Annotated in this window: 43 protein-coding genes (1 of these 43 running past the window's edge); 25 read left to right on the plus strand and 18 right to left on the minus strand. The window is 58.4% G+C overall.

The features are described from left to right. Positions 1 to 207: 207 nt before the first annotated feature. From cas2 to cas7u, 6 genes are read right to left on the minus strand one after another with little or no spacing between them, the layout of a single operon-like run. Positions 208 to 597, minus strand: a complete 390-nt coding sequence (gene cas2 / locus HMPREF2787_RS10540) for a CRISPR-associated endonuclease Cas2 (protein ID WP_371441152.1) — start codon at positions 595 to 597, stop codon at positions 208 to 210. Further along, positions 507 to 2,108 (minus strand): CRISPR-associated endonuclease Cas4/Cas1, encoded by a 1,602-nt coding sequence (locus HMPREF2787_RS10545; protein ID WP_070859217.1) that lies wholly within the window; start codon positions 2,106 to 2,108, stop codon positions 507 to 509. The genes cas2 and HMPREF2787_RS10545 overlap by 91 nt, the downstream gene beginning before the upstream one ends. After that, complete coding sequence (locus HMPREF2787_RS10550; protein ID WP_083326703.1) at positions 2,105 to 3,139, minus strand: hypothetical protein; 1,035 nt, start codon at positions 3,137 to 3,139, stop codon at positions 2,105 to 2,107. Before HMPREF2787_RS10550 ends, HMPREF2787_RS10545 begins: the two co-directional genes overlap by 4 nt. Continuing rightward, positions 3,136 to 5,787: a type I-G CRISPR-associated helicase/endonuclease Cas3g gene (cas3u, locus tag HMPREF2787_RS10555; RefSeq protein WP_070859218.1), complete on the minus strand. Its 2,652-nt coding sequence runs from the start codon at positions 5,785 to 5,787 to the stop codon at positions 3,136 to 3,138. Before cas3u ends, HMPREF2787_RS10550 begins: the two co-directional genes overlap by 4 nt. Next, a complete protein-coding gene (gene csb2, locus HMPREF2787_RS10560) occupies positions 5,780 to 7,345 on the minus strand; it encodes a type I-G CRISPR-associated protein Csb2 (RefSeq protein WP_083326704.1) in 1,566 nt (521 codons plus the stop codon). The genes cas3u and csb2 overlap by 8 nt, the downstream gene beginning before the upstream one ends. 2 nt (positions 7,346 to 7,347) lie before the next feature. Continuing rightward, positions 7,348 to 8,493 (minus strand): type I-G CRISPR-associated RAMP protein Csb1/Cas7g, encoded by a 1,146-nt coding sequence (gene cas7u / locus HMPREF2787_RS10565; protein ID WP_083326709.1) that lies wholly within the window; start codon positions 8,491 to 8,493, stop codon positions 7,348 to 7,350. A gap of 647 nt (positions 8,494 to 9,140) precedes the next feature. Here cas7u and HMPREF2787_RS10570 point away from each other — a divergent pair. Next, positions 9,141 to 9,662, plus strand: a complete 522-nt coding sequence (locus HMPREF2787_RS10570; RefSeq protein ID WP_070859220.1) for a GNAT family N-acetyltransferase — start codon at positions 9,141 to 9,143, stop codon at positions 9,660 to 9,662. On the opposite strand, the gene HMPREF2787_RS10575 is transcribed toward HMPREF2787_RS10570, so the two are convergent. Then, positions 9,619 to 10,572, minus strand: coding sequence for an FAD-dependent oxidoreductase (locus HMPREF2787_RS10575; protein WP_070859221.1), 954 nt, complete (start codon positions 10,570 to 10,572; stop codon positions 9,619 to 9,621). The genes HMPREF2787_RS10570 and HMPREF2787_RS10575 overlap by 44 nt on opposite strands. A 54-nt stretch (positions 10,573 to 10,626) precedes the next feature. Between HMPREF2787_RS10575 and HMPREF2787_RS10580 the strand changes: the two genes are divergently transcribed. Beyond that, positions 10,627 to 11,625 (plus strand): LLM class oxidoreductase, encoded by a 999-nt coding sequence (locus HMPREF2787_RS10580; RefSeq protein ID WP_049193400.1) that lies wholly within the window; start codon positions 10,627 to 10,629, stop codon positions 11,623 to 11,625. Here the strand turns inward: HMPREF2787_RS10580 and HMPREF2787_RS10585 are convergent. After that, positions 11,609 to 12,646 (minus strand): aldo/keto reductase, encoded by a 1,038-nt coding sequence (locus HMPREF2787_RS10585; RefSeq protein ID WP_070859222.1) that lies wholly within the window; start codon positions 12,644 to 12,646, stop codon positions 11,609 to 11,611. The two genes, HMPREF2787_RS10580 and HMPREF2787_RS10585, sit on opposite strands and share 17 nt — an antisense overlap. A gap of 145 nt (positions 12,647 to 12,791) precedes the next feature. Here HMPREF2787_RS10585 and HMPREF2787_RS10590 point away from each other — a divergent pair, with 145 nt between their 5' ends. The 3 genes from HMPREF2787_RS10590 (at position 12,792) to HMPREF2787_RS10600 (ending at position 15,129) form a co-directional block, all read left to right on the plus strand. Continuing rightward, positions 12,792 to 14,120, plus strand: coding sequence for a PepSY-associated TM helix domain-containing protein (locus HMPREF2787_RS10590; protein ID WP_070602196.1), 1,329 nt, complete (start codon positions 12,792 to 12,794; stop codon positions 14,118 to 14,120). A gap of 79 nt (positions 14,121 to 14,199) precedes the next feature. Then, positions 14,200 to 14,685 carry a hypothetical protein gene (locus tag HMPREF2787_RS10595; protein WP_049193396.1) on the plus strand — a complete coding sequence of 162 codons (486 nt, stop codon included), beginning with the start codon at positions 14,200 to 14,202 and terminating at the stop codon, positions 14,683 to 14,685. Positions 14,686 to 14,793: 108 nt separating this feature from the next. Beyond that, on the plus strand, positions 14,794 to 15,129 hold the full coding sequence (locus tag HMPREF2787_RS10600; RefSeq protein WP_038627170.1) for a YciI family protein: 336 nt from the start codon (positions 14,794 to 14,796) through the stop codon (positions 15,127 to 15,129). A gap of 13 nt (positions 15,130 to 15,142) precedes the next feature. Here HMPREF2787_RS10600 and HMPREF2787_RS10605 read toward each other — a convergent pair whose 3' ends face one another. Together HMPREF2787_RS10605 and HMPREF2787_RS10610 are read right to left on the minus strand one after the other, a co-directional pair. Continuing rightward, a complete protein-coding gene (locus tag HMPREF2787_RS10605; protein WP_070859223.1) occupies positions 15,143 to 15,994 on the minus strand; it encodes an SDR family NAD(P)-dependent oxidoreductase in 852 nt (283 codons plus the stop codon). Further along, a complete protein-coding gene (locus HMPREF2787_RS10610) occupies positions 15,991 to 17,208 on the minus strand; it encodes a saccharopine dehydrogenase family protein (protein ID WP_070859224.1) in 1,218 nt (405 codons plus the stop codon). The genes HMPREF2787_RS10605 and HMPREF2787_RS10610 overlap by 4 nt, the downstream gene beginning before the upstream one ends. A gap of 106 nt (positions 17,209 to 17,314) precedes the next feature. Between HMPREF2787_RS10610 and HMPREF2787_RS10615 the strand changes: the two genes are divergently transcribed. Beyond that, on the plus strand, positions 17,315 to 18,523 hold the full coding sequence (locus tag HMPREF2787_RS10615) for an MFS transporter (RefSeq protein ID WP_070859225.1): 1,209 nt from the start codon (positions 17,315 to 17,317) through the stop codon (positions 18,521 to 18,523). Between the two features lie 183 nt (positions 18,524 to 18,706). Further along, positions 18,707 to 19,945 carry a Fic family protein gene (locus tag HMPREF2787_RS10620; RefSeq protein ID WP_246824310.1) on the plus strand — a complete coding sequence of 413 codons (1,239 nt, stop codon included), beginning with the start codon at positions 18,707 to 18,709 and terminating at the stop codon, positions 19,943 to 19,945. On the opposite strand, the gene HMPREF2787_RS10625 is transcribed toward HMPREF2787_RS10620, so the two are convergent. Both HMPREF2787_RS10625 and HMPREF2787_RS10630 read right to left on the minus strand, forming a co-directional pair. Then, entirely contained in the window at positions 19,936 to 20,322 is a 387-nt protein-coding gene (locus tag HMPREF2787_RS10625) for a Rieske (2Fe-2S) protein (protein ID WP_016421777.1), read from the minus strand. The two genes, HMPREF2787_RS10620 and HMPREF2787_RS10625, sit on opposite strands and share 10 nt — an antisense overlap. 30 nt (positions 20,323 to 20,352) lie before the next feature. Then, a complete protein-coding gene (locus HMPREF2787_RS10630; RefSeq protein ID WP_070859227.1) occupies positions 20,353 to 21,075 on the minus strand; it encodes a YggS family pyridoxal phosphate-dependent enzyme in 723 nt (240 codons plus the stop codon). A gap of 84 nt (positions 21,076 to 21,159) precedes the next feature. On the opposite strand from HMPREF2787_RS10630, the gene HMPREF2787_RS10635 reads away from it, so the two are divergent. Further along, a complete protein-coding gene (locus tag HMPREF2787_RS10635; protein ID WP_224792251.1) occupies positions 21,160 to 22,326 on the plus strand; it encodes a glycosyltransferase 87 family protein in 1,167 nt (388 codons plus the stop codon). A 12-nt stretch (positions 22,327 to 22,338) separates the two neighbouring features. Here HMPREF2787_RS10635 and HMPREF2787_RS10640 read toward each other — a convergent pair whose 3' ends face one another. Further along, positions 22,339 to 24,756, minus strand: a complete 2,418-nt coding sequence (locus HMPREF2787_RS10640; RefSeq protein WP_070859228.1) for an ATP-dependent RNA helicase — start codon at positions 24,754 to 24,756, stop codon at positions 22,339 to 22,341. Positions 24,757 to 24,799: 43 nt separating this feature from the next. On the opposite strand from HMPREF2787_RS10640, the gene HMPREF2787_RS10645 reads away from it, so the two are divergent. The 4 genes from HMPREF2787_RS10645 (at position 24,800) to HMPREF2787_RS10660 (ending at position 27,930) form a co-directional block, all read left to right on the plus strand. Continuing rightward, positions 24,800 to 25,693, plus strand: coding sequence for a cation diffusion facilitator family transporter (locus HMPREF2787_RS10645; RefSeq protein ID WP_070859229.1), 894 nt, complete (start codon positions 24,800 to 24,802; stop codon positions 25,691 to 25,693). A 110-nt stretch (positions 25,694 to 25,803) separates the two neighbouring features. Next, complete coding sequence (locus tag HMPREF2787_RS10650; protein ID WP_070859230.1) at positions 25,804 to 26,751, plus strand: alpha/beta hydrolase family protein; 948 nt, start codon at positions 25,804 to 25,806, stop codon at positions 26,749 to 26,751. A gap of 12 nt (positions 26,752 to 26,763) precedes the next feature. Continuing rightward, the gene (locus tag HMPREF2787_RS10655; RefSeq protein ID WP_070859231.1) at positions 26,764 to 27,264 is read left to right on the plus strand and encodes a methylated-DNA--[protein]-cysteine S-methyltransferase; all 501 of its coding nucleotides are present in this window, start codon (positions 26,764 to 26,766) and stop codon (positions 27,262 to 27,264) included. Positions 27,265 to 27,267: 3 nt separating this feature from the next. Next, complete coding sequence (locus HMPREF2787_RS10660; protein WP_070859232.1) at positions 27,268 to 27,930, plus strand: nitroreductase family protein; 663 nt, start codon at positions 27,268 to 27,270, stop codon at positions 27,928 to 27,930. A 5-nt stretch (positions 27,931 to 27,935) separates the two neighbouring features. Here the strand turns inward: HMPREF2787_RS10660 and HMPREF2787_RS10665 are convergent, their stop codons facing one another. Continuing rightward, positions 27,936 to 29,996 (minus strand): oxidoreductase, encoded by a 2,061-nt coding sequence (locus HMPREF2787_RS10665; RefSeq protein ID WP_070859233.1) that lies wholly within the window; start codon positions 29,994 to 29,996, stop codon positions 27,936 to 27,938. 184 nt (positions 29,997 to 30,180) lie between these two features. On the opposite strand from HMPREF2787_RS10665, the gene HMPREF2787_RS10670 reads away from it, so the two are divergent. Next, entirely contained in the window at positions 30,181 to 30,942 is a 762-nt protein-coding gene (locus tag HMPREF2787_RS10670; protein WP_070859234.1) for an SDR family oxidoreductase, read from the plus strand. Positions 30,943 to 30,966: 24 nt separating this feature from the next. Then, entirely contained in the window at positions 30,967 to 31,698 is a 732-nt protein-coding gene (locus tag HMPREF2787_RS10675; protein ID WP_070859235.1) for an SDR family oxidoreductase, read from the plus strand. Positions 31,699 to 31,780: 82 nt separating this feature from the next. Here HMPREF2787_RS10675 and HMPREF2787_RS10680 read toward each other — a convergent pair whose 3' ends face one another. Together HMPREF2787_RS10680 and HMPREF2787_RS10685 are read right to left on the minus strand one after the other, a co-directional pair. Beyond that, the gene (locus tag HMPREF2787_RS10680; RefSeq protein WP_070859236.1) at positions 31,781 to 33,478 is read right to left on the minus strand and encodes an AMP-binding protein; all 1,698 of its coding nucleotides are present in this window, start codon (positions 33,476 to 33,478) and stop codon (positions 31,781 to 31,783) included. A 539-nt stretch (positions 33,479 to 34,017) separates the two neighbouring features. After that, positions 34,018 to 34,863 carry an HNH endonuclease family protein gene (locus HMPREF2787_RS10685; RefSeq protein ID WP_070859253.1) on the minus strand — a complete coding sequence of 282 codons (846 nt, stop codon included), beginning with the start codon at positions 34,861 to 34,863 and terminating at the stop codon, positions 34,018 to 34,020. Between the two features lie 325 nt (positions 34,864 to 35,188). Here HMPREF2787_RS10685 and gltB point away from each other — a divergent pair, with 325 nt between their 5' ends. Both gltB and HMPREF2787_RS10695 read left to right on the plus strand, forming a co-directional pair. Further along, positions 35,189 to 39,811, plus strand: coding sequence for a glutamate synthase large subunit (gene gltB / locus HMPREF2787_RS10690; protein ID WP_070859254.1), 4,623 nt, complete (start codon positions 35,189 to 35,191; stop codon positions 39,809 to 39,811). Beyond that, positions 39,804 to 41,345 (plus strand): glutamate synthase subunit beta, encoded by a 1,542-nt coding sequence (locus tag HMPREF2787_RS10695; RefSeq protein ID WP_070859237.1) that lies wholly within the window; start codon positions 39,804 to 39,806, stop codon positions 41,343 to 41,345. Before gltB ends, HMPREF2787_RS10695 begins: the two co-directional genes overlap by 8 nt. An 8-nt stretch (positions 41,346 to 41,353) precedes the next feature. Here the strand turns inward: HMPREF2787_RS10695 and HMPREF2787_RS10700 are convergent, their stop codons facing one another. Beyond that, positions 41,354 to 43,993 carry a multicopper oxidase domain-containing protein gene (locus HMPREF2787_RS10700; protein WP_083326706.1) on the minus strand — a complete coding sequence of 880 codons (2,640 nt, stop codon included), beginning with the start codon at positions 43,991 to 43,993 and terminating at the stop codon, positions 41,354 to 41,356. 541 nt (positions 43,994 to 44,534) lie between these two features. On the opposite strand from HMPREF2787_RS10700, the gene HMPREF2787_RS10705 reads away from it, so the two are divergent. Genes HMPREF2787_RS10705 through HMPREF2787_RS10730 form a run of 6 tightly spaced genes read left to right on the plus strand, consistent with a single transcriptional unit; the run spans position 44,535 to position 52,282 of the window. Next, positions 44,535 to 46,412 (plus strand): polysaccharide biosynthesis protein, encoded by a 1,878-nt coding sequence (locus HMPREF2787_RS10705; protein ID WP_070859239.1) that lies wholly within the window; start codon positions 44,535 to 44,537, stop codon positions 46,410 to 46,412. 18 nt (positions 46,413 to 46,430) lie between these two features. Next, positions 46,431 to 47,675, plus strand: coding sequence for a lipopolysaccharide biosynthesis protein (locus tag HMPREF2787_RS10710; protein WP_070859240.1), 1,245 nt, complete (start codon positions 46,431 to 46,433; stop codon positions 47,673 to 47,675). A gap of 3 nt (positions 47,676 to 47,678) precedes the next feature. Further along, positions 47,679 to 48,869: a glycosyltransferase family 4 protein gene (locus tag HMPREF2787_RS10715; RefSeq protein ID WP_070595857.1), complete on the plus strand. Its 1,191-nt coding sequence runs from the start codon at positions 47,679 to 47,681 to the stop codon at positions 48,867 to 48,869. Continuing rightward, positions 48,869 to 50,047, plus strand: a complete 1,179-nt coding sequence (locus HMPREF2787_RS10720) for a DegT/DnrJ/EryC1/StrS family aminotransferase (protein ID WP_070595856.1) — start codon at positions 48,869 to 48,871, stop codon at positions 50,045 to 50,047. Before HMPREF2787_RS10715 ends, HMPREF2787_RS10720 begins: the two co-directional genes overlap by 1 nt. After that, a complete protein-coding gene (locus HMPREF2787_RS10725) occupies positions 50,044 to 51,606 on the plus strand; it encodes an O-antigen ligase family protein (protein WP_070859241.1) in 1,563 nt (520 codons plus the stop codon). Before HMPREF2787_RS10720 ends, HMPREF2787_RS10725 begins: the two co-directional genes overlap by 4 nt. Before the next feature lie 10 nt (positions 51,607 to 51,616). Beyond that, positions 51,617 to 52,282 carry a sugar transferase gene (locus HMPREF2787_RS10730; protein WP_070859242.1) on the plus strand — a complete coding sequence of 222 codons (666 nt, stop codon included), beginning with the start codon at positions 51,617 to 51,619 and terminating at the stop codon, positions 52,280 to 52,282. On the opposite strand, the gene HMPREF2787_RS10735 is transcribed toward HMPREF2787_RS10730, so the two are convergent. Continuing rightward, complete coding sequence (locus HMPREF2787_RS10735; protein ID WP_070859243.1) at positions 52,266 to 52,961, minus strand: NeuD/PglB/VioB family sugar acetyltransferase; 696 nt, start codon at positions 52,959 to 52,961, stop codon at positions 52,266 to 52,268. The two genes, HMPREF2787_RS10730 and HMPREF2787_RS10735, sit on opposite strands and share 17 nt — an antisense overlap. A 394-nt stretch (positions 52,962 to 53,355) precedes the next feature. On the opposite strand from HMPREF2787_RS10735, the gene HMPREF2787_RS10740 reads away from it, so the two are divergent. From HMPREF2787_RS10740 to HMPREF2787_RS10750, 3 genes are all read left to right on the plus strand, one after another. Further along, positions 53,356 to 55,308, plus strand: a complete 1,953-nt coding sequence (locus HMPREF2787_RS10740) for a hypothetical protein (protein ID WP_083326707.1) — start codon at positions 53,356 to 53,358, stop codon at positions 55,306 to 55,308. A gap of 81 nt (positions 55,309 to 55,389) precedes the next feature. After that, positions 55,390 to 57,000, plus strand: coding sequence for a class I SAM-dependent DNA methyltransferase (locus tag HMPREF2787_RS10745; protein WP_070859244.1), 1,611 nt, complete (start codon positions 55,390 to 55,392; stop codon positions 56,998 to 57,000). Further along, positions 56,997 to 57,671: the 5' portion of a restriction endonuclease subunit S gene (locus tag HMPREF2787_RS10750; RefSeq protein WP_070859245.1), read on the plus strand. The gene runs 531 nt beyond the window's last position; 675 of the gene's 1,206 nt are visible here — the first part of the coding sequence; the start codon lies at positions 56,997 to 56,999; its stop codon lies beyond the right edge, outside the window. The genes HMPREF2787_RS10745 and HMPREF2787_RS10750 overlap by 4 nt, the downstream gene beginning before the upstream one ends.

A 57,671-nucleotide genomic window follows, 5' to 3' on the forward strand; every position in this document is an offset into this window, starting at 1 on the left:
AATGAAAGGCTGCCACCGGAGTGGCAGCAACAGCCCCCTCAAATATAGCCCGCTGAACAGGTTTTTCAAGAAGGTTTACGAGTATCCTACCTCTGGCTTTCGACGGCACGGCATTTCAACATGTGGAAGAGTCGGAAAAACAGTGTTTGCCTGCATGTTTTGAGAGGCGAGCATCCACCATCATTGTTGGAGAGTAAGGTATGCTCGCTAGACGATTAACGGTCCACTGCTGGTAACCTTGCGTTCTTGCCCGAGGTAAGAGTAGTGAGTTTCGCTGAGGTGGGAGACTAGCCCCAAGTCACAGAAGAGGATTGAGTCTTCCCGGTCGTTTATTATCTTACGTACTTCCCCTTTGAGACGAAGTAGCGCAGCTGGGTGGATATCAATAACAAAGACGCTGTATTGGACTCGATCACCGTAGCTTTCTAGCGTCTTGGCTACTTTTGTTCTCCTCCGATCATTCTGGATGTCGTAGGCGATGATGGTGCGACGGGTGTCTTTTCGCATCAGCGTGTCACGATACCTTTGTACGACGGTTGCGTTCCATCGATGACTCCGAGCAGCATTCGTGCTTGTACTTCGATGGCTCGACGCCATGTCACTTTGTATCCAAATGTTGGATGCGTGAATTCTTCTTCAAGACGGTTTTCAATTGATCGGACTATGGCCTTTCTGCCATCATCGGAAAGCCTTAGAGCCTCACCATTCCTACTGAATCCGCGTAGCGGGAATGCCAACTTATTCAACATCCCAATGACGGCTGAATCAGCGACGATTGGTCGGAACTCCTCCATCAGGTCAAGTGCCAGAGCCGGTTTGTTTCGGCTACTACTGTGTAAAACACCGGCATGGGGATCTAGTCCGCACGAGACAAGCGCACGGATACATTCGACCGTCAACATTCCATAGGCATAATTCAACAGAATATTGATGGGATCTGTTGCACCTCGACCGTGTCTACCAACCCATTCGAAGGAGTATTTCTCCATTGCGCGTATTTTGACTAATCCACCAAAATTCGAGAAGTAGTAGCTAGCGCCCTCTCCTTCAATCCCAAATAGTTGGTTTATGTCGGTGCACTCCAATGCAGCGCGAGCCAACTCACGCAAAATTGTTGTATCGGGTGTTGTACGGGAATTCCTTCGTAGAAACGTTGCCTGGTTTTGTAACTTGGCAAAAATCATTTTCTGGGCAATTGGGAGATAACCGTTTTGAAAAAGAACGTGTTGTCTCATTCGCGAAGCACCATTGGGGCCATCGGCTGGTTGCGACCACCCATACACACGTCCTGTAGAAGAACACCACACTACAGGGTTTCGTCGCCACAGCATCTGACGAAGTAATGCTGCAGAAATATCAATGTTGCCGTGGACGACAATGCCGTCGACTTGTTCGGTGGCGACCGTCGCTAACTCTTCCTTGTGCTTAGAAATGCGAACTCGACCACGGGACAATGAGACACGACTACCAGGGACCGTAACGTGCAGAAGCTGACCACCTGAATCGGCAGCGCGGATACGCCGCCGCACTGTTTTCTGCTGACGTTCGTCTGGGAGGCATACTGATAGGTGGGAGCATGAATTGCAGCGGGCATCATCGATATGTGGGGCAGGAGCATTCCTTGACTCGACGATTTCCTGTGTCTGGGCCACGTAATCAAGCGCTGTTTCACGGAGGTGACTGGAAAGGTCCACCGGGATGGTTCGGTTGTGATTCGTGAATCGGACTGAGGCACCGGAAACCAAGAACCCGCTTTCTTCGAGGCACAATGCTTGAAGAGCAAGCTGCACCTTTTGAGCTTGGGTCACTGTGGCAGTTTTTCGAAGGGGCGTTGCCTTGTACTCAACCAGGCGTACGGAGACGTCATCTGTATGGACGAGGTCCGCTTTGCCAACCAGCCCATGTGTATCTGAGCGCAGGGTTAAACTCCGCAGTTCGTTGGGGCGCGATTGCCCTGGGCTATCTACTCGACGATGGGCCGAGTATCCTGCTTCCATCTGATAGGTATCCGTCTTCTCACCATTGGCTTCGAGCCATGTTCGTCGCGGACAAAATACAGTGTGACATACAAGGCTGATTGGTAGGTATTCGGTATCGGGAAGAGTCATAAGACCACCAGGTTTCCGTTGAGGACTTGGCGTTCAGGTGCAGAAGCGCTGCCGGCTTTTAGAATGGAAAAGACCGCCACGGCAGGCACGCCACGATTACGTAGCCAGATTTTCCCAGCCTCGGGTGCGCTGAGTCGATTACCGTTCATTTCGAGCACAGACTTGGCTACTTCATCGAGCTGCTTTGACAGCAGTATGCTGCGCAGCCGTTCGCTTGTGACCGGAGTTGTGGGGACTGGCAACACCATCCAGTTAGGATGTGTGATGTTTTGTGGATAGGCTCCTGGGGTTACGCTGAGCGCATCGATATTCCGGATTGGTGGCACCATACTCATTCCGAGTAAAGCAGCGAAAGCCAATGCATTATCTGTCGGACGTGGGGCGGTAAACCCTGATGCGCTGCGCGAGTCGGCTTTGTTTTTCCCGATAACATCATTGAGAATCTTGCCTTCGAGGCCACCTAGAATCTGCTCCACAGGCCACGCGGCTAACTCGGTTACTAACGGTGCCAGGCGATGGACGATAAATTCTTGCCCGTGGTTACGTGTTTTCATCTCCCATCGCGAAGCTCCCTCGTCGGGCCGCGGGGAATTGGATTCTTGACGCCAATACGCTGCTTCACCTAATCCTTGGATGAATTGGAGAGCCATGGAATCAGTGGATAAAGAATCCAGGTAGTTGTTGCGAAATGAACTGTGTCGTTCCCAGACTAAAGAATCGCCGAACTGTTTGATGCGCGGCGAGAAAGGTGATCGCGCTACGGTTTGTTTTCCATCGGGATATTCCATTGTTGCCTGTGCCCAGGATTTTCGGTCCGCCCAGCGCTGAGCAATAGCACGCAACGCCGTTGCAACATCGGGTGGCGCACATCCATCAATTTCAAGAATTGCTCGTGGGTAGGCCTCTTCGGTAAAAAAGACACGTGACTCAGCGCCATCAATATCTGAGTCAATGAGAAGAGCTAGGCCATAGGTCGCGAAATGTGTCAACGCGCTTGACACATTTCCGGCAATTAACATGCGTTGCGTCACTTCGTCTCCTTCGAGATCTGGGCATCAGCAGCACGTTCAACTGCCTCAGCGAAAGACACCGCGTAATGGCCGTATTTCCGATTCGTCCGCATAATCAACGAGTCCCAACCACCTGTAGTGAATAAGTGCTCAGCAATATCACGCAAAATGGCATCGTTTTCCTCATCAAGAATTTCTGCACCTACGTGAGGAAAACTCAGTCTTCCTCGCCCATGGCTCGTCCCGACTACTCGCAGTGCTATTTCATTGTCAGAGGCCAATCCGTGTTTTTGTGCGAGTAGTAGTGCAGACAACTGTTCATGGCGCCACCCTGCGGGTAGCCCACTGAGCATGTGCGCCCGGTGCACCTCTTGTTTTGTCCGTTCGCGACTTTTCGCAAGTTCCGCTTCGTCCTTGATACGGCCTAGCATCGCCTGGAATCGTGGGTCAGATTTACCATCGTCGTGGTGCAGTGCAGCCCGCTCGATCTGTTCAGCGTAAGGATTTGTGATTCCAAGTGAATCTGCAATGAGCCGGGCACGCTCCGCTACCTCCTTCTGATGTTCCTTCAAAAAGACGGCACGGGTAGACGGTGTCCACTCTTGCAAAATCTCTGAACCTACTGCTACCAGGGGCTTCAGGGCGTACCAGGCAACGGCATCACGGCGATTCGAGTCGACTATCGTCTTTGACAAGACGACTTCCCAGTTCTGCATATCCACGCCGAGTTTTTCTGCGGCCTCAGAGGAATTTAAATTGACGAGCTGGCGGAATATATTTTTCTCTGCTTCGCTGTCACTCGGTGAGTGCACTTTTATTAGGGGGCGCGAGGCGTCGTCGATGACCACCTGACGTGGGGGGTCATCTGACGGGTGTTCATCAACAACAAATTCAGTTGTGAAACGTAGCCCTTCGTCGACGATGATGATGTCACCCGGTTTTAATCCGTCCTCAGATGCGTCAAAGGTGAAAACATCGTCGTCACGGTATAAAAATACCCGCAAGTTTCTATCACGTTGGAGGATACTTCGAATCTCAGAAAACTTGGCGGGGAAGACTTCCTCCGCAAACGGGGGAAACTCCTTCAGAAGTTCGAGGGTTGCTATGCCATCAGTCGGAAGATTGTCGCGCACAACAATTCCTAGTGCCTTTGTGTCATCTTCCAGACTGTCGCGCAGCCAAAGCTCCAGGCTTGGTTCCGCGACAAGAGGGTCAGAAGTTCGGGATAAGAAATCAAGGTCAGCTAGTTCAATTCGCTGCTCGACTACCCTGGACAGTTCGCTGGGAGGAGGTGGAATCTTCTCCAGGACAGCGGGAGACGCAGATCCTGCCTCTTCGAGTTTTTCTACCCATTGCCTTGCGGAGCACATGTCGCTAGCGGAATAGGGCGGTGCATCTTTGGTGACTTTTTTATCTATTGGCGGACCTATAACGATGATGTCGGCATTGTCATATTTACCGAGCCGGTTAGTTCTCCCGAACCGTTGCGCAAGCGATGAAGAGGGAGCTAATTCGGTGACAAGGGATGTAAAACTTATATCTATGCCTACTTCAAGCGTTTGTGTGGCAACAATGACATCCACCGTTGAGTCTCCGGTTACGGTGAAGGCATTTGGGTGTTTCTTACGCAGCTGCTCAAGGTCCCATGGCCTCATTCGTCCGACAAGGGTCAAGGTCGTGAGACCTGCTTTTCGCAACGTAGAGGCAATGGAAGTGGCGGTCTTTATATGGTTCACTATGATGCCGACAGTGGCGCCATGTGTGTTGTGGAGGCGCTGAGCATGTTCGACTGCAGTATTAATAACTTGCAAGTTTTTTGGGCGCCCGTCCCACCGATTGACCGGTACGTATGTGAACTTTTTGTTCGCGAAGAAACGCTTGCGCAGCAAAGCATCGCAGTCGCCCGATAGTTCCCGTGCGCGTACAGCAACTGTTGCCGCGGTATCCTCATCGGTGGCTACTGTCGCAGAGGTTTCCGTAACTTGCAGTGTTGGCACACCGATGTGCTGTTCCCGTCGTTGCAGCTGGGCAACCCTACGTGCAGTGGCTACCAGCTGTCTGCTTAGGTGGGACTCGTCAACGACAACAACCGAATCCATCCCGACCAAGGCGGTTTCTCTCGGCCGAGCGTATTTGCTTGAACCATAGCCGCGGAACAGCAGGCGAGAGCCCCACATATCTGGAGTCGCGGCAATTACACTGCACGCAGACAGCTCCTCAAGTGGGAGAGTCCTTGTGGGAAGCTCTCCTCGTAAATGACCCACTTCCAGCGGAGTGTCATCGCAGTCTCCCCGCAACTTGCACAGTGCCTCAGCTACTTCCTGGAGGATTGGGTTTTCGGTCTCCCCTTTCATCGCCATCTGTAGTAATTTCTTGATGCGCTGCGCGTGATCCGCCTGGTTATCAACAAGAGCGCGACGGTTGACCACGGTGTGCAGCCGGCGAGGAATCCGAGGTCCATCAGCCGATGCCACCGCATTAGCGAAGATATGAATATCGACAACCGCAGATTTCCCGGCCCCAGTGGGAGCCGTCACCTGACGTGGCCATTCTCCATGGTCAAGGATGTAGCCGAGTAATTCTTCTTGCCAGGTAAAAGGAGTGTGTCCATTGTTTACAGCAGCAAAAAACTCGGCGAAGCGTGATCTTTTCACGGTTTGTTCAGACATCCCGCATTCCTTCCATGAGTCGCGTATACTCCTCGAGCTTTACGTCGTGCGGTACAAGTAAGCCGCCACCCATGTGCCGAGACTGCCCGATAGCGACCATGCCAGTTTCCGGGTGTAGGCCTCCGAGATCAACGATGCCGGACCATGGTTGAATGCTTACGGATTTCGGCATGGTGTGCGCGTAGTCGCGAGGTTTCCCGGCCACCGTCTTCGCCTTTAGGATGCGGCACCCTAGTTGGTGTGCGGTGTCACGTGCGTTCAAATAAAGCGTTTCGTGTCGACCAGAGAATTCGAGGTCATCTTTGAATGTGAATGCAACAGACAAGAGCCCGGCGTCACGTAGATTCCATCTCCGCCCCAGTTTTTGCTCGCTTACCGGGCGCGTATCGGGCACCACTGGTGTAGCGGTAAACCATAAACGTTTCATTCCTGTTTCCGGTTCTGGCCAAAAATCAGTGGCGGGAACGGAATGTCCATTAAAGGTCACTTTCCGTTTGCCTAACCGTCGTGACCATAGTCCGTTCTTGGCTACAGAGGGCAGCGCCGTCGTCAACTGCTTCAAATCTAGCTCCTCTGCACTGCGGGGAATAAGAAGCATGACCACACCGTGGTCATAACCGAAACGTTTCGCTTCTACGCGGGGTAGATAATGCACGGCAAGATGATTTGCCGGTCGATTCGATAGGGACTTTGGGTACTTGCCGGTAATCATGGGGGAGGTACCGTAGCCTACGGCAGCAACAATTGCCCGGTGGACTACCTTCGCCAGTTCCACCCTAAGGTGAATTGGGACTTCGGCTCCCGGCAAACCAAGGAAAACGACATGCATCCACGGCCCTGTGGTCGGCTGCTGTTTGACACCCGCATAGCGATGTCGAGTAATGAACTCTCGGGGCACCGGCGGAGCAACTGGAAGTTCGGACTTACTGTACTTCTCGGTTTTGGGGGGCTTCTGTTTGCGTAGATTCTCGAATTGATTGAGAAGATAAGCTGTGCGACCTGGTGAAGGACACTCCAACCCAAGACCACCTCGCTTAAAGGGGGAAGATGTCTTATCGAGTACTAGTGTTGGAGTGACTTCGCCCGGCTCGACAACCGCGATGCTTTCGGCTTCGCCGATGTAGGCAATGTCCCCCGTAAGATCCTCGATAGTTGAAGCGATTCTCACCGGGACGTTGTTCCACATGAACCCAAAGTGGGAGGCGACTGTCACACCGTCAGAAATTGCACGTTCTTCTGTGCGGTGCTTAAAGTTCACAGAACTGACATTGCGGTAGATGAATCTTCTGTGCGCAGGATCAAGCCAGCGATGTTCAGGCACCTCGATGCCGTCGGGGGCGTGCTGTTCCAGCCACTTGAGAGCAGTAATCGATTCTTCCGAGGGACGTAAGAACCCTTTTGCGGTGCGAATAGCGGCTGTTCCCCTGCCTGCAGAATTGAGCAATGCAGAGTGTAAACGTGCTGGCTGAGGCATAAGTTCAGGGCTTTTGTCGGGGGAATGCCCTTGATAGATGCCTCTGAGGAACCGCACACGCAGAGCAAGCGTGGTGGTTTCCATGGTTATGCCTCGGATTTCTCAATAGCGCCGCTCAGGATTACTGGGTCTCCCTGGAATTCAAGGACCTGTCCATGCCAGTCAACGACACCGGCAGAAGTAGCCTTGTCCAGAGCTTCTGCAAGCAATGCGTCAGAGGCTTCCACCGTGAAGGGTTTGAGATTCTCGGTTTCTCCGAAGCGCTTGTCCAGAGTGACCACAGGAACTCCGGATTCAACTAGGTGGCAGTTGGCTCGAAGGTATAACTCTTCTTCGGCTCGAGCTATGAGTGCGACACCGAGAGCAGCTAGGAGGGCACGGCCGGAAATGTCCTGCTCCACCGTGCCACCGAAACGTAGCTGGCGTAGCGTTGCAAAGCTCAGAACCCACGAACGAATGATGTTGCGGCATGAGACTCCACCGAGAGATTCGAGCGTGGGAGGAATTCCGCCTAGACCCAGGGGTGATGCGGAGATGAGTTCACCTTTTTTGGCTTTCTTGACTTGATTTTCAAATTTGTCAACCAGATTCGGGCTTAGCTCATCGCGTTGCGCATCCACCAGTTTTTGGGCATCAGTCGGAGTGAGGCGCACGCTCATCGCTAGCGGATCGACACGTGCTCCACCTCGTAGTGATTGTTGCTCTTTACCGCTGCATTCCTGGTCTGCCAGGACACCGATGACTTCGCCAACAAGGGCACTGGGAAGCCGTAGCTGCCCCTTGGGGCGGGTGGAGTCCCAGGCACCGAAGACGGCGGCGATTGGAGCAGCATTAACCAGCGCTGTGATGTTGTCCGTGGTGGCATTGCGGACTTCTTTATAAGCAGGGTGCTTTGTTGCTTCAACTCCATCAATCGTGGCTGCTCGCAGGTGACCATCAGCAAACCGGTGGGGAAGCTGAAGGTCGGAAAATTCCTCCCCACTTGGGTAGGTCACACGCATACGTGGCATGCGAGAAAGAACCCTGTTTCCTGCTTCAATGTCGTGTGCGAGAGCCAACTCAGCACGGTTATTGGCGGACTGCTTTGAATCAATTATCACCACAGTCTGCGGTTCACCGTCGATGTAACGGGTTTCAAAAGCGAAAACCGATTCTTGCCGGTCAACGAACTTCGCGGGAGCCACCGACGCGTGTGTTCCTGCCGCAGGCTGTAAATCGGTGACCGATGTCAAGGCGTTGGCTCCGCCACGTGAACACGCTTCTGAGAGTTTGGAATAGGTCAACACGGTTCCTCCTAAAAAGGTGGTCAATAGCTGTTGGGAGAATATTCGGGGAAATGAGTCCGACGTTATCCTTTGGGTTTGTAATCAAAGACGTGTCGTCGTAACCCCAATCTAGCAAGGTTGGGAATGCCAGTGTTTTCATACTTTCAACGGTTTATAGAAAGTAGCTAGAAGAGTCTTGTGCACCCTGATGTCTTATTTCCAGTGCGAGCCGGGGTAGCGGTCGATTTCTGCCGTTTACCAACGAGTGATTGGTGCGGGCCAGCTTCTCGTAGACGAGTGGTAACGTGACGTCAAAAAGGAAAGCCTAACTTTCCACCGTCTATAGAAATCTTCAATGAAAGGCCACGTTACCTTGCGTACATCATACGCATGGCAGCAGGCGTCCCACTGGCAGGATGTGAGTTTTAATTCGCCAGGGGAGATCGGTCGGAGAAGATATCGCTAAGACCGTTTAGCTAGCGGGGCTGTCAACTTTGGGATTTTCAACCCCTATCAGACGCGGATATCTAGCTAGAAGTCCCAGATTGCTACTGTTTGACCGAAGTTCGATTTGGGCGAGGTAGAAAACAGCGCAGGCAGTGGGGAGCAAAACCGTGATCATCCGGCACGCAACGCGGGAGGACGCCGCAGCAATCGCGGAGATCTACAACGAGGCCGTGATCAACACCGTCGCCATCTGGAACGATGACACCGTCAGCGCGGAGGATCGCATCGCATGGATGGAGGCACACTGGGACAAGGGCTACCCGGTTTTCGTCGCCACGCTTGACGACGAAGTCGCTGGGTATGCCACCTTTAGCGATTTCCGTGACTTCGACGGGTTTCAGTACACGGTGGAAAACTCCATCTACGTGCATCCAAACTTCCAGGGTCGGGGCATTGGTGGGCAGCTCCTTCAGGTGACTATTGATGCTGCTCGTGAGGCGGGAAAGCATGTTCTGGTTGCGGCGATTGAAGGCGCCAACGCGAGATCGATTGCCCTGCACGAAAAGTATGGCTTTCAGCGCGTTGGGCTATTGCCGCAGGTCGGGACGAAATATGGGCACTGGTTAGACATGCTGCTGATGCAGGTCATGCTGACAGACGGGCAGCCACTCGCTCGGCCGCGCGCTTAGCAAAGGGGCCAACACCCATGATTGTGGCGGCACCGGGGCCAACCCAGTCGCCGTAGCCGACAAACTCGATGAAGTCAGGGGCAACGCTGCGGAAGGGGCCGAGCGCGGGGCGGAAACCGGTGCACCAGATGAGGTGGTCCGCGTGGACGTCGTCAAGCGAAGAGAACATGGGCGTCCAGGTGAGTGCGCCGGAGTCGCGGGCCTTGCGGACGGACGGTAGGACGACGATGTCGCCGAGTGTGTCAGAGGGGCCGGGGTCGGGTTCGCCACGTGCGATGGCGAGTGCGCGTTGACGATTGCGTTTGAACAGGACGCGGCCGTCGACGTCGTCGGGCATCCAGCGAGGTTCGTGGCGGGTGTACCAGGCGGCATCGATGCCGGCGAGCAACAGTTCAGCGGCAATTTGAGCACCGGAGTTCGCTGCGCCGACCACGGCGACGCGGGAGCCTGCAAAGGGTTCGGGACCTGGGTAGTTGGCCGAGTGCCACTGCTTTGCGGGGGTCGCGCCGGGGTAGTGCGGGACGAAGGGGCGGTTGCCGGTAGCTGCGATGAGCTGGCGGGATTCGAAGTCGCCAGCATCGCTGGTGAGGTGGAAGGTGCCGTCGTGGGAGACGTGCGTGACGGCGACCGGGCGCTGAACGCGCAGTTCGTAGCGCTTTTCGTAGGAGTTGAGGTAGTCAATCACGTGGGAAGCGGGCGGGAAACCGTCATAATTGGGCATCTGGATGCCCGGAAGGTTGGAAAAGTCCGGGGTGGAAAAGAGCGTCAGTGAGGGCCAGACATTGCGCCAGGAGCCGCCGGGAGCGGGCTGATTGTCCAGAATGAGCGGATCAATGCCGCGTTTGTGCAAGTAATAGGCGGTAGCGAGGGCAGCTTGGCCGCCACCGACGATGATGACATCCTCAAGCATGTTTCCAGCTTAACGACGAGTGCCGCACCTCGAGCTGTACTACCGTGGAGCACCATGAGCTCGCTGTTTGATCTTTCGGACAAGCCCATCGACGAACTACCCGGTTACCAGCGCACATTCGCGCCGGGCCGACTCACGGTGGGGCTCAGCCTGCCCATCGAGCAGGACGCCGAAGCCGAGCCCAAGGACGCGCTGAGCAACCAGATTCGGCTGATTCAGAAAGTCGAACGCGCAGGCATCGCGGCGGTGTGGGCACGCGACATCCCGCTGCGCGTGGAAACATTCGGCGACGTCGGCCAGGTCTACGACCCCTGGATGTACCTCAGTTACATCGCCGCACACACCACCGATATCGCGCTCGGCACCGGCGCAGTCGTCGTGCCCTTCCAGCATCCGCTGGTGATGGCCAAGCGCGCTGCCACACTGGACAGGCTTTCCGACGGTCGTTTCCTCTTCGGCGTTGCCACTGGGGACCGACCCGAGGAGTTTCCCGCCTTTAACCAGGACAAAGGCAAGCGGGGTGAGCGTTTCCGCGAGCATATCGAGGTCTATAAAAAGGCCCTGAGCACTAGCTACCGGCCTATCCGGTGGTCCGAGGGCAAGATGGGCGGATCCGATGTGGTGCCCAAGCCGCTGGCCCGCCGAGTTCCGCTGTTGGCCACCGGCTCCTGTCAGCAGAGCCTGGAGTGGAAGGCCGCGCATACCGACGGGTGGTTCATGTACCACAAAGGCCTGGAGATGCAGAAGAAAAACATCGCCAACTGGCAGGAGGCGGTGGCCCAGGAGTGCGGCGAGGGCGTGTTCAAGCCCTTCTTGGAATCACTGTGGATTGACCTGCATGAAGACCCCGACGCCCCCGCGCAGGGTGGCCACTTCGGGTACCGCCTTGGCCGCAACAAGCTCATTGAACTGCTGCAATCCCAGCGCCAGCTCGGTATCAACCACGTCAGCATCAACTTTCGTACCTCGAAGCGGGATGCGGAAGAGCAGATTGATGAGCTGATTGAGTATGTGCTGCCGGCGCTCGATGAGCTCCCTACACAGACTCCGTAGCGCCCTGCCACTGATTAATCCCGCGGTCGACGGCCCACTTGTCGATCTCCGCGAGTTCTTCATCGCTAAACGGCGCAGCCTCCAGGGCGCCGAGGCTGTTCTTCAGCTGCTCCACCGACGATGCGCCAATCAGGGCGGAGGTCACTTCGTCACGGCGGAGCACCCACGAGATGGCCATCTGTGCCAGGGACTGGCCTCGTCGTGAAGCAATGGCGTTGAGCTCGCGGATGGCGGTGAGCGTGTCGTCGTTGAGGAACCCCGAGTTCATCTTGTGCGCCCCGAGACGCGAGGATTCCGGCACGCCATCCAAGTAGCGGTCGGTGAGAAGCCCCTGCGCAAGCGCGGAAAAGGCGATGACACCCATGCCTTCGTCGGCGCAGGTTGCCAGCAGTTCGTCCTCGATCCAGCGGTTGAACATGGAGTAGCTCGGCTGGTGAATGGTCAGCGGTGTGCCCAGCTCACGGGCGATTTTCTGCGCGCGACGAGTGAGCTCGGGGGAGTAGGAGCTCACGCCGACGTAGAGCGCGCGACCGGAGCGGACGAGGAAGTCGAGGGCGGCGACGGTTTCCTCGATAGGCGTATCCGGGTCGGGGCGGTGGTGGTAGAAAATGTCCACATAATCCAGGCCCATGCGCTTCAGCGAGGCATCGCAGCTGGCCACGAGGTACTTCCGCGAGCCGCCGAAGCCGTAGGGACCATCCTGCATGTACCAACCGGCTTTGGAGGAAATGATCATTTCATCGCGGTAAGGAGCGAAATCCTTGGCCATGATGCGACCGAAACTCGCCTCCGCAGAGCCCTGCGGTGGGCCGTAGTTGTTGGCGAGGTCGAAGTGTGTGACGCCGTGGTCGAACGCGGTGCGCAGGATTTCACGCTGCGTCTCGAGCGGTCGGTCATCACCAAAGTTATGCCAAAGTCCCAGCGTAATGGCTGGAAGCTTCAGCCCCGTGCTGCCGGAGCGGTTGTACGGCATTGTCTCATAGCGGTTGTCATCGGCGTGGTACACGTCTGGATAAGCCATGTCTACGAGGGTACGCGTGCTTAACGACGGGTAGTTGCGCACAAGGTGGCCGACAACGAGGCGCGTGGCCGAATGGCTACCCCTGGAAGTAATAAAAGTGAGCTTGCTGGGGAACAACTGGGGCAGTTCGTCCGACTAATAAGGCATGACTTCAATAGCCACAGGCGATGCCGCTGGAACGCCAGCCGCAAACCCCGTCGCACAGACTCAGAAAAATGGTGGGCCACGAGCATTACTGCACCGAATCCATGTCGTTGCAGGCATCCTCGTTGCGCCACTACTTGTTATTGCAGCTATCACAGGCGTGGCGTATGCCCTCGCCCCGAGCATAGAAAAGGTGGTTTACCACGAAGAACTAACTGCAACATCAAGCCTTCCCGCACAACCACTGGAAAAGCAGGTTGAGGTCGCGCAGCGCGTGCACCCTGACCTGCCGGCGACCGCAGTGCAGGTCCCGGAAAAGCCGGGGCAGACAACGCGAGTCATGTTCAATGACGAGCAGCTGAAGTCGGAGTCCTACCGACATGCGGTGTTCGTTGACCCAGGCGACTTGAGCATCAAGGGTGACCTGGTGCAATACGGTTCCTCGGCGGCGCTGCCACTGCGGGCGTGGATCTCGGAAGGGCACCGCAGGCTCTGGATTGATAGCAACTTTGGTCGCCTCTACTCCGAGACGGCAGCATCCTGGATGGGCGCACTGGCTATTGGTGGCCTCTGGCTCTGGTGGGATCGTTCGCGTCGTAAGCGGACACAGGGAACAAGTAAGAGGGCACATCATATGCGTCGTCACGCGAATGTTGGCGTGGCGGTTAGCGTTGGACTTTTATTCCTGACTGTCACCGGCCTGACGTGGTCGTGGGTGGCTGGAACGGGCATCGCAAAGCTGCGCGAGACGATGGACTGGTACGCGCCGAAACCAGCTATGACTGCGACTGCACCAGCGAATTATGACTGGTCAGAGGCGGATAGCGTTATGAACCTCGCACGTGCCGAGGGCCTGTCCGGGAAAGTCGAACTGACACCACCGGAAGCTGGCACGGTGTGGATGGCCAAGGAAGCCCGCGAGGAATGGCGGATGGGTATTGAGACCGTCACCGTTGACGGCTCGACCGGAGCGATGGTCGATCGGATTCACTTTGCGGACTGGCCGCTGCCGGCGAAGCTGACTGAATGGCTGATCAACGCGCACATGGGCATCCTGTTCGGTTGGGTGAATCAGCTGGTCCTGGCACTGATTGGTGTCGCTCTGGTGGCGATGATTGTGCGCGGTTACGCCATGTGGTTTGGACGTGGTCGAGGTGGCCGCCCTGGCAGGCTCCCGGCGCCGACGCGTTGGCGGGACATTCGCCCGGGAGTTGCAGCGGCCGTTGTGGCGCTGCTGATTGCCTACTCGGTGGTTGCACCACTGTTCGGTGTGACGCTTGTTGGCTTCGTGATTGTTGATTGGGCCTGGCGGAAGCTGCGGAGAGGTTAGTGTAGGTTCTGTCGCCTTCGGGTTCCCTGTACCTAACGGCGTAGTCACACCCATGAAAAACACTCAGGAGGGTAAACGCATGACAAGGTATTGGGATCACAGCGGCAGTATCTACAAAGATGACGGTCAGGAAGACTGGTGCGTTTACAATCCGTCTTTGCGTGATTGGGAGCGCACCCCGCGCGCTAAGGAAGCCTACGACAAGGCAGGCCAAGACTCGTTCGACCCCATCACCGAGCAGCAAGCACTCGCTGAGATCGCAGAGCAGCAGGAACAGCATGACGAAAGGGTGAAGAGCAAAATCAAGGAACTGCGCGCGAGAATGAAATCGGTCGGTGCGCAGGCCAGGCAGGCTGACGAACAGCCGTATCCAACTTTTTCTCAGCAGTCCGCCGCATACCGTGAGGGCGCGCAGGCCTACAACGAGGGCAAATCTTGGCGCGATAACCCGCATGCCCCCGACTCAGGTCTAGCCGCCCCGTGGCGCATGGGTTTCAATACCCGCAAGCAGCAGGTAGCGGAGATTAGGGCACAGCGAGCCGCCGCCGCGCAACAGGAGAACTAGGCCCTGGCCGCAAAAACGCTCAACCAAAGCTCTAAATTCCTCACAAATTCCCGGTTCCATCCCCACTCAATCTGTTACACTTAGCAAAACGAAACCCAGGAGCTTGGTGTGCAGTACTTTTTCACGGTCCATGGCCGCAGAGATATCAACGCGTATGACTCTGATGAGGAAATGCACGCTGCCTTTGAACGGATTGGACGCTTCAATCAGAAGCTCCAGGACGAAGGCCACTGGGTTATGTCCGGCGGGCTGGTACCGCCGGAGGATGCCATGACGGTGCTGCCGGATGGTTCACATAGCGATTTGCCGTATTACAACGCGATGACGTTCCCGTCGGCTTTTTGGATTGTCCAAGTCGCAGATGAGCAAGAGGCCATCAACCTAGCCCACGAAGCCGCGGAGGCGTGTGCGCAGGCCGTCGAGATGCGCGCTATCGCTGAATAGCACGCCGATTAACTCACCGCAGCCCGTGCACCCGGCGCATGATGGTCAACATCGCTTGCGTCGGGATCCGCCGCATGAAGGGCACCGCCACGCTTGCCGACGACCCCCGCGCCACCAGGGCCAAGGGTCGTTCGGCGGCCACCTCGCGCATCACTACCTCCGCAATCTCGGAAGCGGGAATGCCCCCTTCCTCGTTGGCATTCAACTTCGTCAGCATGCGGTGGACATCAGCAGCGTAAACGGAACCCTCATCGCTATATGTCGTCCGACGTGCAGAAATACCGGTGTTTATGGCACCCGGCTCGACAACGGTCACGCCGATACCGAACTGCGCGACTTCACCCCGCAACGAAAGCCCAAAGCCGCGGATAGCGGCCTTAGTCGCCACATAGGAAGAACGATAGGACAGCGGTAACCCGCCGAGCATCGAACCAACCAGCACAATTCGGCCACGACCAGCCTCACGCATGCCGGGCAGCAGCTGCTGTAACAGCTCCACCTGCCCCAGAACATTGACCTGGAAGAGACGCTCAAGCGCCTCGCGGGGTAGCTCCTCGAAAGCGCCCGACTGGCTCTCACCGGCGTTGGCGACGACGACGTCGTAAGGCCCATGAGCGACCACAGCGGCGATATCGTCAGCGCTGGACATGTTGAGCGCCACCATCTGCACGCCCTCGGGGTGCGGCGCATCGGCGCCCCTGCGGGACGTGCCAACGACCTCGAAACCGGCCTTGACCAGTGTCTCCGCGCATGCCCAGCCGATGCCGGAGGAAGCGCCGGTCACTAACGCACGGCCACCACCTACACTCGGCAGCTTCGGTCCGCGGGTGAGATTCGCAAAAGCACCGGTCAGGCCACCAATCATCGAGCCTGCACCGCCTCAATGGTCATGCCGCCAGCGCGGAGACGGCGGGACAGGGCGTCGCCAAGCGCGACGGTAGGAGTGAGCACGCCGGTGGTGTCCGGCAGATCGTCGTGGACGAGCGCGAGGGCAGCGCTGGAAATCATAATCGCGGTGCCTGCGTACCCGGGGTCTTCCTCGAGAGACACCTTGGAACGCCAGTGAATACCGGAGGTGTCGACCGTGTAGGCCTCGATGGTGAAGCGGCCCTCGGCCTGTGCTTCAGCGCTCGGGCCCTCGCCCGGCTTCGGTAGTTTTTTATCAATGAGCTTGGCCGTCGGCCCAAATGCCATCGCCGCCAGCGCCAACCTGCAGACAGCCGCGAAAGCATTCGCGCGCACGAAAGCCTTCGGACCGCGGCCGACATTGAGTAGCTCGCGGTAGCGGAAGGAATCACCGTAATCCGCCAGCATCGCCGAGCGCTGAACAATGCGGGTGTTGAAAGGCGACATGAAGAAGGGGGCTCGCCAGTGGCGGCGGAAGCGCGCCGGACGCAGGTCGACGCCGAACTTACCCTGGTCGGGTCCCGGCTCAGCCAGCGCGTACTGATCGGCGATGATGCGACGCAGCTTGGGATCCTTCTTGGCCTGTTCAAGCTGAACGCGGACCGAATCGATAGTGCCGCCGGAAACGCCACCCTTGACGTGCTTGAACAGCAGGGTCGTCTCACCGAGCTTGGTGTGGGCCGCCTCGTGGAGCTCGCGGACAGCGACATCGGAGGGAATTGAGTCGAAGCCACAGGAGTGGACAATCTTCGCTCCGGTCTGCTTCGCTACCTCGTGGTTGTTCTCGATGGAGTCGTGGACGAACAGCACTTCGCCACACAGGTCGACGTAGTGAGTACCGGCCTTGGCGCACTCGGCCACCAGGGTGCGGCCGTACTTTGCGTACGGTCCAACAAGGGTCAACACCACCTTTGTGCTGGCCGCAAGCCGAGCCACCGCCTGTTGGTCGGCGGCATTCGCAACGATGACCGGCCAGTCCGATACGCCTGCGTTCTCCGCGACGTCGGCAAGCTTCTGGGCGTTCCTGCCTGCGAGCGCCACCTTTGTCTGACCGGCGTGTTTAGCCAGATAGTCCACAATCAAGCGGCCCACGAAACCCGTGGCACCGTAGACGACAATGTCGTACTTGCGGTCGTGATTGCGACCCTGTGGCTGTGCGGAAGAAGTAGTCATGCCTACGAAACTAATAAAACGAAAGCGATACCGCGGGCGAATTAAAAAGGTTTTTTGGTTTGGTGTATTCAGCGAGGGGTTTAGAGGGAGGGCTAACGTAGGACAAGTGACTAGCGCTAACGAAAACCCCGAACAGATCGAAGGACTACGGCCAGAAGATCCCGGATTCCGCCGCGCGCTTATCGCTGTGCTTTTCGCCGGACTGGCATCGTTCCAAGCGCTCTACGCAACGCAGGTGCTACTGCCCACGCTTTCCGACGAGCTATCGGTCGACCCAGCCACCGCCGCGCTGACAGTATCCGCCACCACCGGTGGTCTGGCCTGTGCGATTATCCCGGTGTCCATATTGTCCGAACGCTTTGGACGCAGGCGCGTGATCGTCATCAGCGCATTTGTGGCAACGCTGCTGGGGCTCGTGGTGTCAATCGCGCCGGGCATCGGTTCGATGATTGCGCTGCGCCTGCTGCAGGGCATTGTCATTGCCGGTGTTCCCGCAGTGGCTATGGCCTATGTCAGTGAGGAAGTTCATGCCGACCACGTCAGTCGCGTGATGGGGCTGTACATCTCGGGCACAACGGTCGGTGGCCTGCTTGGCCGTATCATTCCGTCCATTGTGCTGGAGTTCGCCTCCTGGCGGGTGGCAATTGCAGTCTCGGCGACGGTGGCGTTCATCTTCGCCATTCTGACCTGGTACTTCTTGCCGCAACAGCGCAGGTTTAAGCCGAAGAAGCTGTCGTTTGCGGGGGAGGGGCAGGCCATAGCGCGGCACTTGCGCGACCCGCGCATTCTCGCGCTGTGCGCCCTGGCGTTCCTGTTTATGGGGTCGTTTGTCTCTCTGTACAACTACCTGGGCTTCCGACTGGGCGATAAGTTCGGGCTCTCCCCGGCACTGGCAGGGTTCGTATTTATTCTCTACCTGTCGGGCACGTGGTCGTCGGCACGCGCGGGCGTGTGGGCGAAGACGGTGAGCCGCCGTCGCCTCATCGCCATTGCGACTCTGGCCGCGTGCGTGGGCTTGGGGCTGGCGCTGCTGCCGTGGCTGCCCGCATTGGTTGTGGGCGTGCTTGTGTTCACGGCATCGTTCTTCGTGGCGCACTCCCTGTCCTCGTCCGGCGTGGGGCTGGTGGCCCAGCGCGACCGCGCCGAGGCATCATCGATGTACCTGTTCAGCTACTACGCGGGTTCGTCCATTGTCGGTTGGGTCTCCGGCATGGTGTTCAGCCGCTTCGAGTGGGCAGGGCTGATTCCGTGGCTGGCAGCACTGTCCTTCATCGCGGGTGCCTGTGCTGTGGCGGGGCTGAAGCCGCGGCGGTAGGGGCAATATCGGCAACATAGCGCATTTAGGCACCGCGTAAAGAACCCTTAATGTAAAAAACAGTGATTTTTTACATTAAGGGTTAGTTTTTAGGGCACTATATGTAAAAAGCATCATGTAAAGAACACCGGGGAAAGAAGGGAGCTCGCCGTGAAGCACTATCCGCTTAAGAGGATCTTCCACATGTCCGCACATGATGCGGAACAGACAGTGGAAGGCGAATACCAGTCACGCAAAGACTCCCCGTCGACGATTCAGTGGCACTTTCCGCTGGGGCAGTGGCCGCTCTTTTGCTGCATTACAAGCGATCTCGCGGCCAAGATTGAAAAGATTCTGTCTCTAGAGCTACAGATCTCACAGTTGTGGAATCGTCTGCCGGGTGCAGCGCGGACTCACTATCTTTTCAATCTGCTCCTGGCCGAGGTGGTAGCCACCAATGAAATTGAGGGAATCCACTCCACACGGCGAGAAGTCGCGGAGGCGTTGGACAACACTTCGGGAACCCAGTACAAGCGCTTCCATGAATTCAGTCAGCTCTATTTCCGGTTGGCCAACGATGAGCGGATTGAGTTTCCGACAACGCTCACAGAAATCCGTCAGCAGTACGATCAGCTTCTCGGCGATGAGATTGCCGCCGAAGATGAGTTAGACGGTGAGCTCTTCAGGGCAGCAACGGTCACGATTACCGATGGGCAACAACAGGTTCATCGAGGTGTTGAAAGCGAAGCTGCCATTCACCAACTCCTCAATGAGTTCCTGGCAACGGTGAATTCCGCAGAGGACAATCGGCTGATTCGAATCTTGGCAAGCCATTTCATGTTCGAATTCGTTCACCCGTTTTATGACGGCAACGGCCGGATGGGACGTTTTCTACTGTCCGTGGCTTTGCGGGAGGCACTCTCGACCGCAACTGCGCTGACTATTTCCCGCCAACTCGCTGAGGATAAAACGAAGTATTACAAGGCTTTTACCACTACGGAAGACCCAATGAACCGGAGCGAAGTCACTTTCTTCGTCGAGGCGATGGCTGATGTCATTCTGAATGCACAGCAGTATTTGCTGGAAGAGCTGCAGATGAAGTCTTACCAGTGCGAAAGGCTTGAACAGCGGATAGCTGAGCTATCTAACTCGCCCGAGCGGGTGCTGCCTGTGTCGCTTACAGGAAACGAGATTGGCACGCTATACGTCCTGGCACAGGGTCGGTTGTTCGGACCCGAATATGGAATCAAGCTCGAACACGTCGCTGACACCGTCGGCAAGGAAAAGCGGACAGCGCGAAAGTATCTCGCCGAGTTAGAGGCGGCAGGATTGGCAATGCCCACGAGCCGCCGCCCGCTGCGATTCCAGCTGGCACCGGCGGGACTAGATCTCTTAGGCCTTGAACCCGCCGACCATGAATCTGCTTCCGGAATCTACTTCTGACCCACAATCAGCTCAGTGCCATCGGCCGACAGCGGAGCCTGGCCAGCGGGCTTACGTGAGGGGCCAGAAACAACCTGACCAGTAGCAATATCAAAGTGGGAGTTGTGGTTCGGGCAAATCATCACACCATTGCTGACCTCAGTGATGCGACCATTCTGGTGCGGGCACGAACTGGAGAAAGCGGCGAACTTGCCCTCCTCCGGCTGCGTGACGACGTAATTGCCGATAACCACACCGCCGCCAACCGGAATGTCGGCAGCGTCAACTTTCTCCACCGCAGACTTTGGTGCACAAGCGGCTACGAGTGCGCCAGCTGCAGTGGCGGCAGTTCCCAGGAGGAAACGACGACGGGAGCACGGGGAGACATCAGAACTCATGGCACCGAGATTACCTTCATTTGATTACCTTTATTTTTTATACGAGCGTTCACCGAAGATAGCGCGTCCCACACGCACGGTGGTCGCTCCCTCGGCGATGGCTTCGCGGTAGTCGCCGGACATACCCATCGACAGTTCGTCGAGGCTGACACCCTCCGGCAAATCCCCGAGCAGACTGTCGCGCAGATCGCGCAGCTCCGCGAATGTCTCGCGGACATTCGGGTCATTCTGGGCCGCGATGGTCATAAACCCGCGCAGGCGCAGGTTCGGGTACTCGCCATCGGGGCCGAACATGCGGACAAACTCCGCTGCGTGGCTCGGCGCCAGGCCCGACTTCTGCGGCTCGCGGGAGACATTGACCTGAATCAGCACATCAAGTGTGCGCTCGGAATCAGCCAAGCGGCGCTGCAGCGCTCCGGCCACCTTCGGTCGGTCCAGCGCCTGAAACTCATCAGCACAGCTGACTAAATGGCCTGCCTTATTCGTCTGCAGTGGACCAATGATGGCCATATGTGGTGCTTTCTCGCTGAAGGCCTCCCGGAATACCTCCGCCTTGGCCACCGCTTCCTGGACGCGGTTTTCCGCCAGGCCAGCGCAGCCGGCTGCCGCGAGCTCCGGCCAGGATTCCACCAGGGCGTCGACAGGCACAGTCTTGCTGACGGGCAGCAGACGGACCTCGGAGGGCTGACGCCCGGCTCGTCGGCAAGCGTCGTCGATCTCGGAGCGAACCTTGCGATAGTTTTCCACGAACATACCTCCCACTCTAAGGCCTGAGTAGGAAGAACTGTGCGGTAGTGTCGAATCATGCTCATGGACAGACTCTCGACGCTTTCCGTCATGCAGAGACGGATCTTGGCAATTGTATTTGGGCTGGTGTCGCTGGTCGTTGTCATCGACTTCATCTATCTTGCGGCAACTGCCTACATGATGGACCTCGAGGTCTTCCAAGACGCCGGCTGGGCGCTACGACGAGACCAGGATCTCTACTCCCCAGAGTTTCCCACCAGATCGGGTTTCCGCTTCATCTACCCACCGTTTGCAGCGCTGCTGTTTTACCCGCTGACCTGGGCGGGGCCGGTCACCCTGCAAATCATCTGGACGTTCGCCACGCTGGCGGCGGTGTGGGCGATGCTGTGGATGGTCTTCACTCGTCTCGGCTCTGAGTGTCCGAAGCTGATGGCTACCTGCCTGCTCGGGGTGGTGATGCTGCTCGACCCGCTGCGCGCTAACGTGCTCTTCGGGCAGATCAACGTCTTCCTCGCGCTGCTGGTGGTCTCCGATGTGTTGGGCTTTTTGCCCAAGAAGCTACGTGGATTGGGCGTGGGTATCGCGGCGGGTATCAAGATCACCCCTGCGGCATATGCGCTGGTGTTCCTCATGCGCCGTGACTTTGCGGCCGTGGCCAAGAGCTTCTGCTGGTTCCTGGTGACCGTCGCCATTGGTTTCGCCGTGCGCTTTAAAGAGTCGATTTACTTCTGGACCGATGAGTTCTTCGCCGGCAACCGCGGTGGCGCCCCGGCTTACGAGGCCAACCAGGCGTTCAGTGGTCTGCTCGCCCGCGCCGGGGTGGAGGGCACTGCGCTCGATATTGGCATCTACGGTTTCTTCCTCTTTGGCGCCATCGCTGCCGCTTTCGTGGCGTGGGTCTACCATCGCGATGGCTATGAGGTCGCAGCCCTCGGTTTCGTCGCGCTGGCGGTCAGCTTTGCTGGACCGTACGCGGTCAGCCACCACTGGTCGATTGTCATGGTCTTTGTGCCGCTGGTGCTCTTCGTCCGCGAGATCGGGAACATCGTTGTCGGCACCTTGTTCATGATCGCCCATTGGTGGGCGCCGTACAAGGTCTTCGTGGGCAACGACTTCGGCCATGCTGCGGGCGTGGGGCAGTGGTTCTACGGCAACATGCAGGGAATCATGGGCGGCGTGCTCTTCTTCACCTGCCTGGGCTACGCAATCTACCTCTGGTACAAACCCAGTCGCGTGCGGGCGCAGGCAGCTGCTTAACGACGAGTCTGCTTAACGACGGCGCTTCGTTCTCGCAGTAGCCTGCTCCTCCCATGGGTTCTCCGGCCACGGATGCTTGGGGTAACGGCCCCGCATCTCGGAGCGAACCTGTGCGTAGGCGCCATTCCAGAAACTTTCCAAGTCTCCAGTGACCGCGAGTGGTCGCTGAGCCGGTGACAGTAAGTGCATTGTCACCGGCTTTTCCAATACCTGCGGGGTCTCCGCCAGGCCAAAGCACTCCTGCAACTTCACAGCCAGGACAATCTGCGCCTCTTCGTCGGTGGGGTCCTCCGGGTACTCCAGGCGAATCTTAGAACCGGATGGGACCTCCAGGCGTTCGGGCACCAGCCGGTCGAAGTCCGTGGCCTCCGGCCAGGGCAGCAGGCGGCGGAGGTGCTCGGCATCCAAAGTCGGAGGGGTCGGGCGGTCCAGCTCGCCAGCGAAGAGGAGCTCGGCCTGGGCCGCAAGCCCTGCGGGGGAGACATCCGGCCATGGGGCACCGCGATGAGTGTGGAGAAAGGCCATGCGGCGGCGGAGCTGTTCGGTGTCGCGGTCGAGGTTGGGGCTGGCGTCGGCAAGCGTGTCGGCAAGCCAGGTGGAGTTGGCGGCAATGCACTGCTCGGGCGTCGGGGAGACCTGGCGGGAGGACAGCTCGATGGCGCCGAGCAGGTCGCGCTCACGGGCGCGAACGCGGCCCTGTTCGACGCGCGCCGTGGTCTCTGTGCGGGCGAGGTGGCCGGCGGCGAGCATGGCAATTTCGAGGTCAATTGCCTCGCCACCGTGGATCAGCGCACGACCGTGAGACAGCCGTGAAATGTCGGCGGCCGCGATCCACTCGTGGCCGTGCAGGTCAGAACCGCGAGCGAGTTCCGCTGCGGTGCCGCCAGTGAAGAGGTACTCGTCGGAGTTCGCGCTGCGGCGCCGCCCGATGAAATCCGGCCAGGCCAGGGCCGTAACCAGCGCGGGGATGTCCGAGGGCAGCAGGTTGGCGGGGGCTTCAGTTTCCAGCTCAATGCGGCGCACCAGCTTGGCCAAGCCGCGGGCATCGGTGAGTTTCTCCACCGCGCGCGCGACTGCGTCGGTGTGCTGCGGCATCATGGCCGTGGCGGTCAGCAGCGCGCGTCCCATGCGCGGATGCACCGGCAGGGTAGCCAGGGTGCGGCCGAGCTCCGTGATGTCACCGCCCTCATCAACAGCACCCAGACCAGCGAGAATACGGTTTGCGACCTCCGTGTGGTGGGGTGGTGGGGCGTCGAGAAGCTTCAGTCCCTGCATCCCCGGTGTGCCCCACGCGGCGGCATCGAGGAGCGCCTGTGTCAGGTCAGCGACCTCAATTTCTGGTGCGGGCCAGGCGGGGAAGGATGCGAACTCCGACTGGGAGACGCAACGCACCACAATGCCCGGGCCCTCACGTCCCGCACGGCCGGCGCGCTGGTTCGCCGAGGACTGCGCGCACGAACTGGTGACCAGGCCGGAGAAGCCACGCGCGATGTCGAGTCGTGGTCCGCGCGCGAGGCAGGCGTCGACGACGGCGCGCACGCCCGGAACGGTTACGGATGATTCTGCAATTGCGGTGGACACAATCACGCGCCTACCGCCCGCTTGTCGACGGAACACGCGGTCCTGCTCCTCTGAGCTCTGCTGGCCGTGCAGTGTCAGCACCGTTGCGTCCGAGGAGTCCGCGATATAGCCCGCGCAGCGTTCCACCTCGCGGATGCCGGGGAGGAAAATCAGCACGTCACCGGCGGCTTCTTCCGCGAGTGTGGTGGCCTGCTCTGCCACGTGCTGCAGAAACTCGTCGGTCACACCGCGAGCATCCAGCCGTTGCGGGAAGGGAGCATAGCGGATGTCCAGCGGGAAGATCTCCGCCTCCGCCGCCACAATGGGAGCCGGGGTGGAGCCGCCGAGCAAGGCCGCGAATTTCGGCGCGTCCACCGTTGCCGACATAGCGACAAGGCGCAGGTCATCGCGGATATCCCGCAAATCGCGCACCATCGCCAACACCAGGTCGGTGTCCAAGCCGCGCTCGTGTACCTCATCGATGAGCACCGCGCTGGCATCCACATCGCCATCGCGCAGCAGGCGGCGCAGCAGCACACCGGGAGTGACAAACTCTACGCGGGTGGCGCGGGAAACTTTTGCGTCGCCACGCACCGAGTAGCCAACTTCCTCACCGAGCTTCGTGTCCGACAACTGCGCCAACCGCCGCGCCGCTGAGCGCACCGCTACGCGCCGGGGAGCCGTGACCACAATGCGGCCGCCCAGGGTGTTGGCCACCGCCGGTGGAACCAATGTGGTCTTGCCGGTACCCGGTGGGGCCTGGACTACTACGTCGTGGTCGCGCACGGCGTCGGCAAGCGAGGCAAGCTGCGACGCGAACGGCAGACCTGCAGAAATGTTCTGCAAATTGAACTGGAAATCGGTGCTCATAGAACTGGTAGTGACTCCGGGAAGGCGGGTAAAGTGCCTGCTTATGCAGGACTTATCTCGTTTTGGTTGGCTTTCAGTGGGGGCGGCGGTCGTCACCATCGCGCTGAAGTTTTGGGGCTACACTCTGACCGGATCGGTGGGCCTGCTTTCCGACGCGACGGAGTCGATTGTCAATCTGGTTGCGGCAGTTGTCGCAATTATTGTGCTCAAGGTTATCGCGCGGCCTGCGGACCGCGACCATGAGTTCGGCCATTCCAAGGCAGAGTACTTCTCGGCCGGGCTGGAAGGCGCCATGATTTTCGTGGCGGCGACGGCCATTATTTATGTTTCCGTTGAGCGACTGGTGAACCCGCAGCCGATTGAGCAGATCGGCCTGGGCCTCATCGTGACTGTGGTTGCTTCCGTGATCAATGGTGTGGTGGCGCTGATTCTGCTTAAGGCCGGGCGCCAGCACAACTCCCTGGCGCTGACCGCCGACGGCAAGCATCTTATGACCGATGTGTGGACCTCCGCCGGCGTTTTAGGGGGTGTGGCTCTGGTGTGGGTTACTGGCTTGTGGTGGCTTGACCCGATTATCGCGCTGGCTGTGGCCGTAAACATCCTGGTCACCGGATACAAGCTGCTGCGCGATTCTGGTAACGGCCTGATGGATAAGGCCATGGAGGGCGACGACCGCATGGCGGTGGATGAGATTTTGGCCTCGCACCGCGATCGGAGTCGAGGTATCGACGTCCACGAAATCCGCACGCGCGTCTCGGGGCATCAGCAGTTCATTGAGTTCCATGTGCTGGTGCCGGGCGCGTGGAGCGTGGAGCGCGGTCACGATGTGCTTACCGCGATGGAGGATGAGCTGCGGGAGCGCTTCCCAGGTGTGCATATTTCCTCTCATCTGGAGCCAATTGAGGACGAACGCGCCTATGGGGATGTGCAGTTGTAACGCGCGTGAGGCAAATTCCACGAAAGTGCTGAAAGTGATGCGCCTTACACTTTAAGATTGTGCATACAAAATCATGCACTGTTTAAGTCCACTCGAAGGAACTGCATCAAATGACCTCCGAAGCCTCAACCACTTCCACTGGAAATAGCCGTTTTTCCGCGAAGAGCCCGAAGTTGCCGGAGCCGTGCCCTCGGCAGGACATCATTATTCCGGCTAATGACCGCGTTCTGCTGCGTGGAACCATGTTCCGCCCGAAGGAGAACCCAGAGAATATTTCTAACGGCATCATCACCGTTCACTCCGGTACCGGTGTGCCGCAGGGTTTCTACCACCGTTTCGCTGAGACCGTGGCGGAAAAAGGCTACGGCGTTATCACCTATGACTACCGCGGAATTGGCCAGTCCGCTCTGAAGACTGACCAGAACAATGAAGACATCCGCATGTCGGACTGGATCACCAAGGATATTCCGGGTGTGATTGAGTGGGCCAAGGAGACCTACCCGGATGTGCCGCACTTCGCTGTCGGCCACGCGGTTGGTGGTCACGGCATCGTCTACGCCGGCTCCGAGGGCACCTATGACGCAGCGGCGTTGGTCAACTGCCGCGGTATGCGTATTTCCAAGGTGCCGTCCGTGGCGGGCAAAGCCCGCGCATTCTTCATCTTCAACATTCTCGGTCCGATTAGCGGTTTCATCACTGGCCACATTCCGGCGTCGGCGTGGCGTCTGGCTGTTGAGCCGCCGAACGGTGTCATGCGTCAGTGGGCTCGCTGGGCTCGCAAGGAAGGCTACTTCTTCGACGACTCCGAGTTCGACTTCGCCAACCGCTTCTCCAAGGCTCCGCAGCCGTTCCTGTCCATCCGCGTTCCGGATGATTACTGGACTGAGGAGTCCTCGGCAGACCTGATCACCAATGTGATGAGCTCTGCTGAAAAGATTGAAAAGCGCCAGGCTCAGCCGGCTGGTGGCAAGGGCGTGGGCTACGGTGGTTACTTCCGCTCCGGTCACGAGAAGGAGTGGGACGAGCTGCTGGACTGGTTCCAGACCAACAAGGACTAAGTAGGAGGTTTCATGGCGATTGCCAAGGTGGAAACGCCCTTCGGTGCGCTTGGAATCGCCACCTCCGCTCGCGGGGTCGTCGAAGTCAATCTCTTAGGTCCCGTGCTTGACGACGACCCCAGCGCCGCCGACCCCGAAGCGCAGGCGGTGGCGGAACTGGCGGCGCAGCAGTTCCGCGAGTATTTTGCCGGGCAGCGCCGTGAGTTTGCGCTGCCGCTGGACTGCGACGTATTCACGCAGGATTCTTTCCGCGCTCGTGCTCTGACCGCACTGCGCGATGTGCCGTATGGTCAGGTTGTGACCTATGGCGAGCTTGCCGAGATGGCCGGCTCACCCCGTGCCGCCAGGGCTGCCGGGTCGGCCTGTGCCACCAATCCGCTGGGTATTCTGATTCCCTGTCACCGCGTGGTTCCCGCCAGTGGGGGAGCGGGGTCTTTCGGATCCTATGCCGGAGGCCGCGAAATGAAGCGCTGGCTGCTCGAACTCGAAGGTTGGCAACCAGTTATTCTTTAATACATGAATTCACATTCTCCGCGCGACCAGTTCGCCACCGAATTTGAGAACATCATCCGCAACCGCCGTGCCACGCGCGTTTACGCTGACGAACCGCTTGACGACGCTGACGTGCGCCGCCTCCTCGAGCTATCTCTGGAAGCTCCCAGCGCCTTTAACATTCAGTCCCGCGCGATCGTGCGCATCGAGGACCCGGAGGTGCGTCAGAAGGTAGTGGAAGCTGCCGGTGGTCAGAAGCAGGTTGCCAATGCGCCGCTGCTGCTCGCCTTCATTGGTGAGCCGACCGGCTGGAAGCGCGGTATTCCGCGCCTGGTTGAGGCCAACAAGGCCACTGGCCTGTGGGACGAAGTCGCCGTTGCTGAGCGGGAGGCCTCGATGACCTCCTTCCATGAGGCCCGCGAGGCAAAGGGGCTCTCCCGCGAGTTCGCAATTCGCGACGCCATGATTGCCGCTTCTTTCGCTATGGTCACTGCCAGTGCCTTTGGTTGGGCTAGCTCCCCGATGACGGGCTTTAGCGAGCAGAAGGTCAAGGAAGCTATCGGTGCCGGCGACACCGATGTGGCGGTGGCGCTGTTGCTGGCCATTGGTGCCCCGGGTGAGTTCCCGGCCCACCCGGGCCGTTTCGAGTTCGAGCAGCGCGCCTACACCGACCGCTACGAGGCGTAGTCGCCCTACAGGGCGAGCGCTACCTCAACGGCCTGGCGGATGGCACGCTTTGCATCCAGCTCAGCGGCCACGTCTGCACCGCCGATGATGGTGACATTGGAGTTATCGCCGGTGACGCTTTCGCGGTCCTTGTCACCCAGGCAGTCCAGATTAGATACCTGACCGGTGCAGACAATTACGTTGTCAACGGCGATGACCCGTGGCTTTTCATCGATGGTGATGTGCAGGCCCTCGTCATCGATACGGTTGTAGGTGACGCCGGTGTACTGCTTGACACCGGCCTTCTTGATTTCCGCACGGTGAACCCAACCAGTGGTCTTGCCCAGACCCTTACCGATGCGGGAGGTCTTGCGCTGCAGCAGGTGCACCTCGCGCTCGACCTCGAACTGCTCAGCCGCGCCAGAGACCGTGCCCGGCTTGGTCAGACCCGCGCGGAATTCCGCAGGGTCACCGACGCCCCAGGCGTCCTTCCATGCCTCGATGGTCTGGTTCGGTTTGCGAGTGAGGTACTCACACACGTCGACACCGATACCACCAGCACCGATGACAGCTACCTTGTTACCGGCCTGCTTCGCACCTGAGAGCAGCTCGTCGTAACGAATTACCTTCTCGTGTTCGATACCGTCAATGCCCGGGATACGCGGGGTGACACCCGTGGCCACAATCACGTGGTCAAACTTGGTCTTCAGCTCGTCGACGTCGGCACGCGTGTTCAGGTGAACCGGAACTTCGAGTACCTCCAGGCGACGGGAGAAATACTTCAGCGTCTCGCCGTAGTCTTCCTTGCCCGGAATCTTTGCAGCGAGGTTGAACTGGCCGCCAATCTGGTCGGCGGCCTCGAAAATCTCCGGGTGGTGACCGCGCTGAGCTGCGGCTTCCGCGAAAGCGAGACCAGCCACACCAGCGCCGATGACGGCGACACGCTTGGCCTTGTCCTTCGATACCGGCACAGAAACCAGCTCGGTTTCGTAAGCCGCCTTCGGGTTGACCAAACAGGTGGAGCGCTTATTAGCGAAGGTGTGGTCCAGGCAGGCCTGGTTACAGGCGATACAGGTGTTGATCTGGTCAGCTCGACCATCGCCAGCCTTGATAGCGAAGTCCGGGTCAGCCAGCAGCGGACGGGCCATAGAAATCAGATCCGCATTGCCATCAGCGAGAATCTTCTCCGCAACCTCGGGGCGATTGATTCGGTTGGAGGCTGCCACCGGGACGTCGACAAGCGAACGGAGACGACCCGTCAGATCCGTGAATGCGGCGCGCGGCACGGACGTAACGATGGTGGGGACGCGTGCTTCGTGCCAGCCGATGCCGGTGTTGAAGACATCGACGCCAGCCTCGACCAGACGCTGCGCGAGTTCAGTGGTCTCGGACCAGGTCTGGCCGTCTTCCACCAGGTCAAGTAGAGAAATGCGGTACTGAAGCAGGAAGTCCTCGCCTACTTCGGCGCGAATGCGACGGACAATTTCGATGGGCAGGCGCATGCGAGCCTCGGCGCTGCCACCCCAGTTGTCCGAGCGGTGGTTGGTGTGCTCGGCCAGGAACTGGTTGAGCAGGTAACCCTCGGAGCCCATAACCTCGATGCCGTCGTAACCAGCACGTTTCGCGAGCTTCGCAGCGCGGACATAGGCGCCGATAGTGCGCGAGACATCAAAGCCGGTGAGGCGGTGAGCCTTAAACGGGCTAATCGGCGACTGACCGGTATTGGCGGAGCGCGCCAGCGGGCTGTAGCTGTAACGACCGGCGTGCAGCACCTGCAGCACGATGTGGCTGCCGTGGGAGTGCACGAGGTCAGTAACGCGGCGGTGGTTATCCGCCATGCGTTTCGACGCCATCATTGAACCGGCTGGAGTCAGCCAGCCTTCGATGTTGGGAGCATAACCGCCGGTGACGATGAGCCCCACGCCACCTTCGGCGCGCCGACCCAGGTAGGCAGCCAGTTTCGGGATATCACGGGTGCGATCCTCCAGACCGGAGTGCATTGAGCCCATGATGATGCGATTGCGCAGCGTTAGAGGACCGACATCGAGAGGGGAGAGAAGATGTGGGAAGTGAGGCTGGTCAGACATGCAACCAGTATCGCGGTTTTAGCGCCGGTGTATGAGGTGAATCGGAAAAATTCCTGGACAGTTTTCAATAGGTTTCACGTGGAACATCAAGTGTGAAGCATACGCAGTCTTCGGCGCAGGAAGGTGCCCTATGACTACAGTCGTGGTTATCAGTAGACCCCATGCAGCAAGGAGTTGAGCCTTCATGACCTCTGAAACTTCAACTAATGGCAAGAAAGTAGCTGTAGTTACCGGTGCTTCCTCCGGCATTGGTGCCGCCACTGCCAAGCAGTTCGCAGCTGTAGGTTTCCGCGTTGTGCTGGGAGCCCGCCGCGAGGACAAGCTCGAGGCTGTCGCGGAGGAGATCCGCGCTGCCGGTGGTGAAGCGACTGTCTACAAGGTCGATGTCACCTCTGACGCCGATGTTGCGGCGTTAGCTAAGGCCGAGCCGCGCGTCGACGTGCTGGTTAACAACGCCGGTGGCGCCTGGGGCATGGAATCGGTTGAAGGCGCTGTCGAGGAAAAGTGGCGCTGGATGTACGACGTCAACGTGCTGGGCACCCTGCGCGTCACCCGTGCACTGCTGCCCGCATTGAAGTCGACCAGCGGCATTGTGCTCACCGTCGGCTCGATTGCCGGCCGTCAGGTCTACACCGGCGGTGCCGGCTACAACGCTGCCAAGCACGCTGAGCGCGCCCTGGTGGAAGTCCTGCGTCAAGAAGTTGCTGCCGATGGCGTGCGCGTCACCGAAATCGACCCGGGGCGCGTCCATACCGACTTCTCACTCGTGCGTTTCGACGGCGATGAGACCAAGGCCGCAGCGGTCTACGACGGCGTTGAGTCGCTGACCGCCGATGATATTGCCGACATCATTGTGTTCGCGGCCACCCGCCCGAATCACGTTAACATCGACTTCCTGCAGGTGACCCCAATCGACCAGGTGGGCGGCGCCAAGCCGAAGAAGTAAACCGAGTACATAGAGGAGCCGTACATGAGCATCGATATTGCCGCTGACACCAAGATTGCCCTGGTCACGGGCGCAAGCCGTGGTATTGGCCTGGCGGTCGCCAAGGATCTCTCCCGTGATCACCATGTCATTGTGGGCGCTACCAGTACTGAGTCTGCTGAGAAGGTGGCGTCGCAGTTGCCGTCGGCAAGCGTATTCGTTGCTGACCTGGGTGATGTCGACGCCGTAAACGCGGAAGTGGAAAAGCTGTTGGAGGCGCTCGGTGGGCGCGGGCTGGATGTGCTCGTGCACTCGGCGGGCGTGTACGTCGATGGGGACGTGGCGGAGGTTTCGCGTGCGGACTGGTCGCGGATTATGGACATTAATGTCGTCGCCGTCGCCGACCTGACCCGCCAGCTGCTGCCGGCGCTGCGCAAGGCGCAGGGCACGCTGGTGACCATCAACTCGGGCTCGGGATTCCGCGCCTCAGCTGGTACTTCACCGTATGCGGCGTCGAAGTTCGCGCTGCGGGCCTTCACCGATGCGCTGCGCGAGGAAGAGCGTGGCGCGGTACGAGTCAGCTCCGTGCACCCCGGGCGCGTCGATACCGATATGCAGGTTCAGCTGCAGTCGAATTGGCACCGCGATGATGCTGATTGGCGTTACGACGGCACGAAGCTCATGCGACCGGAATCGATCGCAGCCGCAGTACGTCTGGCCGTTGATACCGGAGCGGATGCCAACGTGGATGAAATCCAGGTGCGCCCGCGCGGATAGCCGCGCAAAAGGTAGCGAAGATAAGCAAAAAGTGTGCCCACGCGGCGGATAGCCGGTGGGCACACTTTCAGGTAAACGCTTCTTACTGAGCGTCCAGGTTCAGGCGCTCGTGCATTGCCTTGACCTCGCGCGGGACAACCTTGCCGATGGCGTTGCGCGGCAGGGAGTCCACGAAGAAGACGCGGTCCGGAGTGGAGTGCTCGGCCAGAGTTTCGCGGACGTACTCGCGCAGCATTTCCTCGGTGAGGTTCTTGCCGGCCTCATTGTCCTCGCGGACAATGTAGAGGAACAGGTCAGCGAAAATCTCGTCGTTTTCGTTGCTGCCGTGGCAGAAGACGTCGGCGATACCCGGCACCGGGCCGAGAATTTCTTCGACCTCGCGCGGGAAGACGTTCTCGCCGCCCTTGATCACCATGTCGTCGGAGCGACCACAGATGTACAGGTAGCCGTCCTGGTCGATACGGCCGAGGTCACCGATCTGGAACAGGCCATCGACGGTGGTGAACTTGTCCTTCTTGTTCAGGTAACCGATGAAGGAGAGCTCCTGAGCGGTGTGGATCATGCCAACCTCACCCGGCTCGACTTCCTTGCCGTCGTCACCCAGGATGCGAACCTTGGCGCCAATTGCCGGGCGACCTGCGGAGTCCGGGCGAGCTGCGAGGTCCGCGCCGGATGCGATGGAGCACAGGCCGGCTTCGGTGGAGCCGTAGAAGTTACAGATAACCGGACCGAAGCGGTGAGTCAGCGCGGAGACGAGCCAGCCCGGGATGGCGTTACCAGAGGAGACAATGAAGCGGAACGGGCCAATCTTGCGGTTTGGCTCTTCATCCAAAACATCCTTGATCTGGCGCAGGAAGAAGGCCGCGGAAATCATGCCGTTACAGCCGTACTGTTCGCACTGGTCAACAGCCTTCTTCGGGTCGAAGACACGCATGGTGACAATGGTGGAGCCGGTAGCCATGCCAATCAGCACATTTGCCCAGCCCCAGGCGTGGAACATGGATGCGGACTGGTGAATGACCATGTTGCGACGCCACGGAATACGCTCGGCGATTGCACCCACAGTTGCCGGTGTCTTCGGCTCATTGCGCAGGACACCCTTCGGGATGCCGGTGGTGCCGGAAGACATGATGATGATGCGTCCCTGCTCCGGCTTCGGATCTAACTTGGCGTTCGATGTACGACCTTCTTCAATGAGGTCTTCCATGAACAGGAAGTTCTTGCCTGCGTTCTTGCGGGTCTCCGGCTTGGTCACGGAGGTAATAACGACGGTGACATCGTCGAGGTCTTCCGGCAGATTGCCCAGGAACTCGTCATCGACGAACAGGAACTTGGCCTTATTCTGGTCAACGACGCCGCGGATCTGAGTCGGGCCGGAGCCGATATTCATCAGCATAATTTCGGAGCCGATAAATCCCTTGATGGCCATCGGCAGGATGATGCCGCGGCCGTTACGTGCGATAACGCCGAAGCTGGACTTCTGGGTCATGCCACGGTCTATCAAGGCGCGAGCCAGGGCGTGAGAGTTGTCGAGCAGCTGAGAATAGGTGAGTTCACCGTCATCGTCGACAAGGGCGAGGCGATCCGGGTAGCGCAGCGCACTCATGGAAATAAGGCTGGCGACGGAGAACTTCAAGCGACGCAGGTAATCGAGGATCTTCGGCGCCGTCTTCGGAGTCATGTACAGGGCGCCGGTACGCAGGAGTGGTGGAATCGACTGGGCAAAAGCCTTGATTTGGAGCCCAAGTGGTACTTCCGGAGCCTTCATTTCAGCTGCCATGGGTGAGAATCCTCCAAGGTGATGGACAAGCGACTAATAGCGCCAAGCGACTCTCCAGTCACATTGACACCATCAACCACGATAGTGCGATTTTGTAACAACCAGACTTTAACAAACCTGTGCCGCGTCAAAAAGTAGTTTCGACGAAGAAATGTGAAAGATGTGCAAGTAGTGTGCACAGTGCTTTACGACGGATACCTTTTCGCGAACGGACTCGAGGATACGGTGTTATCAAACGGTTATAAACCGATGGAAAGTGGCAAACGTAACGAAATGATAACACTGTGGTAACGATATCAATTCCGATATTGACCTATATAACTCTATGAACCCAGGGGTTTTCGGTTGGTTTGTTTGAGGGGAGTGGGCCGTGAGTGAATGGCGGTCGCCCCCAGAAATTAGGGGCTAGGATTCTTCAGAAAAACAGAAACGTTCGCGACTAGGAGGGGCGGGGGTTGCGAGCGCGTAGCTAAATAGGTGACATATTCGCCGGCTTGAGCCTAGAAGTGTGGTGTCGGTGTGTGTCGGAAACGGTTGCCCTAATTCAGGGTTAGAGCGGCAAGCGCGGGCTCATCCTCTGGTGTGCAGGTGGAGAGCCAGCGGTCGATGGCATCGTACTCCGCCTGTGTGACCCATAGGTTGTATTTCTGTTTTACCGCCACCTGGCGAGCGACATACTGACAGCGAAAGGGCTTGTTGGCGGGTACCCAGGATGCGGCATCGCTATCCCGCTTTTGTTGATTGGCTGGACCATCGACGGCCAAGAGGTTGAGGGGGTCATTGGCAAAGTCCTGCCGAGCCTCAGGTGGAAGTTGCTGTGCCCCCTTTTGCCAGGCGTCGCTCAAGGCTACGACATGGTCGATTTGCACGGCGGAAGAGGTGTCGCGGCCGCGCTGAAACTCAATCATCGTGCCAGTGTAGGGATCCAGTAGTTGCCCCGAAAGTACGACGCAATCGCGGGTATTTGGTTTGTACCCCTTATTAATAAGGTCACGATTCAAAATGTCGTTCCGCGTGTCACATCCGTTGTGGCCAAACTCGGCAGAGATGTCATCGCTCCAACGTTGCCCGAATTCGTCGCGCACATAGCCGGTTTTCGGTGCGCGCCCTTTTATCTCCAGCTGGTTGAGGGCGCTACGGGCACCGTCGATAGGCGATGTGCCGGGCGCTGGGGTGCCGGGGGAGTCTGGGGTGTGGGGCGCTTCGGGAATCTCGGGCGCGGGTTCCGCTGGCTCGGGTGTAAATGCGGGTGCCGGGGCCGGGCTGTATGACTGACTCTCTGGTGTGGGGGTTGTGGGGGCTGTGCAGCCGCTGAGGATTGCCACTGCGCCGATAATGGTGGCGAGGCCCTGTAGTGGCGAGCGGAAACGACAGTTGGCGAGCATGGAGCTAACCATAGCGGTGGGAACGGATCGGATACGGGGGAGGTCTGCTAAAAAATCGAACAACCGTGCGTAGTTAGCGGGGGTGGTAGCTCGATTAGGGGGTTTTGGGGTTAAAGCGGGTAGTAAAAGCCCGGTTTTAGTCGAATAAGAAGGGCGGTCTAGCTCCTTCGGGGGTGGGTAAATATAGCTAGTTCCCTAAATACGTATTGCAATACGTCTAGATGAAAGTACATTGTTAAAACAGTTGGAAATATAGATAACCCGTGTCCCCCAATTGGCACATTGCACCTACAAGGGGAAAACAACTATGACAACCAAGACAGCCATGACTCTGACCGAAACAGCGACCGCATTGCCTCGTGGTCCTCAGAGGGAAGGTCTCTACCACCCGTCGAACGAACATGATGCGTGTGGCGTGGCCTTTGTTGCCGACATTTACGGTCGCCAGACCCATGACATTGTGGAAAAGGGCATTCAGGCACTGGTCAACCTCGACCACCGCGGTGCTGCCGGTGCGGAGAAGACCACCGGCGACGGTGCCGGCATTCTCATTCAGGTTCCGGATGCCTACTACCGCGCTGAGCTGAGCAAGGAAGGTGTTATTTTGCCGCCGGCGGGAACCTACGCCACTGGTATCGCCTTCCTGCCGCAGGCGCGGATGGCCACTCTCGATGCCATTCGGGCTATTGAAGACATCTGCGCTGAAGAGGGCATCGAGATTCTGGCATGGCGCGATGTGCCGATCGACGCTGAAGGGCTCGGCCAGATGGCCCGTCAGGCTATGCCAGTGCTCCGTCAGCTCTTCGTTACCGCGAAGAACTACGAGGGGCGCCAGCTCAGCGATATTGATCTCGACCGCAAGATGTTCTTCCTGCGTAAGCGCTGCGAGCGTGAGCTGGGCGAACGGGGCGCCGGCGAGGGCTCTGGCGGCGACACCGTGTACTTCCCGTCGCTGTCCAGCCGCACAATTGTCTACAAGGGTATGCTCACTACCCCGCAGCTGAAGGATTTCTACCTTGACCTGCAGCAGAAGGAAGTCACTTCCGCGCTGGCCATCGTGCACTCGCGCTTTTCCACGAACACTTTCCCGTCCTGGCCGCTGGCGCACCCGTACCGCTACGTCGCTCACAATGGTGAGATCAACACCGTGCGCGGCAACGAAAACTGGATGCGCGCCCGCGAGTCGCTGATTCGCTCTGGCAAGCTGGGCAATATCGACCGCGCGCTGCCGGTGTGCGACCCCAACGGTTCTGACACTGCGCGTTTCGACGAGGCCCTGGAGCTCCTGCATCTCGGTGGTCGCAGTCTCCCGCATGCGGTCATGATGATGGTTCCGCAGGCCTGGGAGCACGATGACAACCTCAGCCCGCAGGTTCGCGCGTTCTACGAGTACCACGCCTGCCTGATGGAGCCGTGGGACGGCCCCGCCGCTATCTGCTTTACCGACGGCCAGGTCATCGGTGCCACCTTGGATCGCAATGGCCTGCGGCCGGGACGCATTTGGGTGACTGACGAGGGCCTGGTGGTGATGGCCTCCGAAGCTGGTGTCTTGGATATCCCGCCGGAGCAGATTGTGCAGCGCACGCGCGTACAGCCGGGGCGTATGTTCCTGGTGGACATGAAGGCCGGTCGCATTATTGAGGACAAGGAGATTAAGTCCACGCTGGCCGCCACTGGGCCCTACGAGGAATGGATCAAAGAAGGCCTGGTCGACATCGCCGATTTGCCACGAGAGCGCTACCAGTACATGCCGCATGCCCGCGCGGTGTTACGACAGCGCGTCTTCGGCATCACCGAAGAAGACGTTGACCTAATCATCCGCCCGATGGCACTCACCGGCGCGGAGGGCCTGGGTTCGATGGGCTCGGACACGCCGATTGCGGCGCTGTCCAACCGACCTCGCATGCTGTTCGACTTCTTCTCGCAGCGGTTTGCACAGGTGACCAACCCGCCGCTGGACTCGCTGCGCGAAAAGTCCATCACCAGCATGAATACGTTGCTGGGGGCAGAGACCAACATCTTGGAGCCCACTGCCGATGCCGCCCGTCGTATCCGGCTTGAGCATCCAATCCTGGACAACCACGACTTTGTCACCCTGTGTCAGGCGGGCAAGAACGAGGACTACTCCGAGTTCCGCGCCGAGGTCATCTCCGGCCTGTACCCGGTCGCTCGCGGTGGCCGCGGCTTGCGCAACGCCATCCGTCGTGTCCGCCGTGAGGTCTCCGAGGCCATTGACCGCGGTGCCCGACTGATTGTGCTGTCTGACCGTGAATCCAACGAGCGCTTTGCGCCGATCCCGTCGCTGCTGTTGACCTCCGCGGTCCACCACCACCTGGTGGAGGAGCGCACTCGCACGCGCGCCAGCCTCATCATTGAGGCTGGCGACGCCCGCGAGGTGCACCACATGGCCATGCTGCTGGGCTTTGGCGCCGATGCCATTAACCCGTACATGGCTTTCGAAACTATCGATGAGCTGCGCATGAAGGACCAGCTCGGTGATCTTACGCTGGATCAGGCCTGCTCGAACTACTGCAAGGCAGCCTCCAAGGGCGTGCTGAAGGTCATGTCCAAGATGGGTATCGCCTCACTGCAGTCCTACCGTGGCGCTCAGTTGGCCGACACCGTCGGTCTGTCGCAGGAGTTCCTGGACGAGTACTTCACCGGCGCTGTTTCTCCGCTGGAAGGTATTGGTCTCGATGAGGTCGCAGAGGATGTTGCAGCGCGCCACCGCAGCGCATTCCTGCCGCGTCCGGAAGAGCAGGCACACCGCGAGCTGGATCTCGGCGGCGAGTACAAGTGGCGTCGCGAAGGCGAGTACCACCTATTCAACCCAGAGACTATCTACACGCTGCAGCATGCCACCCGCACTGGCCAGTACGCGGTCTTCCGCGACTACACCAACAAGGTCGACGAGCAGACCAAGCAGCTGGCAACTCTGCGCGGCATGCTTGAGTTCACCTCGGATCGCGAGCCAATCGATATTGATGAAGTCGAACCGGTCTCCAGCATCGTCAAGCGTTTCTCCACAGGCGCGATGAGCTACGGCTCCATCTCTGCGGAGGCACATGAGACGCTGGCTATCGCCATGAATCGCCTGGGTGGCATGTCCAACTCCGGCGAGGGCGGCGAAGATCCAGACCGTTTCGAAATGGAGGCCAACGGCGACTGGAAGCGCTCTGCCATCAAGCAGGTCGCATCAGGCCGCTTCGGTGTAACCAGCCACTACCTGTCCAACTGCACCGACATCCAGATCAAGATGGCCCAAGGTGCAAAGCCCGGCGAAGGTGGCCAGCTGCCACCGAATAAGGTCTACCCGTGGATTGCGGAAGTCCGCATCACCACCCCGGGCGTGGGCCTGATCTCGCCGCCACCGCACCACGACATCTACTCGATCGAGGATTTGGCGCAGCTCATTTACGACCTCAAGAATGCCAATCCGCGCGCTCGAATTCACGTCAAGCTTGTCTCTGAGCAGGGCGTGGGTACTGTTGCCGCAGGCGTCTCGAAGGCGCATGCCGACGTCGTGCTGATCTCCGGCCACGATGGCGGCACTGGCGCCTCGCCACTGACCAGCCTCAAGCACGCCGGTGGCCCGTGGGAGCTGGGGCTCGCAGAAACGCAGCAAACCTTGATGCTCAACGGACTGCGCGACCGCATCCGAGTGCAGTGCGATGGCCAGCTCAAGACCGGCCGCGATGTCATGGTCGCGATGCTGCTGGGCGCTGAGGAGTTCGGTTTTGCCACCGCTCCGCTGGTGGTTGAGGGCTGCGTCATGATGCGCGTCTGCCACCTGGACACCTGCCCGGTCGGTATCGCCACCCAGAATCCGACGTTGCGGAGCAAGTTCACCGGTCGTGCCGAGCACGTGGTTAACTTCTTCACTTTCATTGCCCAGCAGGTCCGTGAATACCTCGCTGAACTGGGTTTTCGCACCATCGATGAAGCGGTCGGGCATGCCGAGTGCCTGCGTCCGCGCAAGGACCTCGACAACCTTCCGCGCGTCGCAAAGCTTGACCTGGAGCGAATCCTGCACGTTGCGGAGAGTCCCTTCTTCGCGGACCAGGATTCCTACTGCACGAAAACGCAGGACCATGGCCTCGAGGGTGCGTTGGACGAGCGCCTCATCGACGAAGCGCAGCCCGCCCTGCGCACGGCGCGCGCGAATGGGTTGGCGCCGACACCAGTGGCGCTGCACCACGCCATCAGCAATGTGAATCGTTCCGTGGGCACGCGCCTGGGGTACGAAGTCACCAAAGTCGCAGGTAAGCAGGGGCTTGCCGACGACTCTATCGTCGTCAATCTGCTCGGTTCCGCCGGTAACTCACTGGGCGCTTTCGTGCCAGCCGGTGTGACCATCAAGCTGGAGGGTGATGCCAACGACTTCGTCGGTAAGGGTCTGTGCGGCGGCAAGATTGTGGTTCGACCTTCACGTTCGGCACCGCCGACCGCGGATCTGACTACCGACACCATTGCCGGCAACGTCATTGGTTTCGGCGCCACCAGCGGTGAGATCTTCATCCGCGGCACCGTCGGTGAGCGTTTCTGCGTACGTAACTCCGGTGCCACGGCCGTGGTCGAGGGCATCGGTAACCATGGTTGTGAGTACATGACCGGTGGCCGCGTCGTAGTGGCGGGTCCGGTAGGTCACAACTTCGGCGCCGGTATGAGTGGCGGTATCGCCTACCTGCTGGATAACGAGGCAACGCGGGCGAATATCAACACCGAACTGGTTGACATCATGCCGCTCGACGATGAGGACATCAGCTGGCTGGAGGCCACGCTGTCGAAGCACCGCAAGCTCACAGGTTCCAAGACTCGGTTCCCATCCGCACAGTTCATCAAGATCATGCCGCGTGATTACGCCCGAATTCTCGACGTAGTTGCGAAGGCGAAGGAAAACGACGCTGACATCAACGAGGCAATCATGGAGGCAGTAAGCAATGGCTGATCCGAAGGGTTTCATGAAATTCCAGCGCGAAGAGCCTGCTCATCGCCCGGTTCCGCTGCGTCTGATGGACTGGAAAGAGGTCTATGAGGAGGCTAGCAACGGGCAGGTGCAACAGCAGGCGACCCGCTGTATGGACTGTGGCGTGCCGTTTTGTCACTCGGCCTGCCCGCTGGGCAACATCATTCCGGAGTGGAATGACTTGGTTCGTCAGAACCGCTGGCACGAGGCTTTCGAGCGCTTGCACGCCACCAATAACTTTCCCGAGTGGACCGGTCGCCTGTGTCCGGCTCCGTGCGAGGGCGGTTGTGTACTCGGCATCAACGACGATGCTGTGGCCATCAAGAATGTCGAGTTGGCTATCGTCGAGCGTGGTTTCGATGAGGGTTGGGTGCAGCCGATTGTGCCGACTTTCGACACCGGCCAGAACATCGCTGTCATCGGCTCCGGGCCGGCGGGCCTTGCCGCGGCCCAGCAGCTCACTCGCGCCGGGCACGATGTCACGGTCTTTGAGCGTGACGACAAGATCGGTGGTCTGATGCGCTACGGTGTACCGGACTACAAGATGGAGCAGCGTTTCCTCGACCGTCGTCTCGAGCAGATGGAAATCGAGGGCACTGAGTTCCGCACCAACATCTCACCGACAGCCGCTGACCTGGCCGATTTCGATGCAGTGGTCCTAGCTACCGGCGCGTCGTTGGCCCGCGACCTGCCCGTCGATGGCCGTGATCTTGAGGGCATTCACCAGGCGATGGAGTACCTGCCGGGCGCCAACCGCGTTGCCGCAGGCGAGCTCGACATCCCGCCGATTGACGCCAAGGGCAAGAATGTTGTCGTCATCGGTGGCGGCGATACCGGTATTGACTGCTTCGGTACCGCGCTGCGCCAAGGTGCTGCGTCCGTCACACAGTTCGATATTCGCCCGCGTGCTCCGAAGTCGCGTGCGGCGTCGACTCCGTGGCCGATGTACCCGCTGGTCTGGCGCGTGGCGACTGCCCATGAAGAAGGTGAGTACACCATCACCGGTTCCGAACCGCCAGAGGTCACCGAGGCGCTCGGCCTCAACGCTCGCGTCACTGGTGAGACCCTGGGCAAGCGCGTCTTCAACGTCAACACCGTCTCCTTCCACGGCGAGGACGGTCACGTGACCGGCCTGTCCGCCAACGAGGTCGAGGTCATTGATGGCAAGCGTGTGCCTATGGAGGACACGGATTTCGAACTCGATGCCGACCTAGTTCTCATCGCGCTGGGCTTCTCTGGTCCGGAGCGCGGGGGCCTGCCGCATGAGCTGGGTATTCAGTTCGACGACCGCGGTGTGATGATGCGTGACGACGACTACCTCGCCGTGCGCAGCGACATCGAGCAGAACTTCGACGGTCCGGTGTTCGTGGCTGGCGACAATGGCCGCGGTGCCAGTTTGATTGTGTGGGCTATCGCCGAAGGCCGCGCCTGCGCCGAGGCTGTGGACCAGTACCTGATGGGCGAGTCCAATCTGCCTCGCGCGGTGGAGCCGACCGACGCTCCGATTAAGTTGTAAACCCTGGTTTAGTTCACCACTATGTCGCCGCGTGCTCCCATTTCGGCATGCACCATTTGGTGGTCAACGAAGCGGTAGGTACCCGGCTCCGGGAATTCGGCCTCAACATAACCGCCCTGTGCGGCACCGAGGTCAAGGGCTTGGGCGCCACCCACGCCGTCGTCAAGCAAAAGCGCGCCCTCTTTGTACACGCGATGGAACTGTGTGCCGACGATGTGGAAGCTCGTGCCCTTGTTTGGGCCTGCGGCAAGTACCCAGAAACGTACCGTCTCACCTGCGCGAATACGAATTGGGTGGGTGAGATACTGGTCGGGATAACCGTTGTATTTGTAGATGTCCGGATCCTCGGCCATGACCTTGTCGGCATCGGGGCCGGCTTCGCCCCAGTAGCTTTCGGACTGCACCAGAAGAACTTCGTGGTCGACATCGGTGAGATTCGGTGGGTCGATAATTACAGCACCGTGCATGCCGGCAGCGATGTGCATGGACATGGGCATGGTTGCGCAGTGGTACATCCAGATACCTGCCCGGTCAGCGTGGAAGCGGTACTCAAGCTGTTCACCAGGGGCAATGTCGCGCATTGGCTCATCCGGCGAGACAATGCCCGCGTGAAAGTCGATGGAGTGACTCATGGTGCCGTCATTAATGAGCGTGACGACGAACTCGTCGCCCACCTTGCCGCGCAGAGTCGGACCCAACGGTTTGCCGTTGTAGACCCAGTGCTGCTGCTCGACGCCAGGGGCAGCGTAGCCGGTGAACTCACTGGCCCGCAGTGTGACGTGGTGAACCGTTGCGTCCTCGGCAGGCTCTAATAGCGGGTTGATGGTGGGAGAGTCGGGGCCGGGCAGCTCGCCTACTTTGCCGAGCGCGCCGGGAGTGGCGTGGTCAGCGTGATTGCCATGTCCGCTGTGGTCTGAATGATCAGTGCTACCTGTATTGACTGTGAGGGTCATACCCATCTGACGGTGCCCGGCAATAGTGCACCAACCGTCAATGTCACCGGGAACAACCGGCACTTCAATGGTGGCGGAGTTGCCAGGGGCGACACGTCCGGTGTCTTCGCCGGTGGCTAGGCGCAGATCGTGGACCTGGGAATCAGCGTTGACCATGGTGATGACCAGGCGGTCACCGGGGTTGGCTTCGATGATGTTTGGGGCGTACGCCATATCGTCGGCGGTAACCGTGACCTCGACGGTCTCGCCGGTGGGTGCGATATCACCGGTGGTTTCAATGCTGCCCGCTCCGCCACTACCGCTTAGAGCAATGCCAACGGTCACTACCAGGCCCAATACAGCTAGAGCGGCGGTAGTTTGTGCACTGAGTCGACGTGCAGTTGCGTGCAGTTCGACAGGCTTCGGCGGTGCTTCCTTATTGGCTCGTGCCTTCTGACTTTCTTTCAGCGCACCAATCTGAGCCTTCGCGGCACGGCCGACAAGGGGCAGATAAGACACCAAGGCAAGGGAGACCATTGCGGAGACCGCCACTTTGGTCCAGGAAGGCAGCGGCATTAGCCACAGTGCCAGACCAACGTTGATGGTCGACCAGCGGAATGCGCCCGCGCGGTCAAGTTCCTTCATACCGGCAGAGACTGGGCCAGCACCTCCGCCGATGGTGGCAGGCAAGAGTTGGCTCATCATACCGATAAGCAACTGTGCGCCGAAACCGATTACCAGCGGCAGCGTAAGGGATGAGATTACGAAGCCGTCGTCAAGAGCCTTGACTGTGGCGACTGTGAGTGCGCCGATCAGCCAGACGACCGCAGCCGCAACAGACAGCGCCGGGTAGCTGAGGCGGTCGCGCGGATCTGTAGCGACAGTCATGACGTTGTGCGCCCACGGAATGGCGGCTATGACCCAGCCGATGGTGATGATGCCAAGGCCGACGGAGGCCAACCAGTTGGAGCTGGTCAGTGCACCAATTGCGGTAATCACGATACCTATGAGTTGTACTGCTAGTGCCAGCTTCGGGCGAGAATGCGGCGACATCTGGGTTCGCCACAGCGCTGGGAACATGGTGATGAGCGTGCCGCAGGCCGCGAGCCCGAGGAAACCAATGAGGTTGACGGCTTCGTGTGCCAGTAGGAGGTCGTCGTGAAGCGCTTCGCCCTTCGGAGATGCGAGGATGGCGCCGAGTGCAGCGCCGATGGGCAGTAGACATGCCGACGCGACGTAGTGCGCAACGGAGATGGCGAATGGCCGATCGCGCTTCGCCATCAGGTCGCGTCCGAGGGAAAAAGCATGCCATGCGACGGCGACACCGACGACCGTCGCGCCGACGGTGGTCACTGGCCACCAATCACCTAGCTTGCCGACGACCGTTGCGCCAATACCTACGTTGAGCAGGTAAATATTTGCCAACTGAATCTTCCGACTGCCATCGGGTACGTCGATTTTCAGTAACTTCTCGGTGAAGTGGCGGCCCCAGATGAGGATGGAGTTGGTGACTGCTCCGAGGGTAAAGAGGTGTACTAGCAGCCAACGGCCATCGGTGACGAAAGGGTGAATGAGTGCTGCCACGATGATGGAGGCGAACCACCAGCGCACTGGCATGCCGGCCTTGCGATGCCAGGACATGCGGCGCTTCTTGCCGGGCTTAGTAGGCGGTTTGGTTGTGGGGGATTGGGGTTCTGGTGTGGCGTGCGACGACATATATCAATAATACGCATATGGGTTACGCATTTAATATGGGTGCATGTAGGGGTACTTTTATTTGGACAGGTCTTCGCTATCTTTGTGGACCTACCAGAACTGCATGGCCTGCTCCGCCCAGGTCATATTGACACCATCATCAGTAGCGTTCTGTGCCTGACGCGCCTCGGTTTTAAAGGAGGCGTAACCCTTTGCTCGAAAATGATTGTTTGAGCATTTATGCAAATACTTCCCCGCATAGACGCCTTAATAGAGAGGTGTTCTTCCATTAAGTGCAATTGTTGGAAGGTAATTAGGTTAGAAGTCAAGCCGTATAGGCAGTTATACACGTGTAAATAAACTGAAGCCTCGGTGAAATATTAGTAAAACATAGTTTTACCAGGGGGAATAATGGGTGGAAAAGGTGGCTTTTTGGCTACCCGAATGGTGGGGTAGCCCTATGGAGTAAGGGGCTGTAAATGTAGTTTATATCGCATAGTATGCCAAGCCTGAGGAACGCATTATGCGTTGAGAAATTTAACCGGCAGTAAAAGGCATAAGAATGTTTATCCGAGACTGGAAGCAGCTCGCCTGGTGTGTATTTGATGTACTCGCTTGGCTGGTTGCACTGTCCGCCACCAACGGAATCGTCCGCGGTGAATTGGTATCGTTCTCCGAGATATCAGGCACTAATTTTTTGGTTGTCGCCGTCGCCGTAGTCATCATCGTCCTGCTAGGCCTGCTGCTCGGGGAGTACACCAACCCACAACGCGTATGGCCCGGCAGCCGAACTGAAGATATTGTCCTGCTGGCCATAAGCATGGGCGGCGCCACTGCAGCCACTGGTTTAGCTCAAGTCCTGAAGACCTTCCCGGAAATTGAGTGGTATGTTCCGTTTGCCGGTGGTTGTGTCGCGACTTTGGTGAGTATTTATACCCGCACTCTCGCTCGCTGGATCACCAACAACTTTGGTTCCCGCCAGACGGATGATCGCTTGATTGTTCTCGGTGCAGGTCGGCGGGCCAAGTTCTTTATCAACAGCCTGACGGATTCTGGTATCTCCCGTGAGAACCGCTTCCACTTGGTGGGAATCGTTGATCCCGATGAAAGCGGCGAGAACCATATTTCTCGCATCCACGGTCTCCGTGTGATTCGTGGCATTGATCAGCTGGGCGAAGCTGCATCGCGCACTTCGGCGCAGTCGGTCATCATTGCTACCGATGAGCCACTGTCCACTGAGTGCATTAATGTCCTCAACCACATCTGTGAGGAATCTTCGCTGCGTCTGCTCGTTCTGCCTCCGGTGGAGGAGTACTCGCGACACCGTGGCGCTGTCGCTACCGCGCAGGTGCGCGAAATTAACATCGCCGACCTCATTGGCCGTCAGCCGCTGCACCTGGATGAATCCAAGGTTGCTTCCATTATTCGCGGTAAAAAGGTGCTGGTCACGGGCGCTGGCGGTTCTATCGGTTCCGAGATCTGCCGACAGGTTCACCGCTTTGAGCCGGCAGAACTGATCATGCTGGATCGCGATGAGGGCGGCTTGCATGCCACGCAGCTGTCGTTGACGGGGTCGGCGCTTCTCGACGGCTCCGATACTGTCTTGGCTGATATCCGAGACGCGGAAATGCTGACGCAGATCTTCACCGAGCGCAAGCCCGATGTTGTCTACCATGCTGCAGCTCTGAAGCACCTGCCGCTGCTGGAGAGCTACCCTGCAGAAGCGGTGCAAACCAATGTCATCGGCACGCAGAACGTGCTGGATGCAGCGGCTGCGGCCAATGTTTCAACGGTTATTAATATTTCCACGGACAAGGCTGCGAATCCGGCGTCGATTCTGGGTGAATCCAAGCGTGCCGCGGAACGCCTGACTGCGCACATGGGGCGCACCCATGAAGGTGTCTGGGCATCTGTCCGCTTCGGTAACGTGTTTGGCTCGCGAGGTTCGGTCATTACGACTTTCCAGCGTCAGATTGAAGAGGGCGGGCCGGTTACCGTGACGCATCCTGACGTTCAGCGCTACTTCATGACCATTCCGGAGGCGTCGCAGCTGGTGTTGCAGGCTACCGTTATTGCAGAGTCCGGTGAGACTCTGGTGCTGGAGATGGGTAAGCCGGTCAAGATTGCTGAGCTGGCGGAGAACCTCATCAAGCTCCATGACGCAGACGTAGAGATTGTCTACACGGGTCTCCGTGAAGGTGAAAAGATCTCCGAGGACTTGGTTGATGACCGTGAGGTTCCCAAGATTGGTGACCGTCATCCGCTAATCACTGAGGTACGTGTCGAGCCGGAACGTCTGAATTCGCGGATTCTTCCGTGCACACATAATCACGATGCTGCACGTCGTTGGCTTGCAGAGCACGGTGGCTCGGAAAACAGTACTGCGGTGCATCTCAGTAGTGCACAATCACTTGCGACCGCTAGCTCGAAAGCAAGATAGTTAGGATGACTCCCCGCCGTGACAACCACCAGCTCCTCTAACCCCGGGCAGCTGGCGCAGAGAGTTCGAACAGTTGCGACGATTTCGGCAGCTTCAGCGCTCGCCGCAGTCGTCGCCTTTGTGGTCAGTATTTTTTCCGCGCGAGTGCTGGGGCCCGCCGGTCGAGGCGAGGTCGCTACCGTTTTGCAGTTTGCCTATATCGTGGCGCCATTTGTCGGTTTCGGTGCGGACCGGCTTTTGCTGCGCCGCGATGATCACGATCACGGTCTCATTCCGAGTGGAATCGCCATGACTGTGGTCGCGCTGATTGCCTGTGTCGTTGCCGGTATCGTCTACGGACCGTGGACGGCAATGGCCGGCGTTGTCGCCTTGGTCACCGTGTCGTTTTCCATGGTTCGCGCCATGGCTATCAGCCGGCACCGAGTGTCCTTCTTTGTCGCGGTATTCGTCTGCTTCCAAGGCTCGGTACTGCTGATTAGTGCTGCGCTGTATTTCGCAGGAGTCGAGGACTGGCGCTGGTGGGCTGCAGCCTATATCTTCCCAGCGCTGCCCCTGGCAAGCTGGTCGCTAGCGAAGTCACGCGAGCATACCGACTCCCGTGTTGGTGGAGTGGTAGAGACGGCTCGTACAAATGCCCCTTTCATCGCGTCGGGTCTAGGACCGCTGACGACCACACGCTTGGGTCGCGTTTTACTTCCGGCGCTGGCGTCTCCGGCATCGTTAGGTCTTTTTGTAGTCGTGGCTACGGCGACGGAACCGCTGTACTGGGTCGCGCAGTCGGTCGCCGATCAACGCACCAGCGACCAGAGAGGTCGCGAACTCACCCCATCTCGTGTGCTCCGCCACCTTGGCATAGTCACTGCAGCGTACGGAGCACTTGGTGCGCTCGGTGGGGTGGCACTCTACTTCCTCATCGTGCCGGTATTCGGCCATGAGTTTGAGCCTTCCCGGGAGTTGGTGCTGCCACTGACTATCGCGGCCGTGGTGCTCGGCTGCTACCGACACCTGTGCGGTGAAATTCTCGGCAGCGACAATCCCCGTCGAATTGGCCGAGTGGAGGTCATTTCCGCCGTTATCGCTGTCATTTGTTACCCGATGGGCATTCTTCTCGGAGACGCCCTCGGTCTCGCGTGGACCAGCGCAATTGTCTACTTTGCAGCAGCCGCTGTTGCAGCAGTGGCGCTGATGCAGCCAAGCGGAGGCCAGAAGAATCCATCAACTACCACCGAAGAACTCCCCGTCGACGTAATCGAGGAAGCCTAAACAATGCGAATCACTTATATCCACCAGCACTTTGTTCTCCCCGGTGAGCCGGGTGGTTCCCGACCCTACGAGTTTGCCCGACGAATGGCCGCCGCAGGCCACGAGGTGACAATGATCTGTGGTCGCGATGAGGCCATGGATAAAACGGTTGATGGTATCCACGTGCGTCGTCTAGCGATTCCGTACCGCAATGAAATGTCGAAGCGCGAGCGTATCGTCAGTTTCTTGAACTTCCTGGTGCGCGCCTCCGCGGTCGCTGCCCGTGTGCCTGCCGACGTGATCTACGCGTCCTCGACCCCGCTGACTGTGGCGGTTCCGGGAATCGTGGCGAAGTTTACCCAGCGTGCGCCGTTGGTGGCGGAGATCCGTGACCTGTGGCCAGAGGTGCCGATCAAGTTGGGCTACCTCAATAATCCGGTGGCAATTTTCTTGGCCAAGCAGCTGGAGAAGGCATTTTATGCGGCATCGAGCGAGGTCGTGGCGCTGTCGCCGTCGATGGCCGATGGCGTCAAAGAGGTCGCTCCGAAGAAGCGCGTGACCGTCATTCCGAATGCGTCGGACTTTGAGCGCTTTGATGTCCCGGCCGAGCAGCGTACAGCTTTCCGAAAGGAGCAGGGCTGGGGCGATGACGTGGTAGCTGTCTATGCCGGTGGTTTTGGCATGTCCTACCAGCTGGAGTGGCTTGTGGATTTGGCGGCGCAGCTGCGTCGTGATGGCGTGGAGAATGTGCGTTTTGTCCTGCTGGGACAGGGAAGCGACTCGGATGCGTTGTACCAGCGCGCCAAGGACGCTGGCCTCGATGCCGATGCGATGTTCCTCGGCCGTCAGCCGAAGGAAGATGTCGCCAAGTACGTGTCTGCCGCCGATATCGCGCTATCGCCGCTGCGTGATGACCCCTGCCTGGAGGGCAACTCCCTGAACAAGGTCTTCGATGCCATGGCCGCATCGCGTCCGGTGGTGTTCAACCATGGTGGCTGGCTGGAGGAAGCCGCAACCGAGCACGATGCCGGTTGGCGTCTCTCGCGCGATATTCCGACCGCGGCCAAGCGATTCGCTGAGATCATCTCCGACCGCGATGAGATGCGCGCAGCGGGACAGCGAAACCGCGAACTGGGTGAGAAGCGTTTTGCCCGTGACAGCCTGTACAACCAGCTCATCGAGGTACTCAACCGCGTCCGAAAGGTGCAGAAGTAATGACTAACGCCGACGCTAACAAGCCCAATGAGCGGATCTTCCTTTCGCTCGCGACAGTCACCGAAGCAGAAGAACAGGCCGTCGTTCGCGCGCTCCACTCTGGTTGGGTGGCTCCGTTGGGCCCCGAAGTAGACGCGTTTGAAGCGGAGATTGCCAAGCGCTGCGGTGTTGAGCTCGCGCTCGCGCTGTCGTCTGGCACCGCTGGTCTGCACTTGGCGCTGCTTGCGCTGGGGATCGGTGAAGGTGACTACATTCCGGTTTCCACCATGACCTTCGCGGCCACGACCAACGCCATTGCTTACGTTGGTGCTACGCCGGTGTTCGTCGATGCCGCAGAGGACGGAAACATCGACCCTGAGCTGCTGCTCCGCACCGTCGATGAGCTGCTTGCCGAGGGCAAGAGCGTTCCCGCCGTGATGATTGTGGACCTCTTTGGCCGCTGCGCCGATTACCCGGCCTTCGCGCCACGCCTGGAAGAACTCGGCATCGCGCTCATCGAGGACGCCGCCGAGGCGCTCGGTGCCAGCGTCCATGGTCAGCCGGCCGGCAGTTTCGGCCGTGCCGCCGCGCTGTCTTTCAACGGCAACAAAATCATGACCACCTCCGGCGGTGGCATGCTGCTGTCCAACGATGCTGACCTCATCGCCCGCGCGCGCTACCTCTCCACGCAGGCGCGTCAGCCCGTCGCCTGGTACGAACACACCGAAATCGGCTACAACTACCGCCTGTCCAGTCTGCTCGCCGCACTGGGGCGGGCGCAGCACTCGCGTCTGGACGACATGATCGCTCGCCGCCGCCAGATTCGTGATGCGTACATCGATTTGCTCGCCTCGCTTGACGACGATGCCCCTGGTAAAGGTACCCGCTTGCTCTCTGACTCCGACGAGCGTTTCACCGAGAACTGCTGGCTGACCTCAATTGTGTTGCCGCAGGAGGCCGTCGATAAGGGCGTCCTGAGCCCAGACAGCGTGGTTGCAGCACTGGGTGAGGCCAACATTGAGGCTCGTCACCTGTGGAAGCCCATGCACCTACAGCCGGTGTATGAAGGCGCGCGAGCGACCATCAACGGCACCGCTGAGAATCTTTTCTCCCGTGGCATTACTCTTCCTAGTGGTCCGGCGCTGGACGATGACGACGTCGCGCGGGTGATAGGTGTTTTGAAGGAAGTGCTGGGATGACTTCTACAGAGGTAGCTGGAGAAACTGTAAAACAGCGAAAACCAATACTGCAGTCGCTGTTTATTGTGGTGGCCGCGGGAATGTTTGCTGGTGTCCTCTACGTTGGCGACACGACGATGAAGGACGTCTCTTCGGCGCTTCCTAATCTCTCTCTTGCATTGCCGATTTTGGTAATCGTTGCAATCCTTACCGCCATCGGCACCCCAGAAGCGCAGCGCCAGAGTTGGCTGAATGCGATGAAAGGCGCTGGCAATGTAAAGCAGTGGCCGATGGCCGTGTGGGCATTAGTGGCTTTCTATGCCTGGTTGTTCTGGATGATGCTGTCCGGACTGTGGGCCCCCGAAGCTGCCGAAGTTGCTCCTGTCGTTACTGCGTTGATAACGCTTGGGCTCATCGCCACGATGTCAGCAATACTGTTCTATTTGCATCCTCAGGCACTGGTATGGCTGTGGTTAGCAGTAGTCATTTGCTCGCTTATTTTTCTCTACGGTGGCATTACTGGTCCGAAATATGTCGGGCGCATGACGGCGTTCGGCGGTGGACCGAATGTCTTTGCCCGTTTCATGCTGTACGGCATCGCGGCAGCTGTGTTTTTCATGCTGTGGCGTAAGTTCATGTGGGCAGTTCTCTTGTTTGCTGCACCATTTGCTTACGGTCTCGTTGCGTCGGGAAGCCGCGGTGTACTGGTTGCTACCACCGTGGTAGTCCTCTTTACCGCAATAGCTGTGTTTTTTCACTGGGGTTGGAAGTGGGCGACTGTTTTTTACGTCGCAGTCGCCGCAGCGGTCGCGTATGGATACTCGCGGTTCATCGCAGGTACCGAGATTGAAGAATACTTTAAGACGCGCTTTATCCAGTTGACCTTCGAAAAAGAACATGATTCCGGACGCGGTTATCTCCATGATGAAGCTTTCCGAATCATGGGTGAACACCGCATCTTTGGTGGAGGCCTGCATAGCTTCGTTGTGCTGTCGACACCGAGGTCTTCACGTCCACTGGAGCATCCGCACAATATCTTCTACACAGTCGGGTCTGAAGCGGGTGTCATAGGTATCGGCCTGTTTGTGATTGTGCTGGTTGTGCTGGCAATCGCCTGTCGCCACCTATTCAAGTTTCTTCAAGCTGGTCTGACCGCAGCTGTGGCGTTAGCGGTTCTTGTGGCACAGGTTTTTTCCGGCTACTACTACGATTCCCGTTCGCTATGGCTATTTGGCTTTGCAGCAGCATTTACAATGCTGAGCCTACGGCGCAAGGACGCAGCATCGGCAGAACCAGAGCTGGATGAGCAGCCGCAACCAGAACCCGCAGCCGAGCCCGAACCAGTCATGGTCACCGATACCGCGGGGCCGGTTGTGCCGGAGCCGGAGCCAGCGGTGGCCGTCGTCAAGCAAAGTGCGCCTGACAACAAGAATGACAACAGGAAGCTGCGCGTTGCGGCAGCGTCGTTTGCCGCGGCCGGTGTAGTGGGTGCGGTTGGTTGGCTGGTCAGGAACCGTTCCAATGCGGAAGTCGATGCGCGTGCCGCGGAGTTCTTGCGCGAAATGTTCAACGAAAAGTAGGAGATGACCAATGGATTCACTGAGCATCCGCGCGCAACGGGTAATTAAGCGTGGCATCGACATCGCGGCATCTGCAGCAGGCTTGATTGTGCTGTCGCCAGTTATGGGCGCTACGGCTCTGGCAGTGCGACTTTCGATGGGAAAGCCAGTCCTATTCCGCCAGGAACGCCCGGGCCAGGATGGTGAGCCGTTTAATATCCTCAAGTTCCGGACGATGCACCACGTCAATCCGGCAAAGGGGCTTGTCGACGATGCGTCCCGCCTCACCGAGGTGGGAAAATTCCTTCGGTCCACAAGCTTGGATGAGCTCCCGGAGCTCTTTAACGTTCTGCGTGGCGACATGAGCCTCGTTGGCCCGCGTCCGCTGCGCATGAAGTACCTAGAGCGCTATTCGCCGCGCCAAGCACGCCGCCATGAGGTGCCACCGGGAATTACTGGGCTTGCCCAGGTCTCGGGCCGCAATGGCATCACCTGGGAAGAACGTTTCGAGTACGACGTGCAGTACGTGGATAATTGGTCGCTACTGCTCGATGCAAAGATTCTGCTCGACACGATCTTGGTGGTGCTCAAGCGTGAAGGGATCTCGGAAGAGGGGCAAGTGACTATGACCGAGTTCACCGGTTCGTCGGATGAGAATTCGGCGGAGAAGGACGTCTCGGCTAGCGCAGGTTCTTAATCACACTTGCAGGAACACCGGCGACAACGGTGTAGTCATCGACATCGCTAGTAACTGCGGCTCCGGATCCGATGTACGCTCCCTCGCCAACGGTGAGGCCGGGGTTGATTACGGAGTTGGCGCCTAGGGTGCAGGCTTCGCCAAGCGTGACAAAGCCCGACACGGCATTGAGCGGGAAGATTGTGCAGTAGTCCCGCAGTACCGCGTCGTGGCCGATTGTGACATTCATATTGATTTGGGCGTGCTTGCCTACCTCAATATTGCAGGTCAGGCGCGCTCCGGGGCAGATGACTGTGCCCTCGCCGAGTGTGACCAGCGCGCCAATGCTGGTGTCTGGGTGAACCAGGGTAGCAGGCATGAGCCCTTCGGCATCTGCGCGTTGCGCAATCGAACGTCGAGCTGCGCCGCTGCCGATTGCGACTGTGTAGTAGGCCCCCTTGGGCAAGTCCGCGAGGATTTCGGTTTTGCCCAAGAGTTGCACGCCCATTTTGTGGAAAAAGGTCATGTCTGGGGTGCCATCATCAATAATGCCTAGGATTTCCCACTGCGGTGGTAGGCCGTTGGCTGCTGCGTAGTCGTTGATGTCCTTGATGAAGCTGACCACGTTTCGCCCAAAACCACCAGCGCCGACGATGACAATCTTTTCGGTTGTCGCGTTGTTGATCCACGGATTAGGCATGCCGCTTATTATCCCACCGCAGAGGCAATTATGCGTAATGGCCACGGCCGGAAATCAGCCTGTGCCACCGATACTCGTAGGTGCGGGGAGAGTGATGACAGGTGGGGGCATCGTAATGCGTTGCGTGTTTAACGACGCGTCAACTCCGACCCAAGCGGTCTGGAACCGATTTACTACGCGTTGGAGGTTTAGATCCGCTTGGAGACATGATGCCAAGCGGTTCTGCGCTTTTGTTTTCCTCGTACATAGATTTATCTGGGAATGACTGTTAAGTACCCTTAACAGCTATGAACATATTACAGCTTTTAAACTGGGCTAATCTCAATCTCGAACAAAGAAAAGGAAATCGAGTTCCGAGAGTGAGGTGAAGAAGATGCCCGCCCTAACAGTTTCAATGCAACGCATTGCTGACTTAGCGGATGTCCAGCGTCCATTAGTAACTATGTGGCGCAAGCGTCACTCCGGCGGGTCCGATGCTCCTTTCCCGGAACCACTATTGCCAGTTGAATCCGCTGCAGCGAGAGATACTCAACTGAAGTTTGATGCTATCGAGGTAGCAAAGTGGCTCGTTGAGACTGACCACGGAAACAACTCCGATGCTGTTGCGGATGCGCCTTTCTACAGCGACTTGTTTAACGAAGCTGTCGAGGATCCTCGAGTGTGGGCGGCGCTTGTTGCACATGCCCGTGGCGGTGAGGAGGTAACCCCGGAGACTGTCCGTGATGAGTTGTTCTCGGAGTCACTGGTGCCATCTGAGATTTTGGAAGGCGACCTGGAGCACGCGGTGACCTCCGCAAATATCCTGGCTGAAGCGGCATTTTCCGCAACCAAAGTGCTCGTCGAGATTATCCGGCGTCGTCGCTCGCAAACGCCAGAAGCGCTCGTCGAGAACGCAGAGGCGCTACTTGCCGCCATTGGCTCGGAGCTCATCAAGGAATTGCACCGTGATAAGGAGACTCGGGAGGTTCTTGCTTTTGGCCCAGGTGGCGGCGCGTGGGCGCAGCACGCTATTGAATCCCACGAGTCGCCACTCGGTATTGGCTTTGAACACGACGATTTCACTCCAGAGCTCTGCCTGAGCCTAGCGCGTGGAATCGAAGTCCTGGAAGTAACTGATGAATGGGACCCGTCTGCGGTCGCATTCCTTCAGTGGGCAAGCGCCAAGCAGGACGACGCCCAAGAGCTCTTCGATCAGATTGGCTACGTGCAATCGGGACTCGATGCGCGGGGCTGCGTCGTTGTTATTGCTCCGGCTGAGCTCCTCATTGAGTCTAGCAATGCTGTGGTGAACCTTGAACGAAGGAACTTTCTGTGGGGTTCGAAGAATAATCTGCATTCTTCCCTGCGGTATGCGGCGCTGTTTCCTCATGGGTGGACGAGAAGTCTTGGGCAGAGCCAGCTCGCGCTGTGGATTCTGCGAACGCGAGATCCAGAGAAGTTCGATTCCGATCTTGTCATTCTGGCAGATTATTCCTCCCTCGATTTCAGTGGTACTCGCCCGCGTCAGTTCGTGATGGATGTCTTGGCTGCGGTCAATGATGAGGTTTCTCCTCGTCAGCACGCGTTTTATAACTCACTGGTGCTCACCGACGAGAACCTACGCATGCGGAATTCGCTGCGCCCGATCCGCGAACGGGTATCCGAAAAGGAGGAAATCGCAACAATCGCCGAGTTGCGACTCCAGGCCGACGCGGTGGGTGTCGACTTGTCGCGTGTGCCGAACCTCCAGCAGGCGGGCAATCCCTACGAGATTCACCGCAGAAAGCTCCTTAGCTGGACCGAGGCGACCAAACAGCCGGCACCGTTGGTGAAGGTCATCAAGGGATCGAAGCTGCAGGACCTGGATACTGGAAACCCGGATGGAACCATCCCGGTTATTGGTCGAAGCGAACTGAGCGGGCTCGCGCCAGCCGGAGCACGGAAAGCCAACATCGTCGATATCAGTGTGAAGCTGCCTCGCTCAACCCTGACCGAGCCCGGTGACGTGGTGTGGATTTACCTCAATAAGCCCGTTGCGATTGTTGATGCGCAAGGAGGCTCGCTGGTCGAGGCACCTGCCCAGATTCTGCGGTGTATGAAGACCAGGGCTCGGAGCAAGACCCCTCTTGAGGAAGTCACATCACCGTATCTGTTGGCGGAGCAGCTGGGCCACGCGCAGACCAAGGACAAGAAGGCGTGGCAGGTGCCCGTAATTGAGCAGCGGGATGCGGAAGTGTTCGAAGCAGTGATGCGTGAGGTGGATGCACGTAGAGCAGAGTTGCTTGAGCAGCTCGAGGGCATTTCCGCTTTCCGACGTGACTTCGGTGTGTCGCTGGCAAGTGGCGGTATTCGGGCGGCACCGGAGTAATCGCTGCTTGGCGAGGATTCGGAAATCGTATCTAAACAGCTTAATCAGATAGCTAAATCTAAGAGTTAAGGAAACGAAGTAATGGCAAGAAAGAAGAAGGAAGCGGTCAAGGTTCCTTCCACAATGAGTGAGATTAAGGACATGCTGTGGAAGTCCGCGGATAAGCTACGCGGGTCCATGGATGCCTCGCAGTACAAGGACGTTGTGCTGGGGCTCGTATTCCTGAAGTATGTGTCGGACTCTTTTGATGAGCGTCAGAAGGAGATTCGCGTTGAACTGGAGGAGCAGGGCTTCGATGAGGAGGTAATCCAGGAAGACCTGGAAGATATTGATTCCTACACCAGTGAGAATGTCTTCTGGGTTGATCCCGAAGCTCGGTGGGAATTCCTGACGGCTAATTCCAAAGGTCGTCTAGGCGAAGGCGGCAAGCAACAGTCGATTGGCAAGCTCATCGATGCTGCAATGCAACATGTGATGCAGGACAACGAGTCTCTGGTGGGTACGCTCCCGTTGATTTACGGCGCGGAGAATATTGACCAGCGCCGCCTGGGGGAGCTGGTCGACCTTTTCAGCTCGACCTATTTCGGCTCCACTAAGGAAAAGAAGGCTCGCGATCTTCTCGGTGAAGTGTATGAGTATTTCCTGGATAAGTTCGCAAAAGCCGAGGGTAAGAGGGGCGGAGAGTTCTATACTCCGCAGTCCGTGGTGCGAACCTTAGTAGAAATTTTGGAGCCAACTGAGGGGCGCGTGTATGACCCTTGCTGTGGTTCGGGTGGCATGTTCGTGCAGGCGGAGAAGTTCCTGGAGGCTACGAAGCGTGACCGCAGCAGCATTGTGGTTTATGGCCAGGAGCTGAATGAGCGCACCTGGCGTATGGCCAAGATGAATCTTGCCATTCACGCCATTAGCGCTGCCGGCTTGGGCCAGCGTTGGGCTGATACTTTCGCACGTGATATCCACGCGGGTACGCAGATGGATTACGTGCTGGCGAACCCTCCATTCAACATCAAGGATTGGGTGCGCAACGAAGAGGATAAGCGGTGGAAGTACGGTGTTCCGCCGGTACGAAACGCGAACTTCGCGTGGATGCAGCACATTCTTTCCAAACTGAGTACGCGTGGTTCCGCCGGTGTGGTGATGGCTAATGGCACCATGACCTCGCAGAGCTCGGGTGAGGGCGAGATTCGTAAGAACATGGTCGAAGATGATGTGGTCTCCTGCGTGTTGGCGCTGCCAGCACAGCTATTCCGCGGCACAGGTATTCCGGTGTGTGTCTGGTTCTTCGATAAGGATAAGTCCACAGGTCAGAAGGGCAGCATCGATCGCCGTGGTGAGGTTTTGCTTATCGACGCCCGCCAGCTCGGCCACATGGTTGATCGCACGGAGCGTGCATTCTCTGACGAGGACATTCATCGCATCGCCAATACTTTCCGCACCTGGCGCGGCCGTGAGTCTGCCGAAGGGGAGTATGAGGACGTTGCCGGTTTCTGCAAGTCTGCAACCATCGAGGAAATTCGTGAGGCTGGCTATGCGCTAACGCCGGGCCGCTATGTGGGCATGCCGGAGGCGGAAGAAGATGATGAGCCTATCGACGAGAAGATTGCGCGCCTGACGAAGGAATTGACCGCTGCATTGGATGAGTCCGCTCGCTTGGGTGCGGTAGTGCGCGAGCAGCTAGGGAGGTTGAAGTGACAATTCTGGGTGAAATTGCGCGGATTGTTGATTGCGAGCACAAGACTGCTCCGATAGATGAAAAGGGAGAGTACTTTGCTGTAGGCACGCGAGCAATGCGTGGCAATGAGATTAACTACCAAGAATCTCGGCGTATCTCTCGTGAGACGTTTGAACAGTGGACTAAAAGAATGAAACCGCGTCCAGGTGACATTCTGTTTGCTCGAGAGGCACCAGTTGGGCCGGTGGTCGAGGTCCCCAAGGAAGCAAACATTGCGCCTGGCCAAAGAACTGTGCTTATCAGGGCGGAATCTAATGTGGCGCAGAGGTTCGTAGCGTACAAGCTGAAAGAACCCCTAATTCAAAATCAGATTCAAGCGCTTTCTGCTGGTTCGACAGTTCCCCATCTGAACGTTGCTGATATTCGGAGTCTTGATCTTGGTTATTTGCCAGATGCCAAACAGCAAACGGCTATCGCCGATGTCCTCGGCGCCTTGGATGACAAAATCGCGGCGAATCGGCAGGTGCTCGATATTAAATCAAAACTATTCTCTGCATTATGGATTAAAGTGAGTCAAGGCGCTAAAGATGTTGCTTCACTCGGTGATTTAGTGACTACTCAATATGGTTACACTGCTAGTGCAGGTGAATATACTGGCCAGCCGAAGTTCCTCCGAGTAATGGATATTAAT

Source organism: Corynebacterium sp. HMSC061H03, from assembly GCF_001838215.1.
GTDB lineage: Bacteria > Actinomycetota > Actinomycetes > Mycobacteriales > Mycobacteriaceae > Corynebacterium > Corynebacterium jeikeium_D.

Coding starts and splice junctions, on each gene's coding strand:
- cas3u (WP_070859218.1), bottom strand. CDS start 5,787: ATGTCTGAACAAACCGTGAAAAGATCACGCTTCGCCGAGTTTTTTGCT.
- HMPREF2787_RS10650 (WP_070859230.1), top strand. CDS start 25,804: ATGACCTCCGAAGCCTCAACCACTTCCACTGGAAATAGCCGTTTTTCC.
- HMPREF2787_RS10720 (WP_070595856.1), top strand. CDS start 48,869: ATGACTAACGCCGACGCTAACAAGCCCAATGAGCGGATCTTCCTTTCG.
- HMPREF2787_RS10575 (WP_070859221.1), bottom strand. CDS start 10,572: ATGCTTGAGGATGTCATCATCGTCGGTGGCGGCCAAGCTGCCCTCGCT.
- HMPREF2787_RS10700 (WP_083326706.1), bottom strand. CDS start 43,993: ATGTCGTCGCACGCCACACCAGAACCCCAATCCCCCACAACCAAACCG.
- HMPREF2787_RS10585 (WP_070859222.1), bottom strand. CDS start 12,646: ATGGCTTATCCAGACGTGTACCACGCCGATGACAACCGCTATGAGACA.
- HMPREF2787_RS10705 (WP_070859239.1), top strand. CDS start 44,535: ATGTTTATCCGAGACTGGAAGCAGCTCGCCTGGTGTGTATTTGATGTA.
- HMPREF2787_RS10740 (WP_083326707.1), top strand. CDS start 53,356: ATGCAACGCATTGCTGACTTAGCGGATGTCCAGCGTCCATTAGTAACT.
- HMPREF2787_RS10545 (WP_070859217.1), bottom strand. CDS start 2,108: ATGACTCTTCCCGATACCGAATACCTACCAATCAGCCTTGTATGTCAC.
- HMPREF2787_RS10680 (WP_070859236.1), bottom strand. CDS start 33,478: ATGGCAGCTGAAATGAAGGCTCCGGAAGTACCACTTGGGCTCCAAATC.
- cas2 (WP_371441152.1), bottom strand. CDS start 597: ATGGCGTCGAGCCATCGAAGTACAAGCACGAATGCTGCTCGGAGTCAT.
- gltB (WP_070859254.1), top strand. CDS start 35,189: ATGACTCTGACCGAAACAGCGACCGCATTGCCTCGTGGTCCTCAGAGG.
- HMPREF2787_RS10695 (WP_070859237.1), top strand. CDS start 39,804: ATGGCTGATCCGAAGGGTTTCATGAAATTCCAGCGCGAAGAGCCTGCT.
- HMPREF2787_RS10670 (WP_070859234.1), top strand. CDS start 30,181: ATGACCTCTGAAACTTCAACTAATGGCAAGAAAGTAGCTGTAGTTACC.
- HMPREF2787_RS10725 (WP_070859241.1), top strand. CDS start 50,044: ATGACTTCTACAGAGGTAGCTGGAGAAACTGTAAAACAGCGAAAACCA.
- HMPREF2787_RS10630 (WP_070859227.1), bottom strand. CDS start 21,075: ATGTTCGTGGAAAACTATCGCAAGGTTCGCTCCGAGATCGACGACGCT.
- HMPREF2787_RS10735 (WP_070859243.1), bottom strand. CDS start 52,961: ATGCCTAATCCGTGGATCAACAACGCGACAACCGAAAAGATTGTCATC.
- HMPREF2787_RS10730 (WP_070859242.1), top strand. CDS start 51,617: ATGGATTCACTGAGCATCCGCGCGCAACGGGTAATTAAGCGTGGCATC.
- HMPREF2787_RS10605 (WP_070859223.1), bottom strand. CDS start 15,994: ATGATTGGTGGCCTGACCGGTGCTTTTGCGAATCTCACCCGCGGACCG.
- HMPREF2787_RS10610 (WP_070859224.1), bottom strand. CDS start 17,208: ATGACTACTTCTTCCGCACAGCCACAGGGTCGCAATCACGACCGCAAG.
- HMPREF2787_RS10595 (WP_049193396.1), top strand. CDS start 14,200: ATGACAAGGTATTGGGATCACAGCGGCAGTATCTACAAAGATGACGGT.
- HMPREF2787_RS10660 (WP_070859232.1), top strand. CDS start 27,268: ATGAATTCACATTCTCCGCGCGACCAGTTCGCCACCGAATTTGAGAAC.
- HMPREF2787_RS10625 (WP_016421777.1), bottom strand. CDS start 20,322: ATGAGTTCTGATGTCTCCCCGTGCTCCCGTCGTCGTTTCCTCCTGGGA.
- HMPREF2787_RS10715 (WP_070595857.1), top strand. CDS start 47,679: ATGCGAATCACTTATATCCACCAGCACTTTGTTCTCCCCGGTGAGCCG.
- HMPREF2787_RS10635 (WP_224792251.1), top strand. CDS start 21,160: ATGCAGAGACGGATCTTGGCAATTGTATTTGGGCTGGTGTCGCTGGTC.
- csb2 (WP_083326704.1), bottom strand. CDS start 7,345: ATGGAAACCACCACGCTTGCTCTGCGTGTGCGGTTCCTCAGAGGCATC.
- HMPREF2787_RS10645 (WP_070859229.1), top strand. CDS start 24,800: ATGCAGGACTTATCTCGTTTTGGTTGGCTTTCAGTGGGGGCGGCGGTC.
- HMPREF2787_RS10580 (WP_049193400.1), top strand. CDS start 10,627: ATGAGCTCGCTGTTTGATCTTTCGGACAAGCCCATCGACGAACTACCC.
- HMPREF2787_RS10590 (WP_070602196.1), top strand. CDS start 12,792: ATGACTTCAATAGCCACAGGCGATGCCGCTGGAACGCCAGCCGCAAAC.
- HMPREF2787_RS10685 (WP_070859253.1), bottom strand. CDS start 34,863: ATGCTCGCCAACTGTCGTTTCCGCTCGCCACTACAGGGCCTCGCCACC.
- HMPREF2787_RS10745 (WP_070859244.1), top strand. CDS start 55,390: ATGGCAAGAAAGAAGAAGGAAGCGGTCAAGGTTCCTTCCACAATGAGT.
- HMPREF2787_RS10655 (WP_070859231.1), top strand. CDS start 26,764: ATGGCGATTGCCAAGGTGGAAACGCCCTTCGGTGCGCTTGGAATCGCC.
- HMPREF2787_RS10620 (WP_246824310.1), top strand. CDS start 18,707: ATGTCCGCACATGATGCGGAACAGACAGTGGAAGGCGAATACCAGTCA.
- HMPREF2787_RS10640 (WP_070859228.1), bottom strand. CDS start 24,756: ATGAGCACCGATTTCCAGTTCAATTTGCAGAACATTTCTGCAGGTCTG.
- HMPREF2787_RS10675 (WP_070859235.1), top strand. CDS start 30,967: ATGAGCATCGATATTGCCGCTGACACCAAGATTGCCCTGGTCACGGGC.
- HMPREF2787_RS10665 (WP_070859233.1), bottom strand. CDS start 29,996: ATGTCTGACCAGCCTCACTTCCCACATCTTCTCTCCCCTCTCGATGTC.